The sequence below is a fragment of the Cohnella nanjingensis genome, from assembly GCF_014212125.1.
In the GTDB taxonomy this organism is placed as follows: Bacteria; Bacillota; Bacilli; order Paenibacillales; family Paenibacillaceae; genus Cohnella; species Cohnella nanjingensis.
The window spans coordinates 57,303-114,973 of record NZ_JACJVP010000024.1 but is presented as its reverse complement, the minus strand read 5'-3'; the positions used below and the strand labels follow the sequence as shown (position 1 = coordinate 114,973).

General features: G+C 54.2%; 47 protein-coding genes and 1 pseudogene (2 of these 48 cut by a window edge). 12 read left to right on the top strand and 36 right to left on the bottom strand.

The window, feature by feature from the left end; translation table 11 throughout:
• A protein-coding gene (locus tag H7C19_RS14395) for an Ig-like domain-containing protein (protein WP_185143357.1) crosses the window boundary here: on the bottom strand, window positions 1-3,424 show its 5' portion. 56 nt of this gene lie to the left of the window's left edge; only the first 3,424 of its 3,480 coding nucleotides appear in the window; its start codon is at window positions 3,422-3,424; its stop codon lies beyond the left edge, outside the window.
• Between the two features lie 332 nt (window positions 3,425-3,756).
• Between H7C19_RS14395 and H7C19_RS34290 the strand changes: the two genes are divergently transcribed.
• The 5 genes from H7C19_RS34290 (at window position 3,757) to tgl (ending at window position 9,445) form a co-directional block, all read left to right on the top strand.
• A complete protein-coding gene (locus tag H7C19_RS34290; RefSeq protein WP_221469245.1) occupies window positions 3,757-4,011 on the top strand; it encodes a ribbon-helix-helix domain-containing protein in 255 nt (84 codons plus the stop codon).
• Window positions 4,012-4,285: 274 nt separating this feature from the next.
• Complete coding sequence (locus H7C19_RS14390; protein WP_246469523.1) at window positions 4,286-5,614, top strand: MutS-related protein; 1,329 nt, start codon at window positions 4,286-4,288, stop codon at window positions 5,612-5,614.
• Window positions 5,611-7,095, top strand: coding sequence for a MutS-related protein (locus H7C19_RS14385; protein WP_185143355.1), 1,485 nt, complete (start codon window positions 5,611-5,613; stop codon window positions 7,093-7,095). The genes H7C19_RS14390 and H7C19_RS14385 overlap by 4 nt, the downstream gene beginning before the upstream one ends.
• Window positions 7,096-7,309: 214 nt before the next feature.
• Window positions 7,310-8,623 (top strand): catalase, encoded by a 1,314-nt coding sequence (locus tag H7C19_RS14380; protein WP_246469522.1) that lies wholly within the window; start codon window positions 7,310-7,312, stop codon window positions 8,621-8,623.
• A gap of 33 nt (window positions 8,624-8,656) precedes the next feature.
• On the top strand, window positions 8,657-9,445 hold the full coding sequence (tgl, locus tag H7C19_RS14375) for a spore coat transglutaminase TGL (RefSeq protein ID WP_376775368.1): 789 nt from the start codon (window positions 8,657-8,659) through the stop codon (window positions 9,443-9,445).
• On the opposite strand, the gene H7C19_RS14370 is transcribed toward tgl, so the two are convergent.
• A complete protein-coding gene (locus H7C19_RS14370) occupies window positions 9,442-9,933 on the bottom strand; it encodes a nucleoside deaminase (protein ID WP_185143352.1) in 492 nt (163 codons plus the stop codon). The two genes, tgl and H7C19_RS14370, sit on opposite strands and share 4 nt — an antisense overlap.
• 194 nt (window positions 9,934-10,127) lie before the next feature.
• Between H7C19_RS14370 and H7C19_RS14365 the strand changes: the two genes are divergently transcribed.
• Window positions 10,128-11,630 carry an alpha/beta hydrolase family protein gene (locus H7C19_RS14365; protein ID WP_185143351.1) on the top strand — a complete coding sequence of 501 codons (1,503 nt, stop codon included), beginning with the start codon at window positions 10,128-10,130 and terminating at the stop codon, window positions 11,628-11,630.
• Between the two features lie 190 nt (window positions 11,631-11,820).
• Here H7C19_RS14365 and H7C19_RS14360 read toward each other — a convergent pair whose 3' ends face one another.
• Window positions 11,821-13,179: an Nramp family divalent metal transporter gene (locus H7C19_RS14360; RefSeq protein ID WP_185143350.1), complete on the bottom strand. Its 1,359-nt coding sequence runs from the start codon at window positions 13,177-13,179 to the stop codon at window positions 11,821-11,823.
• A 304-nt stretch (window positions 13,180-13,483) separates the two neighbouring features.
• Between H7C19_RS14360 and H7C19_RS14355 the strand changes: the two genes are divergently transcribed.
• Window positions 13,484-13,849: a hypothetical protein gene (locus H7C19_RS14355; protein WP_185143349.1), complete on the top strand. Its 366-nt coding sequence runs from the start codon at window positions 13,484-13,486 to the stop codon at window positions 13,847-13,849.
• Window positions 13,850-13,948: 99 nt separating this feature from the next.
• On the opposite strand, the gene H7C19_RS14350 is transcribed toward H7C19_RS14355, so the two are convergent.
• From H7C19_RS14350 to H7C19_RS14320, 7 genes are all read right to left on the bottom strand, one after another.
• Window positions 13,949-15,184, bottom strand: a complete 1,236-nt coding sequence (locus H7C19_RS14350; protein WP_185143348.1) for a glycosyltransferase — start codon at window positions 15,182-15,184, stop codon at window positions 13,949-13,951.
• Window positions 15,185-15,799, bottom strand: a complete 615-nt coding sequence (locus H7C19_RS14345; RefSeq protein WP_185143347.1) for a TetR/AcrR family transcriptional regulator — start codon at window positions 15,797-15,799, stop codon at window positions 15,185-15,187.
• A 221-nt stretch (window positions 15,800-16,020) separates the two neighbouring features.
• Window positions 16,021-17,928 carry a heparinase II/III domain-containing protein gene (locus tag H7C19_RS14340; RefSeq protein ID WP_185143346.1) on the bottom strand — a complete coding sequence of 636 codons (1,908 nt, stop codon included), beginning with the start codon at window positions 17,926-17,928 and terminating at the stop codon, window positions 16,021-16,023.
• A 12-nt stretch (window positions 17,929-17,940) separates the two neighbouring features.
• Window positions 17,941-20,031, bottom strand: coding sequence for a CBM96 family carbohydrate-binding protein (locus H7C19_RS14335; RefSeq protein WP_185143345.1), 2,091 nt, complete (start codon window positions 20,029-20,031; stop codon window positions 17,941-17,943).
• Window positions 20,032-20,087: 56 nt separating this feature from the next.
• A complete protein-coding gene (locus H7C19_RS14330; RefSeq protein ID WP_313731647.1) occupies window positions 20,088-20,960 on the bottom strand; it encodes a carbohydrate ABC transporter permease in 873 nt (290 codons plus the stop codon).
• Window positions 20,961-21,039: 79 nt separating this feature from the next.
• Window positions 21,040-22,584, bottom strand: a complete 1,545-nt coding sequence (locus H7C19_RS14325; RefSeq protein ID WP_185143344.1) for an extracellular solute-binding protein — start codon at window positions 22,582-22,584, stop codon at window positions 21,040-21,042.
• A 38-nt stretch (window positions 22,585-22,622) separates the two neighbouring features.
• Window positions 22,623-23,558 carry an ABC transporter permease gene (locus H7C19_RS14320; protein WP_185143343.1) on the bottom strand — a complete coding sequence of 312 codons (936 nt, stop codon included), beginning with the start codon at window positions 23,556-23,558 and terminating at the stop codon, window positions 22,623-22,625.
• Between the two features lie 273 nt (window positions 23,559-23,831).
• On the opposite strand from H7C19_RS14320, the gene H7C19_RS14315 reads away from it, so the two are divergent.
• Window positions 23,832-26,144, top strand: coding sequence for an AraC family transcriptional regulator (locus H7C19_RS14315; RefSeq protein WP_185143342.1), 2,313 nt, complete (start codon window positions 23,832-23,834; stop codon window positions 26,142-26,144).
• 208 nt (window positions 26,145-26,352) lie between these two features.
• Window positions 26,353-27,732, top strand: coding sequence for a DJ-1/PfpI family protein (locus H7C19_RS14310; RefSeq protein WP_185143341.1), 1,380 nt, complete (start codon window positions 26,353-26,355; stop codon window positions 27,730-27,732).
• 97 nt (window positions 27,733-27,829) lie between these two features.
• Here the strand turns inward: H7C19_RS14310 and H7C19_RS34785 are convergent.
• From H7C19_RS34785 to H7C19_RS14295, 4 genes and pseudogenes are all read right to left on the bottom strand, one after another.
• Window positions 27,830-27,943 (bottom strand): annotated as a pseudogene (locus tag H7C19_RS34785) (DinB family protein); the annotation flags it as partial.
• An 8-nt stretch (window positions 27,944-27,951) separates the two neighbouring features.
• Window positions 27,952-28,800: a phosphotransferase gene (locus tag H7C19_RS14305; RefSeq protein WP_185143340.1), complete on the bottom strand. Its 849-nt coding sequence runs from the start codon at window positions 28,798-28,800 to the stop codon at window positions 27,952-27,954.
• Window positions 28,801-29,005: 205 nt separating this feature from the next.
• The gene (locus H7C19_RS14300) at window positions 29,006-29,431 is read right to left on the bottom strand and encodes an NUDIX hydrolase (RefSeq protein WP_185143339.1); all 426 of its coding nucleotides are present in this window, start codon (window positions 29,429-29,431) and stop codon (window positions 29,006-29,008) included.
• A 275-nt stretch (window positions 29,432-29,706) separates the two neighbouring features.
• A complete protein-coding gene (locus H7C19_RS14295; RefSeq protein ID WP_185143338.1) occupies window positions 29,707-30,873 on the bottom strand; it encodes an ABC transporter substrate-binding protein in 1,167 nt (388 codons plus the stop codon).
• Between the two features lie 411 nt (window positions 30,874-31,284).
• Between H7C19_RS14295 and H7C19_RS14290 the strand changes: the two genes are divergently transcribed.
• The gene (locus H7C19_RS14290; RefSeq protein ID WP_185143337.1) at window positions 31,285-32,097 is read left to right on the top strand and encodes a class I SAM-dependent methyltransferase; all 813 of its coding nucleotides are present in this window, start codon (window positions 31,285-31,287) and stop codon (window positions 32,095-32,097) included.
• A 176-nt stretch (window positions 32,098-32,273) separates the two neighbouring features.
• Here H7C19_RS14290 and H7C19_RS14285 read toward each other — a convergent pair whose 3' ends face one another.
• The 9 genes from H7C19_RS14285 to H7C19_RS14245 all read right to left on the bottom strand — a co-directional run bounded on the left by H7C19_RS14285 (window position 32,274) and on the right by H7C19_RS14245 (window position 41,466).
• Entirely contained in the window at window positions 32,274-33,515 is a 1,242-nt protein-coding gene (locus H7C19_RS14285) for a family 1 glycosylhydrolase (RefSeq protein ID WP_185143336.1), read from the bottom strand.
• 15 nt (window positions 33,516-33,530) lie between these two features.
• On the bottom strand, window positions 33,531-34,349 hold the full coding sequence (locus H7C19_RS14280) for a carbohydrate ABC transporter permease (protein ID WP_185143335.1): 819 nt from the start codon (window positions 34,347-34,349) through the stop codon (window positions 33,531-33,533).
• A 12-nt stretch (window positions 34,350-34,361) separates the two neighbouring features.
• Window positions 34,362-35,252 carry a carbohydrate ABC transporter permease gene (locus tag H7C19_RS14275; RefSeq protein ID WP_185143334.1) on the bottom strand — a complete coding sequence of 297 codons (891 nt, stop codon included), beginning with the start codon at window positions 35,250-35,252 and terminating at the stop codon, window positions 34,362-34,364.
• A 68-nt stretch (window positions 35,253-35,320) separates the two neighbouring features.
• Window positions 35,321-36,631 (bottom strand): ABC transporter substrate-binding protein, encoded by a 1,311-nt coding sequence (locus H7C19_RS14270; protein ID WP_185143333.1) that lies wholly within the window; start codon window positions 36,629-36,631, stop codon window positions 35,321-35,323.
• A gap of 140 nt (window positions 36,632-36,771) precedes the next feature.
• Window positions 36,772-37,797 (bottom strand): LacI family DNA-binding transcriptional regulator, encoded by a 1,026-nt coding sequence (locus tag H7C19_RS14265; RefSeq protein WP_185143332.1) that lies wholly within the window; start codon window positions 37,795-37,797, stop codon window positions 36,772-36,774.
• 183 nt (window positions 37,798-37,980) lie between these two features.
• Window positions 37,981-38,751, bottom strand: a complete 771-nt coding sequence (locus tag H7C19_RS14260) for an AAC(3) family N-acetyltransferase (RefSeq protein WP_185143331.1) — start codon at window positions 38,749-38,751, stop codon at window positions 37,981-37,983.
• A 93-nt stretch (window positions 38,752-38,844) separates the two neighbouring features.
• Window positions 38,845-39,342 carry a DinB family protein gene (locus tag H7C19_RS14255; RefSeq protein WP_185143330.1) on the bottom strand — a complete coding sequence of 166 codons (498 nt, stop codon included), beginning with the start codon at window positions 39,340-39,342 and terminating at the stop codon, window positions 38,845-38,847.
• A 12-nt stretch (window positions 39,343-39,354) separates the two neighbouring features.
• On the bottom strand, window positions 39,355-40,155 hold the full coding sequence (locus H7C19_RS14250) for an alpha/beta fold hydrolase (protein ID WP_185143329.1): 801 nt from the start codon (window positions 40,153-40,155) through the stop codon (window positions 39,355-39,357).
• A 48-nt stretch (window positions 40,156-40,203) separates the two neighbouring features.
• Entirely contained in the window at window positions 40,204-41,466 is a 1,263-nt protein-coding gene (locus H7C19_RS14245; protein ID WP_185143328.1) for a YbfB/YjiJ family MFS transporter, read from the bottom strand.
• Window positions 41,467-41,538: 72 nt separating this feature from the next.
• Here H7C19_RS14245 and H7C19_RS14240 point away from each other — a divergent pair, with 72 nt between their 5' ends.
• Entirely contained in the window at window positions 41,539-42,501 is a 963-nt protein-coding gene (locus H7C19_RS14240; protein WP_246469507.1) for a LysR family transcriptional regulator, read from the top strand.
• 19 nt (window positions 42,502-42,520) lie between these two features.
• On the opposite strand, the gene H7C19_RS14235 is transcribed toward H7C19_RS14240, so the two are convergent.
• The 12 genes from H7C19_RS14235 to H7C19_RS14180 form a co-directional block, all read right to left on the bottom strand.
• Window positions 42,521-43,198, bottom strand: a complete 678-nt coding sequence (locus H7C19_RS14235; protein WP_185143326.1) for a PspA/IM30 family protein — start codon at window positions 43,196-43,198, stop codon at window positions 42,521-42,523.
• 1 nt (window position 43,199) lies between these two features.
• Window positions 43,200-43,607 (bottom strand): hypothetical protein, encoded by a 408-nt coding sequence (locus H7C19_RS14230; RefSeq protein ID WP_185143325.1) that lies wholly within the window; start codon window positions 43,605-43,607, stop codon window positions 43,200-43,202.
• A gap of 124 nt (window positions 43,608-43,731) precedes the next feature.
• Window positions 43,732-45,027, bottom strand: a complete 1,296-nt coding sequence (locus tag H7C19_RS14225; protein WP_185143324.1) for a sensor histidine kinase — start codon at window positions 45,025-45,027, stop codon at window positions 43,732-43,734.
• A gap of 4 nt (window positions 45,028-45,031) precedes the next feature.
• The gene (locus H7C19_RS14220) at window positions 45,032-45,706 is read right to left on the bottom strand and encodes a response regulator transcription factor (RefSeq protein WP_185143323.1); all 675 of its coding nucleotides are present in this window, start codon (window positions 45,704-45,706) and stop codon (window positions 45,032-45,034) included.
• Window positions 45,707-46,046: 340 nt separating this feature from the next.
• Window positions 46,047-46,922 (bottom strand): NAD-dependent epimerase/dehydratase family protein, encoded by an 876-nt coding sequence (locus H7C19_RS14215; RefSeq protein ID WP_185143322.1) that lies wholly within the window; start codon window positions 46,920-46,922, stop codon window positions 46,047-46,049.
• Between the two features lie 366 nt (window positions 46,923-47,288).
• On the bottom strand, window positions 47,289-48,221 hold the full coding sequence (locus H7C19_RS14210; protein ID WP_246469506.1) for a phosphatase PAP2 family protein: 933 nt from the start codon (window positions 48,219-48,221) through the stop codon (window positions 47,289-47,291).
• Window positions 48,222-48,275: 54 nt separating this feature from the next.
• Window positions 48,276-49,100: a carbohydrate ABC transporter permease gene (locus H7C19_RS14205; RefSeq protein WP_185143550.1), complete on the bottom strand. Its 825-nt coding sequence runs from the start codon at window positions 49,098-49,100 to the stop codon at window positions 48,276-48,278.
• 82 nt (window positions 49,101-49,182) lie between these two features.
• Window positions 49,183-50,040, bottom strand: a complete 858-nt coding sequence (locus H7C19_RS14200) for an ABC transporter permease (RefSeq protein WP_246469521.1) — start codon at window positions 50,038-50,040, stop codon at window positions 49,183-49,185.
• 171 nt (window positions 50,041-50,211) lie between these two features.
• Entirely contained in the window at window positions 50,212-51,849 is a 1,638-nt protein-coding gene (locus H7C19_RS14195) for a type 2 periplasmic-binding domain-containing protein (protein ID WP_185143320.1), read from the bottom strand.
• 144 nt (window positions 51,850-51,993) lie between these two features.
• Window positions 51,994-54,330, bottom strand: a complete 2,337-nt coding sequence (locus tag H7C19_RS14190; protein WP_185143319.1) for an AraC family transcriptional regulator — start codon at window positions 54,328-54,330, stop codon at window positions 51,994-51,996.
• Window positions 54,331-54,564: 234 nt separating this feature from the next.
• Window positions 54,565-55,728 (bottom strand): Gfo/Idh/MocA family protein, encoded by a 1,164-nt coding sequence (locus tag H7C19_RS14185; RefSeq protein WP_185143318.1) that lies wholly within the window; start codon window positions 55,726-55,728, stop codon window positions 54,565-54,567.
• Window positions 55,729-55,745: 17 nt separating this feature from the next.
• A complete protein-coding gene (locus tag H7C19_RS14180; protein WP_185143317.1) occupies window positions 55,746-56,501 on the bottom strand; it encodes a sugar phosphate isomerase/epimerase family protein in 756 nt (251 codons plus the stop codon).
• Window positions 56,502-56,654: 153 nt separating this feature from the next.
• Here H7C19_RS14180 and H7C19_RS14175 point away from each other — a divergent pair, with 153 nt between their 5' ends.
• Window positions 56,655-57,488, top strand: coding sequence for an AraC family transcriptional regulator (locus tag H7C19_RS14175; protein ID WP_185143316.1), 834 nt, complete (start codon window positions 56,655-56,657; stop codon window positions 57,486-57,488).
• A gap of 129 nt (window positions 57,489-57,617) precedes the next feature.
• On the opposite strand, the gene H7C19_RS14170 is transcribed toward H7C19_RS14175, so the two are convergent.
• A protein-coding gene (locus H7C19_RS14170; RefSeq protein WP_185143315.1) for a DUF8821 family protein crosses the window boundary here: on the bottom strand, window positions 57,618-57,671 show its final stretch. 411 nt of this gene lie beyond the right edge of the window; only the last 54 of its 465 coding nucleotides appear in the window; its start codon lies beyond the right edge, outside the window; its stop codon occupies window positions 57,618-57,620.

Here is a 57,671-nt window from a genome sequence, read left to right as displayed (position 1 = left end):
CGACAGATTCGGCGCGGGTCGCTTTCGCGAGCGGGTCGAACCGGTCGTTGCCCCTGCCTTGGACGATGCCCAGTTCCCTGGCTATTGCCACATCGTCTCTGGCCCATGCCGGTATGGCGGCTTCGTCTGCAAAAGAGGCTTTCTCGCTTGATCTTGAGCCGCTGCCTAGCGCGCGCACGATCATGACCGCCATCTCGACGCGGGTAATGTCCGCATCCGGATGGAAGCCGCCGTCGCCGTAACCGCTGACGATTCCGGCTTGCCAAGCGGCGCTGATCCCCTCGCGCGACCAATCTTTCAACTCGCCCCAATCGCTTAAGGCCGGGACGGTTCCGCCGACACCCTTTAATCCCAAGGCGCGAACGAGCATCGCCGTAAATTCCGCGCGCGTGATCGATCGATCCGGTTTGAAGGTGCGATCCGGATAGCCAAAGGCGATACCGTTCTTGGTCGCTTTTTCGATTGGCTCTTTCGCCCAATGTTGGCCGATGTCCGTAAACGCGATCGGAGGGCGTTCAGGCTGCGTTCCCGGACGATTGCCGCCGTTATCGCCATCCTTTTCCCCGTTATCGGGGTTTTGTCCCGGGCTCGGACTTGGATTAGGAACAGGTCCAGATCCAGGTCCAGGTCCGGAACCCGTTCCGGGATTTGGTGTTGGACTTGGCGTTGGATTTGGTGTTGGACCTGGCGTTGGACTTGGCGTTGGATCCGGTCCGGGACCTGGATCAGGGTTTCCGCCGTCCTCCTTTGGGGTCACCGTCACGGAAATTTCCTTCTCGATGCCGAGATACGAGATCGTTATCCTTGCGCTGCCGACGCCCACCGCAACGATTTTGCCGTCTTGCAATCCCGCTACGGACGAATCCGACGAACGCCAATCGACAAGCTTTGAAACCTCCTTCTCGCGGCTCTTATAATCGGCGTAAACCATCACGTCGGAGGCATCGCCGACTTTTAAACGATAGCTTTCGCTTTCGACCCGGATCGCGTCTCTAAAGAAATCCGCGAACCGAATTTGAAAAGCGTTCCCAAGCGCCCCTTTGGGGGTTATGACGGTATAGCTTACCGTCTCTACCGCATGGCTTGCGATGGAAAACCGAGCTTCGCCCGACTCGTCGGTCAACACGCTTTGCGGCGAAATCAGGGATTCGCCCGTTTGCCCGAGTTCGACGCGTCCGCCTTTGACGGGATTGCCAAGCTTGTCTTTTAGAACAACAAGGACATTTACCGATTCAGAGCCGTCGGCCCGCGCCTCGTCGGCCGAAACCGCGTAGCGGGATGCGCCTAAATCGATTTCGTCCGCCACGAAATCTACCGTAACGGTAAACAGCTCGGCCTCATCGCCGACTTTGGCGACAGCGGTGTACAGGTTCGTACCGATCGTAGCGCTTTTCGCCTTAAACGCTGCTTTTCCCGCGGCGTCCGTCGTTCCCGATCCGATGACGGGCCCGTCCGTTCCGCCCAGATACAAGTCGACTTGGCGCCCCGCGATCGGAAGATCGGCCGCATTTTTAAGAACCAAGGTCAGCACCGCTTCGGTGGCATCGTCGGCGACGACCATGGAAGGCAGCGCCTGAAAAGTTGACTTCGACCGATCCACCGTATTCGCCACGAACGTAATCTCCGCCTCGCCCGCCTCCACTTGATCGTCAAGATCGAGCACTTGATACGAGACGGTTTCCGCCGTCGAATTCGTGACCGTGAATTCGGCTTGTCCCTCTTCATCGGTTACGCTAACCACGTTGGGATCGATCGGCGCCCCATCCGCGCGAACGAGCTCCAAACGGTGTCCCGCAAGAGGCGTATTCAGCGAATCTCTTAAAGCAACGGTAATGACGCCTTGGGCTTCCCCGTCGAGCACGACGATTTGGGACTTCGGCTCGATTGACGTTCTGGCGGAACTTACCTTGCCAGGCAGAAAATCGACCGCGATTTCCCCCATCTCCAGATGATACGCCGTCGCCATGACTTTGTACGCGATACGGCCCACCTTGGGGCTCTTGACCGTAAAGCTCGCTTCACCGTTTTCGTCGGTCATTCGGTTTGGGGGATCGATGTCCGTGTCCCCGTTTCCTTGATCCAGACTCACTTCAAGAAACGGGTACGGCTGCCCCTTTCCATCCTGAATCCTCAACTGAATCTCCGACTCGTATCGGGCGTCTTCCGACACTTGGGATGGCGACGAACGGACGTTGGCCAGCAGCGGAACGCCGCTTACGATGACCGGGACGGAAGTCGTTTCGCCCCGATACGAGATCAAGATACTTCCGCTGCCGGGCTGACTTCCCGCCGTTACGAGGTATTGCTCCGCTTGTTTCTCTTGCTGGAATAAGCCCTGAGGCTGACCCTGATCGTCTGCCAGACCGGTGATGTTGTAAGTATGACTGTCATCAAAACTCGCATATACGGACAAAGAAACGGTACGGTTCGCCAACAGATTCAAATGCTGCGGAATCGCGTGAATCGATTGCACCTTCATCGTAGCCAGCTGCTTACGTAGAATAGGATGATCGGCATCCTCGCTTAAGATCCATTCGTTTTTGAAGTCCCAGCCCGGGTAGCCGGCGGTTTGCCGCATTTCCGCGCTTGTCAATCCTTTGTTCCCGGCAGGATCGGGTCCACCCTCGTACGGAGAGCCGATGCCTTTGGCTTGGCCCGTGCTCTCTTTATTCCATACGTTATTGACGAACGTGTCGCGATAGCCGAGCTTCGACCCTCCGGTACCGAACAATCCGCCCGATGTATCCAGATTGCCCGTCACGCGGCCGGCGGCATAGCTCGTTTTGACCGTTCCTTGCAGTGAGGAGCCTACGAGTCCGCCGATATAGTTCCCGTCCGTGTTTAGGGAAGAAGACACGTCGCTCAAAGAGTAGCTGGATTCGATCGACGCCGGACCGATATCGGGATCGGTATGCAGCTCGCCGACCAGTCCGCCGACATGATGGTTGCCCGTCACGGTCCCCGTGGAAAAGCTGCCGACGATTTTCCCGCCGTTATAGCCGACCAATCCGCCGACGACTTTGTCCGTTGACGAGACGTTGCCGCTTACCGAACAATTCTCGATCGTGCTGTTTTCCGTCGCGCCCGCAAGACCGCCCGTATACCCGCTCCCGTTCACGGAAACGTTCGTCAGAACGATATTTTTCAAGGTCGCGTCCTTAATTCGTCCGAAAAACCCGACGTACTGATCCGAAGGCTTGTTGACCTTCAAACCGGTAATCGTGTATCCATTGCCGTCAAAGCTTCCCGTGAATTCCGCCCCTCGTTTGCCGAACGGCTTCCAATTGAGCGAACTGATATCGATATTCGCGCCCAATACGTAATAACTCTTCAACATATACGCGCTTTGAACGAGCATGATGGAATACATATGATCCGCCGACTCGATCACGTATGGATTGTTCGCGGTTCCGGTTCCCTTCATTCCCGCCTTCGGTTCTATAGCCGATGGCTCTGCAGCTGCGGCAAAGGAAAAGTTACTCGCAACAAGAAAGAGTCCAAGCATGCATAGCAATATCGAGCGAAACTTGTTCATCACCACTTCTCCTTGACCTTTTTATACGACCGCCGATCTGGCTCCTATCGAATTATAGTAGGTCAATCTCCCAAAATACTCACAAACATATGAAAAATAGTGGATTTATTTGCTAGTCCCGATACGGTTCGCCGCGTCATCTGTAACAAGTGACATCAGCCGTTGATTAAAGTAGCAGAAATTCACTTCAATTCCAACCCATGTTAAGCTGAAATCAGGTGATGAACATGGAACGCGATCCGAAGAAGCAACCGCCCCCGAACGAGCCAGCCGCCTCTACTCCACCCGTCTCCAGAGGAGGGCACCGAGCAGGCGCGGGGCGCAAAGCCATCGGCGTTACCCGCAAGCTCTCTCTGACTCTGCCGGAGAAGCTCTGGACGGAGATCGACCGGCGCTGCGACAAAGGGAATTATCCCGCCTCCGAAATCATACGTTCGATTCTCGAAGACTATCTCCGAGATGTTGACGCGTTGTAGCTCCAATCGACAGATTAAGCGATCTATCCTGCTCGCGTCCCCGATTGTCGGACACGTATAAAGGAGGGCCTTCGTGATTTACCAGAGCATTCTTTTCGATTCCGCGCGCTCGAGCATGGTCCATGTACAAAAAGACCCGCCCGCGATGTTCCGCGATATTCATATGGATACGATTATCCGGGATATGGTGAGAGGAACGGAGGAATACGACCTGGAGCCCTTATTCTACAACAAGCTTGAGAATGCGGACTGCATTCGATACCGCTTGGCCATCATGCGGGAAATCGATCACGGCGGCTTGTTCGAAGCCTTTGCCGCTTTCTCCGAAAAGATGCGGAAGGTACGGGAGTACGAGACATACAGCCGAACATTCGAAGATCCGGACCAACGAATGAAGTGGCTGCTTGACGCAGCTAACCTCTATAGCCTCTCGGTCAGGGAACTCCAGCGCATCCTGACAAGCGCCGATCTGCAATCGCAAGGGCTTGCTCGTTTCTACAATTGGCTGACCGATTTTATTCATGCCCCGTACTTTGCCGCATTGAGCAAGGAAGCAACGGAGCTGCATCGGGAATTCAGCCGAATCCGATTCGACATCACCTTTGAGGACGGGACCATGACGATCTCTCCGGCCGACGGCGAGCAAGACTATTGCCAGGCCTTAAGCGCCGCGTTTCGGCAAGAGCAGACGGCAGCGAATCCATTCAGCTTCCGCCTTTTTCCTGGACTGCATCTGTCGGACATGGAGAGGAGCATGCTGAAAGCGATCAAGAAGCGCTTTCCGCTGCCATTCCGCAAGCTGGACGCCTTTTATGCCGAACATTCGCCATTTATCGAACCCTCCCTCCTCGTTTTTGAACGGGAAGTCCAATTTTATCTGGCTTGCCTGCGATATTTCCATTCTCTTCAACGCAACGGACTGAGCTACGCCTACCCGGAGATCAGCGGCAAGAGAGAACTCCGTATCCAAGGCGGGTATGATCTTTCTCTGGCCACCTCCGCACGGCATTCTGGAGCAACGGTTGTCGGCAACTCTTTCGACCTGGAAGACCATGAACGCATCTTGGTGCTGACAGGCCCGAACCAAGGGGGAAAAACGACGTTTGCCCGCTCCTTCGGTCAAATGCTGCACCTGAGCGCCATCGGCTGTCCGGTTCCGTGCAGGCAGGCCGTCCTGTTCGAATTCGACCGCATTTTCACGCATTTCCCCTCCCGGGAGCAGCCGGGCCATCGGTCAGGCAAGCTGCAGGACGAGCTTGATCGGCTGAAGCCTATATTGAACCATGCCACGGACCGCAGCGTCATTCTGTTCAACGAGCTTTTTTGTACAACGTCTACTCATGACGCTTATGCGATGGGGAGCCAAGTCTTGCTGGACCTGCTGGAGGTGGGCGCAACGTGCTTGTATGTCACGCATATTTTCGAGCTTGCCGCTTCGCATGATAAATTCGTAAGCCTAGTGGCCGCAACAGACCCGGAGGATCTCTCAAGGCGAACGTTCCGAATTCGCCGGCAGCAAGCCGACGGGCTCGTTCACGCCTCTTCTCTGGTCAGGAAATACGGCTTAACCCGACATCAACTCAAGGAAAGAATTCAACGATGAAGCCTTATTTGCTGTATGAATGCCAGGAATTTGTCCCCCGCCAGTCCTTGGACGACCTTCCTTTCATGCAAGATTTGCAAGTCGAGCCCCTGTTGGAAGCCATGTCGCAAGGGGACCGGTTTGTGCTGGATACGGCAAGCAAGCTCGTTCCTCACGTCGAGATCGAGGCCTCCGCGATTCTGTACAGACAGCAAATGGTAAAGGACTGTATCCGTTATCCGGACCTGATCGAAGACATGTATGCGATTGCGTCTAACGTGGATCTCCAAGCGGCCGATTATCGGATGCAAATGAAGCCCAGCTTCTCTCGCAACATCTCGGTCGTCGAAAAGCTGAAAACCGCAACGGCTCTGATAGCCGTCATCCTAACTGCCCTTCTGGCGCTCCGGAATTTGGGCAGATCGCGCCTTGGACACGATCGATCCGAGGGATTGATCCGCCTGTTTCGGCGGCTTGGCCAGGCCTATCCGGACACCTTGCTGTCAGACGCCGGTACCCATTGCAAGCTCCTCCAGCAAGCTGTACAGGGGCGTCGCTTGCGCATCGGAGCGTCCTTGGGAGACGGCCTGAAAGGTACGAATTACACGCTCGGACAGATGCGGGAGGCCCCCAAATTTTCTCTGATCAGGAGACCTGGAAAATCAGGCGCGCTTCACCTGGCGCATAGCCTGGCAGAGATCGAGGAAAGCGCCTTGGCGAACGTTCTGAGAATCGTCAGACGTTGGATCGACGAGACCTTAATCTTCTTCGAATTGCTTCGCTTCGAAAGCAGCTTCTATGTCGGCTGCGTTCGCTTGCATGCAACGCTTGCCGAGCGGGGCTGCGAAGTCGCTTTTCCGATCCCGCTGCATGCGAATGAGAGATGTCTTTCCTTTACGGGCCTATACGATCCCGGTCTCGTCCTATGCAACGGAAGCCGGCCGGTGTCCAACGATTGGAACGGGGAAGATACGCTCTTGCTGATGATTTCCGGTACGAATCAGGGAGGAAAAACGACCTTCTTGCGAAGCATCGGACTCGCGCAATTGATGATGCAGTGCGGATTGTTCGTGCCCGCCGCTTCCTTTCGCGCGAACTTGTGCGACTGCATTTTTACCCACTTTACCAGAGAAGAAGACGAGAACATGCGAAGCGGCAAGCTGGATGAAGAGCTGGCACGGCTGGACGGAATCGTGAACCAACTGACGGCCCGCTCCCTATTGCTCATGAATGAACCCTTCGCCTCTACGACAGAGCGGGAAGGCTCCGCCATTGCGAAGGATTTTCTCACCGTCTGCTATGAATTGCAATTAAAAGTCTGTATCGTCACCCATTTCTATGAATTGGCCGACTGGGCGTATTCGCAACAACGAAGCCAGGTGGAATTCCTCTCCCCGGAACGCAGCGAAGACGGCCTTCGCTCTTACAAGCTGTATCGCCGGAAGCCTACGCCTACCAGCTATGGAGAAGACCTGTACAAGAGCGTTAGGAGAAGGAAGTAATTCAATCGTTACTTTGTAATTACCGGGTCATAAGTGCATAGAAGCTCCGCATAAACCATATTGTACCGGGAGAATGGACTTGATGGCCATGGGAGGCAGAGTGATGGAAGAGAACAACGGATTTCCCTCAAGACCCTCAGCGCAGCCACCGCAGCATGCAGCAGGAGACGAACAGGTCAAACGGCATCCTTCTGCACCATGGGCAGGGGATTTCATGGCGGCTTATCATTCGCAGACGGTCGGCGATCAAGGTCCCGTACTCGAACAAGACAACATTTTGCATGAGACGCTGGAGACTTTTGTACATAGCAAGATTCTGGAGCGGCCCGTTCACGTCAAAGGCTACGGCGCTTTCGGATATTTTCAGACCGTGAATGCCATGTCGGCTTACACGCAGCTTTGCTTTCTCCAAACGCCCGGTCAGCAGGTCCCCGTCACGGTGAGATTTTCCCTGGCCGTGAGCAACAAAGGCACCCCGGATACCTCCCGCAACGTGCGGGGATTCTCCACCAAGTTTTATACGGAGAAAGGGGTCTTCGATCTCCTCTGCAACCACATCCCCGTGTTTCTAATCCGGGACGCCATACGTTTTCCCGAGTCCATCAAGGCCTTTTCGCCCTCGCCGGTCAACAACCTGATCGATCCCGAACGGTTCTGGAGCTTCGTGGCCAGAGCGCCCGAATCCACTCATTTTCTGGTCTGGCTCTACTCGGACGCAGGCACGGTTAAGAGCTTCCGCCACATCCCGGGTCACAGCGTCAACACCTATGTGTGGAGAAATGCGCAGGGTGCCCGCACGTATGTGAAATACCATTGGATTCCGATGGCCGGGATGCATTATATCGACCGTGACGAAGCGGCCCGGTTGAGCGGCGAGAATCCGGATATTGCAGGCAAAGATCTGTATGATACCTTAGCGGCGGGCAAGACCGTCGAGTATGGGCTGTATGTGCAGCTGATGAATCCCCGGGACGAGGCCATTCTTCCCTATGATCCGCTGGACGACACCAAGATTTGGGGGGAACAGCAATATCCTTTACTGATGGTCGGCCGGCTGGTCCTGAACCGTAACCCGGATAATTATATGGAGCAGGTGGAGAAAATCGCCTTCTCGCCCTCCAATCTATTGGAAGGCGCGGAATTGTCGGACGACAAGATGCTGCAGGGACGCGCAAATATATACTGGGATTCGCAGCGCCGGCGGATAGGTCCGGATTTCCGCAAGATTCCGGTCAACCATCAGGAGAACTGGTCGCCCGCTTCCCTGGTGACCAGCGGCAACGGCAGATACGTGGAGGGCCATCTCGTGCGGTCCGACCTCTCCAAGCCGGATAACTTTACGCAAGCCGGCCAGTATTATCACGCCCTCCCTCCTGTGCACCAAGAACATTTGGTGGATAACCTCGCTGCCGATCTCGCCGGCATCTCCCGCGAGACGCAAAGCATTGTACTGAGCTACCTGCACCACGCGTCGGTCGAACTGGGGGAGCGGGTTGCCCGGCAAATTCAAATGCAGGCGAAGGGGTAATCCTGCAGCGTAAATTGTAAAGGAAGGAGGAGGATTCTAATCATTACGATTTCTAATACCGAAATGCCCGTGGATACTGCCTCATGGTCTCCCGTTGCGATCAAGGTTTATGAGCAGAAAAAGAACAGTGCGGTTACCTACAATTATCAATCCGTTCGGCATTTGCGTTTCGAAATGGCACTGAGGGCCGCCATCGTCGCCGAGGCTGATGCTTTAAGCCACAGCGGCTTGCGGTTTGCCACCTTCAAAAATGCCCACTGCAACGAGCAATTTTGGAATTTAACAGAGATTGGCGGATTCCGGATTAGGGACGACAGCGCGCCGGCTGCGGGAATCCGGGATATTTTTAATAACGGCAGCAAATACGCCACCGAATGCGCGACCGCCACCACCATCGTGGTATACAAGGGGGTGCTCGATTCGATTCCGGAGTCCGATTTCAACCGCCTCTTCGCCGATTTGTTTCTATATGACTGGGATGTTAACGATAATCTACGGTTGACTACCAAATCGGGAACGGAGTCTTATCTCGGCGACTTACTCTATTTCAACAATCCTGATTTTTCCCCCGATACGCCGCAATGGCGCGGCGAGAATGTCATCAAGATTGGGGACGACCTCTATTATGGGCACCCTTTCGGCGTCGTGCCGGCAGCAACGATCATTGCCGGCTTGAACCGGTACCGTCGTCCCGAGAGCAACCAATCCGCGTACCTCATGGAAGACGTCACGCAGCCCGGTTATTTATACCTCTCCCAATTTGCGCCTGACGCGAGGTCGATTATTCGCGTACGCATAGGCGATCAACATTTCGTGTACTAGGACAGTCCCCGCCTGTTTGCGTGAAACTGACGATGGAGTTCCCGTACTTGCTCCGCGAGTTCGGGAACAGGGCCGTCCACGGCAGTATCCCGAATGACTTCGTGGATCGGAAGATTGCGGACGCGCGATGGAGCAACGCCCATCTCGCTCAGCCATTGCGCCAATTGTGCGGAGGAACTCGCATACACGATTCGGCCTAGCCCCACCCAACCATGGGCCGCAGCGCACATCGGGCAATGCTCGCCCGAGGTATAGACCGACGCCTTGGCTCGTTCTTCCGCTGTCATGTGCTGGGCTGCCCACCGCGCCAACGCAAACTCCGGGTGCTGGGTATGGTCGCCGCTCGCGACATGGTTGTGGTCTTCCGTCAGCACATCTCCGCTGGCGGAGACCAGGACCGAACCGAACGGCTCGTCGCCCACCTCTAGTGCAGCCCTTGCCAGTTCAACACAGCGCCGCAGATGTGTCAGATCGGTATCGTTGATCATGATCGAACCTCCCTCCTCTTCTATCTTACGTTAACATGAAGGAATCTAGATGAAAAATATATAAAAAATAGATTTCGCTTAGATTTTTCATATAGAAGCAGGCGTTTTAAACCGTATTTAACCGGAATCGTCCCTTCGTTTTAACCTTGGTCTCTTACGATAGAAGAAACACAGAGAACAAGGGAGAGAAACGGATGCGGGTATTGGAAATGTTGTTAGTCGCTTCCTGCGCTGCGGTTCTGATTGTGTTGCTTGTTCGCAAGGAATCGTACCGAAAGGCCGGTGTTGCAGCCGGCATCGCTTGCGGCGTATTGTTGGCCGCACATCTGCTTGAAGGATACAGGTGGCAGATGATTCCGGCCTACATCGTCGCGGGGCTGCTTGTCGCCGTGGCCGTATCGGGACGCAGAAAGCTATGGAAACCGCTGCATTACTCGATGTTGGCCATCTTCACTGTTTTGTTGGGCGGCTCGGTTGCCTTGTCGTTGCTGCTGCCGGTCTTTCATTTACCGAAACCCACAGGCGATCTTAGAGTAGGGACGGAGACGTTCCATTTTATCGACACTGGCCGGGAAGAGACGTTCACGGAGCAGAAAGACGACAAGCGGGAGCTTATGGTTCAGGTATGGTACCCTGCTATGAAGTCAGGCGGCAGCACCGGGAAAAGCGCGGTGTTCCCTCGGGAGAAAAAGCTGTTCCAAACCTATATGCAAGCTTATTCCGACAATCTGGGCGTTCCCGCGTTTGCGCTTGACTACTGGAAATACAGTCGGGCTAACGCTTACGCCAATGCAGATCTGCTGCCGGCTGACAATCCGTACCCGGTAGTGCTGCTATCGCACGGCATGGGGGTCGGCAGAATCTTGCACACCTCGCAGGCCGAAAATCTTGCCAGTCACGGTTATATCGTGTTTGCTATCGATCATACTTACAGCACGATCGCGACCGCTTTTCCCGACGGCCGGGTAACCGGCCTTCGTACTGAGCAGCCCCAAGATCAGTTTTTCGAGGCTAGCCGCGCCATATTGCAAGTGTGGAACAAGGATGTCGCCTTTGTCGTCGATCAATTGGACAGCTTGAACACGGACGCCATCGCCAGCAAGTTCAAAGGGATGTTGGATATGAACAACATCGGCATGATGGGTCATTCCTTTGGAGGGGCGGAGGCTTTCGAGGCCGCATATACAAACCCGCGAATCAAAGCCGGCGTGGATATGGACGGGACGATATTCGAAACGACGGGCCGGGACGACATGAAGAAACCGTTTATGTTCATGGAATCGGAAGAGTTTACGCAGGTGAACCAACAACAGGTGAAGTATCGCAAGACCCCGATCACCGACGAAGAGCTGAAGTCGCTCCGGTTGACGAGGGAACAATTCGATACGATCCTGGCGAACCGGGAACAGGAGTCGAAACTGATCGACCGCGTAACGCAGCAAGGCGGCGGAAAAGCGGTCTATGTCGAAGGAGCCAAGCATTTCAACTTTACCGATCTTCAGTTGTACTCGCCGCTCATCCAAAAAACCGGCATGACGGGTAGCATAAATGGAGCGAGGGGAGCAGCGCTCGTCAACCGCTATGTACTGGAGTTCTTCAACCAACATTTGCGCGGAATCGAGAGCAAGCTTCTGACTGGTCCCAATAAGGATTATCCGGAAGTGCAGTATCCGAAGTCCGTGTTTCAGGGAGCGTAGACAGACAGCTGCTAAGCAAGCTTCCATCATTAGCGGGATTCTGCCCACTGACATCTTCGCCGTCAGCGAAACGCTCTGTCTCACTAATAGCGAAGTCCATTTAAAATGCAAATGACCGCTTGGGATTGCCCCAAGCGGTCAAATTTGGTTCGCGCAGGCAAACCATGATGCCGAAATCTTTCGCGTTCTTTTACCCTAATTCATGACCGGTAACGATAATGTACGCGACCAGGAACACATTTAGAGCAAGAATGACTCCTGTTGACAGCCATGCCAACGTTTTGACCCATAACCGGTTTGCGAATTCCCCCATTTTTCTTTTGTCGCTGGTGAATAGGACGAGGGGAATGACGGCAAAAGGCAGCTGCAGGCTGAGCACCACTTGACTCCATAACAACAAACTGCCTGTTCCCTTTGACCCGGCTAACCATGTGACAACAAGCGCAGGTATTACGGCAAGCAATCGGGTAAGAAGTCGACGAAGCCAAGGGGATACTCTTAAATGTACGAATCCTTCCATCACAATTTGTCCCGTTAACGTTCCGGTGATGGTCGAGTTCTGCCCGGAGGCAAGCAACGCTACCGCAAATAAAGTACTTGCAATTCCGACGCCTAGAGTGGGGCTCAACATTTCGTACGCTCCTTCGATTTCGGACACGTCTAACCCGGTCCCGTGAAAGGCAGCTGCCCCCAATATCAAAATGGCGGAGTTGATCAAGAAGGCGAAGAATAAGGATATATTCGAATCGATAATCGAATATTTGACGGCTTCTTTACGCCCCTTCGGATTGCGTTCGTATTGCCGGGTCTGCACGATGGACGAGTGCAAATAGAGGTTGTGCGGCATAACGGTTGCCCCCAGAATGCCCAAAGAAATAAAGAGCATTTCCGGATTCGTCACAATCTCGAATTTGGGAACATAACCGCCTAATAGAGCCGATACTTCCGGCTTGGATATGATCAATTCAAAGGCAAAGACGCCAAAGATGGTAAGCAACAACACGATAATAATGGATTCGATAATTCGGAATCCTTTTTTCTGCAAAAGCAACAACAGCAATACATCGAATGTAGTGATTGCGATACCCCATAGCAAGGGTATGCCGAACAATAAATTAAGGGCAATCGCAGACCCGATCACTTCGGCCAAATCGGTCGCTACAATCGCAAGTTCGGTCAAAACCCACAGAAATGCAGACGTTTTTCGGCCAACCGCGTCTCGGGTTGCCTGTGCCAAGTCCCTTCCTGTCACGACTCCGAGTTTGGCTGCCAATGCTTGAAGCAGCATGGCAATCAAATTCGAAATCAAAATGACGGACAAAAGAGTGTAGCCAAAACGCGCTCCTCCCGCTATCGATGTGGCCCAGTTGCCCGGATCCACATAACCGACGGCTACCAGAGACCCCGGTCCCGCGAACGCCAAAAACTTCCTCCAAAACCCTGACTTGGATGGGACTTTAACGGAGTTGTTTACTTCCTCCAAACTAACGTTTGAGCTCCTGCGCAGCCATCCTTGATTGTCATTCGCACGCTGAACGCCTAAACTCATGGTTTTTTCCTCTTTTCTTGAATCATTGATCGATTTCCCAGCTTTCCAAACGCATTTTTACCGATGCCTATATTTTTGCACTAGGTAAACATTTTTGTCAACAACTAAAAATTATGGTACAGGCTAAAAATTCAATCAAAACGCCCATCTTGCTACTCGCGATTGCGGGTGCAGGGATGGGGCGTTTTGCGTTTCGGGTTATGCATTACGGGTTATGCGAGTTGCTCATCTTTCTGTCTTGTCCAATCCGGAGACAATGGTTTTTCATACGCTGATTGGAGATCAAAGGATAGGGGGTGAGACATTGGCATCATTGAAACTGACGCAGAGCCGTTCCCAATTGCGCATACGCAGACTGGTCGTGTTCCGATTCCCGAGAATTGTACCCGGCCAGTCCGTTACAACGAACGCCTTCACGGCGATCGGCGCCGTGACGACCGGAGAAGTAATCGTCAGCCAGAGCCCGGCGGCCGGCTCTATCGCGACTCCCCGAGTCCGATATCAGATCGTGAACGCGGTGACCGGACGACCCGTCACCAACAGCATCACGCTCGTCGGAACCCGCACGGCCGTGCTCCGGTTCGTCGTCCCGGCCGGCACGTTCCGGCTGCGGATCACGAACGTCGGCACCGGCGCGGTTGCCGTTAATGGCGTCATCATCGTCTTCTAAGCCTAAAAGGACCGCCCGGCGCCATAAGCGGCGCTAGACGGTCCTTGTTCATGTCGTGACACAAGCGATTTCGTTTTATGATGGTTGTCGCGGCGCGACTTAGTCGCTGGGACGTCTTAAAAGACGCTTCTCAAAAGCAGCGGCCGCGGCACTGGGCCCACCCGCTAACGCGAATCCTTCGGATATTCTGCGGGCACCTTCGACGCACGCCATCGCCTCGCGAACCTTGGTACGTAGGCGATCCGGGCTGAGTCGGCTGGCGGGCAGCCGCGTGCCTGCTCCGGCTACCTCAACGCGACGCGCTACCTCCAGTTGATCGCGTCCGAAAGGAACTGCGCACACAGGTACGCCGTGTACCAGCGCCTTCTGGGTGGCCCCCATTCCGCCATGGGTAATTGCACATACTGCGCGGTCAAGAATGAGTCCATGCGGGAGAAATGGAAATAAGCTGACATTGGCTGGTGTTCGGAAAGCGGCTGAATCTTGTGCGGGGAGCGTAGCGATGATGTGGACATTCTCATTCGAAAGAGCGTCCAGCGCTGCCTCGATGAGGCGACCGTCATTCTGGAACTCTGAGGAGGTTGTGACAAGCACGATTGGACGTTCGATCTTAGCTAACCATTCGGGCGGTTCGGCAGGAGGGTCCCAAGCGCAGGGGCCGACCATGACGATGTTTGACGGCCAATCCGAGCGTGGGTACTCGAACGGTTCGGCTGTGAGGTAGAGTAAAAGCGGAGGGCGGCCAAACATATCGTCGGCGCTGCTTACCGGGTCGAGCTTAAAACTCAAGCGTACTTCGTTGAGCGGCGGCAGCATAGTGCGCTCGAAAGTACCTACAAACAGCGGCTTCAGAGCGCGATCGCGCATCCTCCCTAAAAGTCCGCGCGCAGGTGGAAGCCCGGGACCAAAAGGCGGCGCATCGCGTGAGGTCAATGCGAGCGGATAGGGGCAGAATGTCGCCCACGGACCGCCCCAAGCCTCCGCAGCCGCGACAGCGCCCCAGCAGTTCACGTCGACGATTACTGCGTCGGGGCGCGTGCTCTCGATCGCTTGCTGCAGATCGGGGCCGTCATATTCTGCACGCGCGCTAAACATGCTTACGGCGCGTTGCAGCCCTCCCCGCGCTGTGCGCGCTTTATAATCATCGTGAGGCATTGCTTCGATCCGGTTATCGATTGGAGCAGCGTCGAAGCCACGTGATCGTGCAAGTTCCAACTGCGAGGCCAGCGTGCGAAGTATGATGTCGTGACCTCGTGCGCAAAGCTCATCCAGAATCGAAGTCAGCGGATACAAGTGTCCACGAGCGGGTGAGGTATAGGCAAGAATACGAGCCATCTAATTACCTCCTGTTAGGGGATGAAGTAGCTCACCCAGAGCGAGCTCCGTTTGTTCTCGGCTCAAACCGTAATCGCGACTCAGAAGTTTCCATGTGTAGATATCCGTCACAGCTATCAACTGAGCGAGGCGTCTCTCCCTCTCGATCTCATCTCGTCCGGTGAGCGCCGGGGTGAAGACTCGCTCGCACCATTGCCGGTGATAATCACGGCCACGGTCAATAATCTCGCGCAGTGCAGGCATCCGATGCTCCTCAGCCAACATGCGAAGTACCCCCTCACCTACCTCCTCGTAGTGATCGAGCAATATACGTATTGCCCCTGCCGTGTCACCCGCCGCCGCTTGGTCGCGATCACTGGTTATTCGTCTCGATTCGCGCTCGGAGGCAGCAGTGAAAAGTCCTTCTTTGCTTCCGTAGTGCCGTATCACCGTCTGCACCGTAACCCCGGAGCGGCGCGCGACATCCTCAAGAGAGATGTTATGGACCGGTTGCTCGTAAAAAACCTCAACCGCAGCATCAAGTATACGTTCACCTGTCAATGCCGCAGACCTTGCCCTGGCCTGCATTCGGTAGGGCCGCGTGAGTTGCTCGGGCTGTTGCTTGTCATCTTCCATTTCGGATTGCCGCACATCCTCTATCTATTTCATGTTAATAACATTAACTCCAAATTATTTATTCGTCAACTGAACCTTCGCCCTTTCTTGTGGAGCGGTTCTCCGCGCTGTCTGTAACGGCAAGTTTTAGGGCCGTCCTTTGTGGGACGGCCCTTCGATTCGCGAAGCGCGTTCTGCCGCAGCACGGTTCTCCATATCGTCATATGCCGGCCGGCGGGCGGTTACAGGCCCGCCTCGCCTTGCCTGATCTTGATGATCCATTCGGCGCTCGGAGAGCGGAGGGAGAGCTCCATCCGGATCCGGTACAACCGATCGCCCCACACTGCCCGCAGCTTCGAATCGCGTATGTCTATCCGCTCCGCCGAAGCGGAGAACAGCTTCGCGTCGTATTCCAGCCGCAGCGCCCGCCCTTCCTTGCCGGGCAGCCGAACGACGCCGTCCGTCGACAGGTCCGGCGGCCCACACGTCATCCAGTTCAGCACGACGGACTCCGGCGTCCCGGAGAACAGGCATCGTTCCGTCAGCTCGACGAACGCGTTCGGCCCGCGATGCAGCGCGACCGTTCTTCGCCACTGCCGCAGACCCGCCTCCGGCGGATACGCTCCCGCCAGGTCCAGCGACATCCGCGCTCCGTTCTCGTCGGCTTCGTAGATCACCTCGCGAGCGCGAAACGCCTTACCCGCCGTCTGGTCATACCCGTTGACGGCCGGAAGATTGTGATAGCCGGACTGCATCGTCCAGATATCGTAGCGGCCGGGGCCGAACGTCCGAGCGGAATAATTCTCGACGCCTACATCGATGAGGAAGGGCTCCCCGTCCGCATAGACGACAAACTGTCCAATGTCGTTATGATTGTGGCTCTCGCCGTTATGGCCGCCCTTGACGGCCAAGTACAAGCCCATGCGATCGGAGCGCTCCCGGGCTGTCATGACCTGAATCCGGTCCAGCCAGCCGTCCAGCTCGTATGCCGGTTCCGGCTCCGATTCCCGCTCCGCCATCCCTCGGTCCCGCTCCAGCTCTGCGGCCAGCCCGATGCCGGCGAGCTCGCGGAACAGGAAGAAGATGTGGCCGCCGTCATAGACCGAAGCTGCCTCGCGCATCCCGCTCAACCCCAGCGCCGTCATGGACGGGTCGCCGATGCGGCGGCCGTATCGATAGATGAGCGCGTAATCGAGCCGGGGTTCCGCCGAGCCGTCCGCGAAGTTGACGTAATACGCACCGTGGATCGATACCTTCGCGATATATTGGCCTAACTGGCGGATCAACGGCCGGTCGTACAAATCGACGGCCCCGTCGGTCGCCATGTACAGCAGCTCCAGACAGTCGAACAGGCTTCCCGCCGCGACATTCCAATAGGTCGGCCCCTCGTCGCAGCCTCCGTCGGGGTATTGCACGGCCAGATAGCGATCCAGGCTGCTCATGATGCGATTCGTCAGCCGAACTCTGCGCCCCTCGTCTTCCTCCAGGAGAAGGACGGCGGCCAGCACATTCGAATGGCACCAGGGATTCCAGTTGTTCGGCTCGTGCCCGGCGAAGCCCATCCACCAGAAGTCGCTTCTCGTCTCGTAGGGGACGAGAATCCGTCTCCCGACCTCCTGCCGGATGCGCCGGCAGACGAGCGGACTGATGCGGTCCAGACGATCTTGCAGGAGATAGGCGGTCCAGGCGAGAAGCGCGCCGGTATCGGCCGCGAACAGGTCGACGACGGGTTCTTCCGGGTCCGCAAGCCCCAGCCCTTCGCCGCCCCGGGACAGGCTCATATGCGCCGGCAGGCACCAGGAGGTCTCCTCGCACAGAACGAAGACGCCGTTCGCGATGTCGTCGAGGAATCGGCCCTTGCCTTCGAGACATTCGCATACGACCAGACAGCCTAGAGCCGCCCGGCGCAGCTGGTACAGGGAATCGTAATGGCGGCTGCCGGTCCGCGCGTAAGCCAGAAAGTCGGATGCCAGCAGCGAGGGCCAACGATACCCGAGGAAGGCTTCCCCTTCCCGCAGCCAGGACGTCCGGAGCCGGTCCGGGATCGCCTCCCATGCCGGGCGGTCATCCGCCGTCGGAAAGGGTCGGAACCGCCGCACGGGCAGAAGCACGGACAGCAGCTCCTCCGGCGAATAGCGTTCGGTCAGCAAGTCACAGCCCCCTTATTGTAGAACAAGCTGCGGAGCATGGCTCGCCGCCTCCCGGCTGTTGAACGCCACCTGATTCTGCGACGTCGCGGCGCCCTCGTTCACAAGCTCGAACGATACGATCGAATCCGCCACCGTCAGTTGGCTGTTCATATAGGACGTCACATCGAATTCGTACCAGACGCCCGTCGAGCCGTTGACGCTGACGCTGGTCACGAACGTGTCGGCGGCCGGCGCGTTGGACCACTTCAGCCCCGATTCGGTCCAGCTCTTGTTCGAGTTGCCGTACAGCTTGATTGTCCTCGCTCCGTCCGTGCCCGCCGCGTTGGCGTACACCCGCAGCTTCGCCGACGTCGCGGACGTTCCGCCGAAGGAAGCGAGATCGAACTTGAGATACGACTTGCGGTTGTAATCCGTCCCGTCCTTCTTCACCTGCAGCGTCGGATCGGTGCCGTAATTGACATCGGCATAGGCGCCGTCCCGCACGTAGGCGTCCGCCGTCGGCGCCAGCGTCGCCGTTCCGGCCGGCGGAGTCGTCGCGGCCTGGACGAGCTTGATCACGTCGAAGTACAGCTGGTAGCCGGTGCTGGATGCGTTCTTGCCCGTGACCGTATACCGGAACTGATGGTTGCCGGCCGTCGCGAACGTCACCGTGCCCATGTCGGTCTTCTTGTAGCCGAGGCCGTTCTGCGGATGCGCGGGCGCCGCTTCGAACAGGGAGACCTGGCCGCCCTGATTCGTCCCGTCGACGGCGAGCTGGAAGTCGCCTGCCGCCGGTCCGGTGGCGTTGTAGCTGTATAGACGGTAGGTACCCGCCGTCGGCACGTTGATGTTCAGCAGCACGTAATCGCCGACCGCCGCCGAAGTCATGCGCATGCCGAGTCCGTAGTTCTCCGAATGCGGGACCGTGTAGTCCGAATAGAAGTTGATGCCGGCCGTATGCGTTTGGTAGGGCCATTGATAGGAGACGATGTAGGTCGTCGGCTTCGGCTCGAGCGTTCCCGTAAAGGCCCAATCCCAGCCGTAATTGCCGTCCGGAACCGATTCCGTCGGATAGACCGGGTCGATGACCGTTCTCGTCGTCGTCGCGCCGGTAACGGTCAACGGCGCCGAACGCCTCCGGGTCAGCTCCAGGTAGATGGCGTTGCCGCCGATGATATAAGGACTGAACGTGTCCATATCCAGCGCCGAAGCGTAGTAGAACCAGGTCAAGTCCGAATTCGTGTACAGAGGCGACCAGTCCTGAAGCTCCAGACTTGTAGCCGATGCGACGGTGTTGTTGTAGACCATCAAGTATTTGCCGATGACCGAGCTGTAGAAGACGTACCCGTTCGAGCCGTTCGCCAGGTCCGAAGCGTGGCCGCCTCTCGCCGGCTCGTTCCAGCTACCTTGGTAGAAACTCTTCCAAGCCGTCGGATCGTTCAGTTGGCTGATGGGGCAGCGCGCGACCCTCTCGCTCTTGAACATGCCCTGGGAGAAGGCGGAGGATCGCAAATCGGCCCAAGCGTGTGCATAGAAAATATAGGCGTAGCCCCCCGCCTCGTCGACGTAGAAGTTCTGGTCGCCGGCGCCGAAATCGTAATAGTTGCCGGTATAGTCGACGTAGCCGTGAATATCCGAGTTATCGCTCGTGACGACGTCGCCTACTTTGGTAACGGTTGCAAGATTGTCGGTCGATTTGTACAGCTTGATTTTCCGATAATGATGCGCGGCATCGCTGCCCAGGAAGTAGTCGTATTCGACGTGGGCGGTCATGTAGAACGTACTGTTCGCGCTATTGTAATACAAGCCGACGACCCAGTCGGCCGCGTCCATCCCCGTCACCGTATTTTCCGTCGCGGTCGCAAGCCCGGCATAGGTCGTCGCCTTCCTCATCTTGAACGCGTTGCCCCGGCCCCAGACCGCGTACAGATCTCCGTTCGCCGTTGCGAATCCGGGCCTGGCGTCGCCGCCGCCCCAATTCATTGTCGTCAGCGTGCCCAGCGTTGTCTTGTAAGGCGTGTTTGCCGTGGCGGCAAGCGCGGAGCCCGTCCCCATAGGGACGAGCGTCACGATCAAGGCCAGCGCCACCAGCAGCGACATCAGCTTATAAGCTCTGCCTGCCATATCGATAACCTCCGGAATCGAATTGGTATGGCTTCTTGCTTCCTATTAATGCATGCCTATCCCTTCACGGCCCCAAGTGTCAGCCCTTGCACGAAGTAGCGCTGAAGGAACGGATACAGCACGACGATCGGAGCCGACGCCAGCACGACGGTCGCCATCTGCGTCGAGACCGGCAGCGGAATCACCTCGCCGGCATTGAGCCGGGAGTAGATGTCGCTCTGCCCGATCAGCACCACTTGGCGGAGCAGAATCTGCAGCGGCCAGAGCGACGAATCGTTCAGATACAGAATGGCCGCGAAGTATTGGTTCCAATTGCCGACCGCATAGAACAGCGTAAAGGTAGCCAGCGACGGAACGGAGAGCGGCAGCACGATCCGGAAAAAGATGCCCAAATCGTTGCAGCCGTCGATCGTCGCGGATTCGATAATGCTCTCGTGGATCGATTCGAAGAACTCCCTCATCACGAGCATGTTGAACGCGGATACGGCCGACGGAATGACGAGCGCCCAGAGCGAATTCATCAGTCCCGTCGCTTTGACGACCAGATAGGTCGGAATCATGCCTCCGCTGAACAGCATCGTGAACAGGACCATGAACAGGATCATTCGCCTGCCGCTGAATCGCTGCCGCGAGCAGACGTAGGCGAGCAGCGTCGTGACGGCCAGGTTGACGATGGTGCCGACAACGGTAATCCAGACGGTATTCTTGAGAGACGAGAAGAAGACGCCGGTATTGAAAATATAACTGTAAGCCTTGAAGTCGAGATGCTTCGGCCACAAAATAAATTTGCCCGACACGATGTCCTGCAGCGAGGCCACCGACATCGCGACCACATTCACGATCGGCAGCGCGCACAGAAGGGTAAGCAGCGCAAGCAGCAGCGTATTCGCCGAATCGAACAAGCGGCTGGACATTTTGGATGTATTCACGGCAAATCCACCTTTGCGGACGACCGGGAAGATAGGGACGCTCCCCGCCCTCCCGATCGGAATGAAGTAAGGCGGCGCCTTACTTTCTGGCTTTCCAGGCTTCGTTCATCTCGGTCAGAATCTGGCTGCCGCCTCTGGACTTCCAGTCCGCGAACATTTGGTCCAAATAATCGATCGGCTTCTGGCCCGTAATGACCGTTACGAGGCCGTCGACGACGTTCTTCGTCAGCTCGGCCCCCTTCTCCGCGTTCGTGGCGGAGTAGAGACCGACGTCCTGCGAGGTGTACGGCTTGCCCTGCATGGCGACCGCGAACGAATTCTGCTTCAGCGCGGTCGTCTCCGGCGTGTCGGAGGAGAGCAGAATCCAGTCGCCTTCGTTGGCGTGGTTGGTCAGTTGGTACTGGTTCGGCCCTTCGGTCTTGCCGAGATCGGTGACCACCTTCTGGCCGTTCTCGACTTTGTAGTGAACGCCTTCCACGCCCCACTTGAAGAAGGTCGCTCCGTCGTCGCCGAGCTGATCGTCCAGCATGTGCAGCACTTTGTCCAGCTTGCCCGGGTCCTTCTCCAGCTCCTTGTTCAGCGCGAAGACGCCGAAGAAGCCCGCTCCCTTCACATAGCCGCCTTCCGAACCGTCCGGCGCCTTCAGCGGCGGAATCGCCACCACTTCAAACTTCGGATCGACCGCCCTCGCCTTCTCGAGACGTTCCTTATTGAAGGAGGTATACCCCCAGTTCCCCACGACGCCCGCCTTGCCCAGCAGGAAGTCGTCCTCGATCTGCGCGTCCTTCTTGATCGCGAAGTCGGGGGCGATCAGTCCATCCTTGTACAGCTTGGCCAAGTAGCCGACCGCTTCCTTGTTATTCGGCGCGAACTCGCCGGGCACGATGCCGCCCTTGCCGTCTTCGACCCAGCCGACGCTCGGACCGGCATGCATGGCCGCCATCAGCGAGATGAACGGGAAGCCGTTGCTGACGCCCGCCGCGAGACCATAGGTATCCTTCTTCCCGTTACCGTCCGGGTCTTTCTCGCTGAATGCCTTCATGACGTCGTACAGCTCGTCGTAGGTGGTCGGCACCTGAAGCCCGAGCTTATCGAGCCAGTCTTTGCGGAGGACAATCGTCGCTCCCGGAATGCCGCGCAGCCGCGGAACGCCGTAGACGTGGCCGTTGCTCTTCAACGTGTCCATGACATCCTTCGGCAGCTTGGCCAGGTTCGGGTACTTGGCGCTATCGTTCAGATAGGCGTCCAGCGGCAGGAATTGCCCGCTGTTGATCGAGCTGAAGTAAACGGCGTCCAGGTAAGGGAATAGCACCGCGTCCGGAACGTCGCCCGAGGCGAGCGTGACGCCCAGCTTGTTGTTATACTCGCCGGAAGCGACCGGAATGTAATTGTATTCGATATGGTAGCGGTCCTCGATCGCTTTCTTGCCGGTGCCGTTATCCGGGGGCGCCGCCCCGTACAGGATGCTCATCGCGCTGATCTTGTACTTCTTCTCCGTCGCTGCCGACGGCTTGCCGCTCGCATTCGCGGCGTTGGCGCCTGCTCCCTTGTCGCCGCAAGCCGTCAGCATCGCTCCCGTCAGCATGAGTGCTGTTGCAATCGTCAATCCTTTTCCGATTTTCATAGTGACCCGCCTCTCGCAATAGATGGAACTAGTTCATTCTAATAAACGCCTCTCTCGCCGAATGCCCGCGCCAGCCGGTTCGCCGTCACGATCAGCATCATGCCGACAAGCCCTTTCAACAATCCTACGGCCGTCGTGAAGCTGAAGTCTCCGTTGACGACGCCCATTCGGTACACATACGTATCCAGTACCTCCCCGACATCCGAGACGGACGCGTTCAGCATCAGGTAGATCTGCTCGAAGCCGACGTCCAGAACGGAGCCGAGTCGGAGGATGAACAGAATCAGAATCGTGGAGCGGATGCCGGGCAGCGTAATATGGAAGATCTGCCGCAGCCTTCCGGCCCCGTCCATCTTGGCCGCTTCGTACAGCTCCGGGGCGATCCCCGTCAGGGCGGCCAAGTAAATAATCGTGCCCCAGCCGGATTCTTTCCAGATGACCTGCAGAACGAGCATACCTCGGAAATTGTCCTTGTTCGAGAGAATGTTGATCGGATGAAGCCCCCAGGAAGCGAGCAAGTGATTGATCTGCCCGTCGCTCTGGAACAGCAGGTAGAAGATGCCGGCGACCACAACCCAGGATAAGAAGTGAGGCAGGTACAGCAGCGTCTGCGCGATCTTCTTGAATGCCGCGCTGCGGATCTCATGGAGCATGATGGCGATGAAGATCGGCACCGTAAAGGCGAACACGATCTGATAACAGCTGATGATCGCGGTGTTGATGAAGTATTTTCCGATCTCCGGCGTGTCGAAGATGCGCCTGAAGTTGTTCAGGCCTACCCAATCGCTGTGTAGGAATCCCTGAACCGGCTTGTATTTCTGAAAGGCAATGACGATCCCCATCAGCGGGACGTACTTATAGATGATAAAGTATAGCAAACCCGGCAGCGCCATCAGCCATAGGTACCGTTCCCTGATAAAGCGCTGCCGCCATCCGTCATGCCGTCTATCGATACGTGCGATCCGTGCTGCCATCCCGCATCCGAAGCTCCTCTCCTGTTTGTCATCGCGTCTCCCCCCTTTCGCCCTTATGATAGGCGGCGAATGCAACGCCCGGCAATCCACCGTTCTTGCAGCAAATAAAGCGTATGCCAAACCGCGCCGCCGCGGCGTTTTTCCGGGGCGTGCACTTTTTTTGCAAGCGCAGTCATGACTGGCAAAAAGGGTGTGCCGATTGTTCTCCAAGAACCGTTCCGGCTTATGTTATACTACAAGCGCCATCAAGCGAAGCTATGAAGGAGACTGAGTATGGATCATCGTCCGTGGCGTCGGCTGACGCGAATGCTGGCCCCCCTGGCTTCGGGATGGAAGCTGAAGAATCGGCTTCTCGTCTCCCTCATTCTGCTGTCCAGCATCCCAGTAGCCATCACGGCCATCGTGTCGTCGCTCATCAGCAACCGGATCATCGGCGACCAGACGGATCAGATGCACCAAGTGTTCCTCAATCAGGTCGAGAAGGAAATGAACGAGCAGTTCAAGAAGTTCGACGAGCTCATGCTGCAATACACGTACGCCAATTCGGCGCTCGGCCGGTTTACGCAAGAAGATCTGACCTATCAGAACTTCCGTCTGGTCAACGATCTGTACTCGGTGCTGACGAATTTGCGCAGCGGCATGGAAAACGTCGCGGAGATCGACTTCTACAGCATCCCCTACGGCAAGATCGTCACCTCCGGCGGCTCGCTGATACAGCCGAGCGAATTTCTCGACCCGGTCGCCCTGCGCACCTCGCTCACGCTGACCCAATACGGCGCCTGGATCGACACGCGCAATGAGATCAATGCGCGGTTGAAGCGGCCTGTCATCACCTTCATCCGGCCTACCTATCATGCGAGCTCGGAAGGGGTGAAGGGCGTCTTCATCGTCTACCTGGACGCCGTATCGTTAAGCGCCAAGCTCAAAGCGAACGAGATCGATCCCGCCGCCTACTTGGTGGTCAACCCGTCCGGATATGTGGTTATGCACTCCGAACCGGCCAAGGTGGGCAGCCGCATCGACTCTCCCGAATTGATGGCCCAGCTGGCGCAGGGAAGAAATCTGGCAAACAACGGGTTCACGTTTAATCTGGACGGCAAGCCCTCGTTGATCAATGCGGTCTATTCCGGCAACCGCGACTGGTACTACGTCTCGATTCTGCCGGTCGCGCTCGTTCATAGAGAGACCGATCAGCTGCGCGACTGGCTGCTCGGAGTCAGCATCGCCTTTATCGTCGTGGCCGTCGTCATCGCGATCCGGACGTCCCGGACGATCTATCGGCCGGTGCACAAGCTTACGCAGCGCGTATTCAAGCAGCAGAGCGGGACCGCGCTCAAGGATGAATTCCACTACATCGCGGATTACATTCAGAACATGGAAGAGAGCAACGATCTTCTGAAGAAAGACGTGGAGCTGTATCTCGCGCACGCCGAGCACTACAGCCTGATGAGCTTGCTGCTCGGCAACTTCAACGCAAGCGGCCGGGCCGTTCAGCTGGAGCCCTTCGGCGGCAATCCGATCGGGCTGTATCTAATCGAAGTCGATTCGCAGCAGATGGAGGCTCGCTATTCGCGGAACGATCAGTTCCTGTTCTACTTCGCCGTGGAGAACATCGCGAGCGAGATTATGCGCAAGCAAGGCGTCACGCGAATCATGATGATCCAGCCCGGCCTGTTCGCCGTACTGAATCAGCCGGAAGCGGCCGCCCCGCGCCTTGCCCGCGTCTACGCCGGCGAGCTGCTTCATGCCATTCAGACCTATCTGAAGCTGAATTGCGTCATCTCCGTCAGCTTCTCCGAATCCGGCCTGTCCGGCATCCACGACGCTTTCCTGCAAGCGAGACATGCGCTTCGGTACAGCTTTACGCTGGGAGCCAACAAGGTGATCATCAGCGACGAGCTGGACCCGGCCGTCTCCGGCCAGGCAGACGCGCTCGTCGAGCTGGAGAACTTGATTCTGCAATCGCTGCAGGACTTCCGGCACGAGGAGGCGATGGAGCGGTTCGACCAGTTGATTCAATGGCTGAGGGACGACATCACGCTCACCCCCGAGGCTCTCAAAACCTACTGCTCGCAGCTGCTGGGGGCGATGATCCACTCGGTGAACCAGCAGCCGAACGCGCTAATGGAGCCGGTCAACCGCCGACAGCTGACGATGGAGCTGGAGAAGCAGCGCAATCTGCGGGAGATCGCCGCTTTTTTCCGCAGGCACTTCTTCGACAAGCTGACGCCGCCGCAGTCGGAAAGAGCGCAGCCGGAGAAGCAGCAGGTCGAAGAGGTCGTCGCGTACATCCACGCGCATTATGACGAGGACATCTCGCTGCAGCTGTGCGCGGAGCTCGTCGGGCTTAGCGCGTCGCAGCTCAGCCGAGCGTTCAAGAAGACGATGGACATCAACTTCGTCGACTACGTCATCCAATACCGGATCGGCATCGCCAAAGAGCTGCTGGCCGATCCGAACCGCTCCATTCAGGCCGTCACGGAGAAGCTGCGGTATACGTCCGTCAACAGCTTTATCCGCATCTTCAAGAAGATTACCGGCACCACGCCCGGACATTATCGGAAGGACATCCGGGAGGATCTGTAGCTCTCGGCGACGCAATGTCATTCCGCGAACTGATGACAATTTCGCCGTATTATAGCCCTATCGAGTCATGCAAAAAAAAGAAAACAGACTTGGGTCCAGTAGCCGCTCCAACGTTAGCCGAGCCCCTCTACCGAGCCACAGACAGATGATATGTTCATCTTGTTTTGTTAAGTTTTATGGGTAAGCAACGCTAGAAGGAGTGAAACAAGTGAAAACTGTATTACGCATCATTATCTATCTCATCGTTTTTGTCGTCGTCGTAGGGGGGACAGGCGCGGCCGGGTTCATCCATACGATGAATGCTGGAATGTCGGTTTACGATAAAGCTCCCCCTGCACTGACGGATGTGCAGGTACCGAAATATGACGCAAACAAACCAACAGTAGCCGTGCTGCTGGCGAACGAAGTGACGGAAGTGTTCGATTTTCTCGTCCCGTACGAGATGTTTGCGATGACTGAAGCTTACAATGTATACGGCGCTGCCCCCGATCGCGAAATTAAATCGCTAACCGGCGGACTCGACGTCGTCCCGCATTATTCGTTTGACGAAATGGATGCGATGCTCGGCAAAAGCCCGGACATTATCGTCATTCCGTTTATGCCGATTTTGAACGAGAAAAAATATGCGCCTGTCCGTGATTGGATTCGGAAGCACTCTGGCGCCAAGACGACATTGATCTCCATTTGCAACGGAGCTGAAAACCTGGCGGATACCGGCTTGCTGAACGGCAAATCGGCCGCGACGCATTGGGGAGACATCAACCGGCTCATTAAAAAATATCCGGAAATCCGGTGGGTGAAAGATCGGCGTTACGTCCCGCAAGGCAATATCGTATCTTCTGCCGGTCTGACATCGGGGATCGACGCTACGCTGTACGTCATCTCCCAGCAGTTGGGCGAAGCAGCCGCGAAGAAAGTGGCGGAAGAGATGAACTATCCCTCTTACGATTACGTGGCAAACCCGCAAATGAAACCGTTCGTTGCCGGGTTGAGCGATATAACGTACGTACTGAACAACGCTTATCAATGGAACAAAGTAAAGGCGGGCGTGCTGCTATATAACGGCGCCGATGAACTGGATTTGTCCGCCGCGTTCGATACGTACGCCGCTTCCGGTACGACGACGACGTTGACCGTTTCCAGCGCGAACGAACCGATCGTAACGAAGCACGGCCTGAACCTAGTCGCGCGTTATCAGATAAAAAACGTGCCGAAGCTGGCGAAAATGATTGTCGTCGGTGCCGATGCCGAGTCTACTGCCGCCGAAGACATCAATCAATGGAAGAACAGCGGCAACGGCGCGAAACTGCTGTTCCTGCACCGCGACGCGGCGGATCGGTTTGCAATGGATCCCGCATTCGAGGATTTGGCCGGGCAGGAGGATATCCAGACGGCGAAATTTGCCGCCAAGCGGCTCGAATATCGCGCCACCGACCACCTGAAGCTGAAAGGCAGCTCCTTCTCTTTTGAAGCGTTTGGCGTACCGGTTTTGCTCGGCGTCCTGTCCTTGCTCATCGCTTTTCTCATCGATCGGCGCTTCATCCGCAGGAAAAAGGGATCGTCCGCGGATCTAAACGTATCGAGGTAGTATCGGATAAAGGTTATGCTCACCTTAACAACCCGTAAGGTGGGCATACTTTTTATAGGTTTCCCGGTTATCGGATACTCGTTAGTCACAAGCCGGGATCTGGATTCCCTCGAAGCGTTACTGTCCAACTATACTCAACTTCGATGATATGGAATAACGTCTTGAGGATCCCGCCGTGGCCGCCTATCCGGGTCTTAAGCAACTCTTCCTCATTTCATTTTACGAGCTTGCGTAGATCTTCTTCCACTCCCCCCAAGCCTGCAAGTACTGGGGAAAATCTTCTGGATGAAAGCGCAGGCATGTCGATATCCTTCTATATAGTTCAAGGATCATGTCCCGGGACAACAACCTAATGTCGACTTCTCTCTCTTCCTCTGCCCGTTGAACTGCATGAAGCAATATGGGAAGGGTAAGCTCATCCGGAGACGAGCAGAAGGCATACAACAAGTCGTACCGTTTGCATCCAATGACCGGAATAGGATCGATGACCCCTGCCAACCCATCGTCGGTGAAAAGAAAGTTGTGGACGCCGAAATCGCCGTGCAGCACATAGAGGTCTCCGCGGTCAGTGACGTCAGAACGCTCACGACTTAACGCCGCAACCAAACTGTGATCTTCCTCGCTGAGCTGCCCGTCGATAAATGACGCCGCATACCGAATCGAATCCTCCGTATGTTCGGTTGTCTCAACCGACTTGTATGCGTCGTACGACTCCGGGTGGACATAGTGGGCAAGAATCCCGTCCACAAGCGCTGTCATTAACTTTCTCTTATTCCCGCGGACATAGCGCGTGCTGCCCGGAATAAAATCATAAACGAAATAGCGAAGTGCCGGGTCAACGTAAAGGACCGTAGGTAGAAGCCCAATGTCCGGATACAGGGAAAGGAATCGTGTCTCATTCTCTATCAGTTCTTTTGTATTCGCCTTCAGCACATACAAATGAGGACGATCTTCCGTACCGAGGACTCCGACCGTGCTTTGCGTACCGCCCTTCAGCTCTCTCCAAACAGAAACCGGCTGTGGAAGGAACCCCAGCTCTATTACTTCATTGATCAATGCTTGCAACATATCGATACTCCTTCCTCCGTAAATAAATAAAAGTATCTGATAAAAATCAGATACTTTGCCCAGGCGTACTCTTCATTCTCCCCATATATAAATGGGTTGTTGATCAATTTCGTACCCTGATATCGCCGCTTCATTTAACAATTGCTCTGCATATATTCTATCTTCAACAAACAATTTAATCAACTCCATGGAAACTTATGGCGCTCTAGCAATCCTTAAGCGGAATGGAAAATTCAACATAAAAAGGATGAAGTTCTTCATTCAAGCAAAGCTCAATTCTTTGCTTAAAATTTCCCCAATTTACAATCTCTAATGCTGTTTCGATTGGAAAAAATCCTACTTCTAAAGACTCAGGGGTAGTTGTTAATTCTCCTCCGACTGGTCTGCCTAAAAATAAAGTGTTACAAATACTACTACTTACATTTTGAAAAACACCACAAAACTTTGTCACTTCTATATCTATACCGCTCTCTTCCTTTGTTTCCCTTATCGCTGCATCTCTCAATGATTCACCTTCTTCAACCTGCCCTCCAGGCATTTCCCATCCTCGTTTAGGTCCTTTTATCAATAATATTTCGTTACGCTCATTAACTACAATTGTTGCCGCAGAAACTATATGTTTTGGTGCCACTTCATCGTCCTCCCCTTTTTAAATTAACAACACTAGATTACCACTAATTTCCTATTTCTGCACACTCCCGTTAGCCATCCATGCCGCCGGCGGCACCATAAATCATGGAAGAAATATCGTTCTTCCATGGGAGCTTAATTATTGGTTACAAAATATAGTAATTAGACCGGATTTTTCTTTGAACTGGAATGTAAATAACGCTGAACTATCGAGACCTGTTAGTTTGCGTGAGGAAACTAAATCATATTGAGGGAGCTTAACACAGGTGCTAATAATTAGTCTTGAAGTTTACCGTCTAGCACGATGGCTAAATCGTCTAGTGTCTCCTTAACGTCGGCACCTTCGAACACAATACGGGCCAAAGCAGGATTCACATAATGGTCCAACAATTCAAACAAGGCGATGTTCCCTGCTGAGACCGGAAGTTGTGCACTATTCGCAAGTTCCGCCAGTATGGCATTGCGCAAGGGGTCACTGTCATGCCCTACCTCCGAATATACGGAGCGAAGAGGTGCGATTGATCCTTCCGTCACAAGCCGGGTCAACTCATTGTTGGTACAGGTCAATTCACAAAGGAGAGACCAGGCCAGTTCAGGGTTAACGGTTTTGGACGAAATTCCGAAACCGCAAACCCACGGCTCGTTCACCCTATGTCCTTCGTTAAATAGCGGCAATCCCGCTACACCGAGATCTTCCTTCAGATGAGGTTGGAATTCATGCAGCATATTATAGTAATCAAGAATCATCCCCGCTTCGTTTCGAAGCAAGTCGCTGTTTAAGAAATACTCTTGGGTTGCCCATGCAACTTGGTGCTTGCGGACAAGATCAACTGCCCAATTCACAGCTTGCACAGATTTCACACTGTTTGTATACCCAGAGGCTCTATTTCTATCAGGGGACAACCAATCTGTGCCAGCGGTGAGCAGTAGAAGACCAATATACTCACGATGAAACGAGATTCGGGCCGCAAAACGTTCTTCTCCTTCGTGCACATTCGCACGCTGCAGACGAACTGCTATCTCCTCAAAATCATTCCAAGTCCAACCTTCTACTGGATAAGGAATACCGGCCTTGTCAAACCATTGCTTGTTATAGAAAATACCTTTCATGCTGGCGCTAAGCGGAAGCACGGCAACTCGTCCTTCAGTCTCTACCAAGCGGAAGATCGAAGGGTGAAACAAACTTTTCAACTCGTGGTTCTGTCCCAGCCATATCTTCAGATCAAGCAATAGTCCATTCTTGCTGCAATCGACAATGTCTCCGTTAAACAACTGTACAAGATCGGCATCGGATTCCCCATTGTAAAGGGCTGTAAGGATCTCGCCGTTAGGAACAACCTTAACTATTATTTTTACTCCAGGGTTCAATGCTTCGAAGCGGCGCGCAATCTCTTCCACAGACTCTTTTTGCCACGGTTCGTCGAGATGCACGACTAGTTGCATTAATGCATCATCTCCTTGTCACATTCTATATTCTTTATGAAAAGTTAGTTTCCTTTTTCTGTATTAATAAATTCTGCCCGGTAGCTCAAAACCGCATCAGAAACTTTTCAGACTTATATCCTATTCGTGACCCAGTACCAGCCCTCTTCGTAAGTTAAGTGCTCCCATACGTGCTCAGCCAATAGTGCATCAACTCTCTCCGGTTCAAATAACCTGCTCCAACTTTCTTTAGAAAGTAGATTCAACTCATCCTCTTGTGTACTGAGCCACCCGTCATAGCATAAAAAATGGTATATTATTTTTGGGGTTAATAGCGCAGAGTGTTCGTGTTCGATATGTGTTATTAGGATAACGCGCAAGTCGGTATATACGTTTTGGCTCCTATTATTTATTTTTGGGGAGGGCGTCGGCATGGATAAGAATTCTGTTTATAAAACAAATATTATAGGAGCTGGCGAGGTTGGCTGCGCCATCTCGGTCGACATGGACAAAAACTCTGTTTATAAAACAAACAGCTTCTATTGGGATACAAAAGGAAATGACTTCTTAGGAGCAATTGTGCTTCCTTTTTATGGAGCATTTGTCTCAGAAGAAAAATGCCAGCTTTTTGGCGATGTCTCAGGGAAAAAGATGCTAGAGATAGGCTGTGGAAACGGTCAATCCTTGCAGTATCATGGGGAACGCAAAGCATCTGAACTATGGGCTGTGGATATATCAGAAAAACAAATCGAAAAGGCAACGCAACATTTGAAGGCATGCGGTCATTCAGCAAAATTGATCTGTTCCCCCATGGAAGAAGAATGCGGCATACCAGTGGATTATTTTGACTTTGTTTATTCGATTTATGCCATAGGCTGGACCACCGACCTTGAGGGTACTTTTTGCCGGATCGCTTCTTACCTTAAAAAAGACGGTGTTTTTATTTTCAGTTGGTCTCACCCTATACACAAATGTGTTGTTGCAGAAAATAATATGCTTGCTTTTAAAAAATGTTATTTCGATGAATCTTGGTATTCGGTATCTCTTGAAGAAGGTGCGCTAACATTATCGGACCGTAAATTATCAACCTATGTGAATGCGTTGGCAAAAGCGGGATTTGTAATTGAGCAAATGATTGAGCAATCTGATGATGAGATTATGCAATCGCGGGATGATAACAGCGATTTTGCAAAAAAAGCAAAGATGCTTCCTGTAACTTTTGTAGTCAAAGCAAGAAAACTATAGAATCCGATAGCTTAATCATGAATAGCAAATTTATAATACATCGCCATTCAAATTCAACATAAGGTCTCTTGCTGACGTTGTATCCGTGCTTGAAAACCAAACAGCCCCCACCTAGCGATGGGGGTTTGCGACTGAAGGACCATTTCATTTCTTGTGTGTTCTCCAAAAAATTTGCGTCATTTGTGATAAGGTTCCCCGGAACGTCGGATCTCTTCCTCAAACCTTTCGTACGCGGCGTTCTTCACTCGCTTCAAGGTCCCGTCAGCTTGCTGCTCCAACGTGACCAATCCGAAAGTGACGATATTCTCCACTAGCGTCCGGTCGTTGTTTCGATAAGGCCAGTCCACCATATCGAGGAATGGAAACCAAGTCACGCCGATCAGATCGACGCCCCCGTCCACTATTTTCCTGCAGGAGACGAATAACTCCTCCATCCAGTCGATGCGTTGCTCGACGGTTCCTTTGTAGCTCGTTTCTGTTATGAAAACAGGCTTCTTATAGCGCCTGTAAATATCTTCGGCGATTTGGACCAAATGCTCGCCGGTCCCGGGAATGACCGAAGGAACGAGCTCCTGATCCAACGTTTCCCGTGTAATCTCGTTAACGGAAAATTGCGGGTAATAATTAATGCCTACGATGTCAAGCTCCACCGCGCGCTCCCGATACCAGGAGAAGTCTTCTTCTGTCACGCCATGATCGATAAGCCAAGCATAAAGCGGATGATCCTCACCGACAAATCCTTGAATCAGCTCCCACATCATGTAACGGATCTCATTCCATAAGGCGGTTTCTTTCGTAAGCGATGGATCGTTCGTTAGGAACAGCTTTGACGCTTCCACATGCACGAACAGCGCATCGCTTCGTTGTTTCCGAACCGCCTCCATCGTAAGAATGATCCCTTTGGACAACTGCTTCATCATTTGCACGAATCCCAAATGACCCTTCATATAGGGCGGCCAAGTGCCCGTCCAGCCGGACCACTCCGCATTAATGTACGGCTCGTTAAGCGGAGTATAGTAGCGGACAAGCTCTCCGTACCGCTCGGCGAAAGCTGAGGCGTACGATGCGACCCGTTCGGGATATTGTCCGTTCATGAATTCGTTCTTGAGCCAACTCGGAGTCCCGTAATGCATCAGATCGATAATCGGCGTCATTTCAGGATGCAAGGCAAAATCCTTCATCACCGGATCCACCCACGACCAGTCGAAAACGTCAGGCTCCGGTTCCACTTTATACCACGGAATGCCGTAACGGATCATCGTTGCGCCGGTAGCGCGGGCAGCGTCTAAGTCTTCTTTCCAGAATCGGTAGTGCTGCGTCAGCTCGTATTCATCCAGCGGTCTCTCTTGTCTGTTCGTTTGACCGATAAACGTATCCTCTATACCAAGCGCCCATATCCATGATTCTTTCTCTCTCATCGGGTCCACTCCTATTTATTTAATTCCGGTAAAGGCTATACCCTGAATGAAATATTTTTGAGCCATCAGGAAAGCGATAACCAGCGGAGCCAACGCCAACGACGCTCCGGCAGTTAACACGCCGTATTCGACCACATGCTGTCCCATGAACAACGCCAATCCCGCAGGCAGCGTCCGAAGGGTATCGTTATTGGTCATAATTAGGGGCCACAGCAGATCGTTCCAGTTGTACATCACATGGAACAACGCCAAGCTAGCCAGCGCAGGCTTGGCAAGCGGCAAAATAATGTTCCAGTATATTCGGAATTCGGAGCAGCCGTCGATTCTAGCCGATTCGTCCAGCTCTTTGGGAAGTCCGATAAAAAATTGGCGAAGCATGAAAATGCCGAATGCGTTCGTTGCGCGTGGCAGAATGAGACCGATCCAAGTGTTGACCCAACCGAATTTGTTCAGCATGATGAACAGCGGAATCATCGTAACTTGAACCGGAATCATCAGAGCAACAAGAACTAACACAAACAATAGGTTTCTTCCACGGAATTGAAGTCTGCCAAACGCATACGCAGCCAACGAATCGAGCAGCAACGACACTAAGGTTACGCCGCCTGCGAACAAAACCGTATTCTTAAAAAATTGCATAAACGGGATCCGATTCCATACATCCTGATATGCAGACAAAGTAAACGTGTCCGGCCACAGCGTCGGAGGGAAACGAACGATTTCGTTTTCCGGCTTCAAGGAAGTCAGCACCATCCATAAGAACGGGAATGCTATTGCGACTGCTGCAAGAAAAAGGAGAACGTACGAAACCGATCTGCCAGCAACTTGCCTCATTTATTTCACCCTCTAGTTTGTTTCATTAAATTTGAATATTCGTAGTTGCAATAACGTAATAAGAAGCACGACTACGAACAACAACGCGGATGCACTGGATGCATAACCCATATCCAGCTCCTCGAAGCCATAATGATAGATGAAATAAACGATTGTTTCCGTCTTGAACACCGGACCTCCCCGAGTCATGACGTACACCTGGTCGAATACTTGGAAGGAGGAAATGACCGATATAATGACGACGAATAGCAGCGTATGACGCAGCATTGGCAACGTTACGCTCCAGAACCTTCTGACAGGGCCTGCCCCGTCCAGCTTGGATGCCTCGTATACCGATTCCGGGATTTCCTGTAGCCCGGCGAGAAATATAACCATATTAAAGCCGATATTCTTCCAGACAGCGACCATGATAACAGCCGGCATTGCCCAATCGGGATTTCGCAGCCAATCTTTAACCGGGATGCCCCATTCATGCAGGTAATACGAAAGCAGCCCGATGTCAGGATCGAGCAAAAAGCTCCAAATAATCGCTATGACAGCAAAAGATGAAATAACGGGCAAAAAGTAGATTGCTTTGAAAAACGTCATCCCGCGAAGCGGCAATTTGATCAGAACAGCTAATAATAGTGAAAGCACGATTCCTATTGGAACGGACAGCAGCGTATAATAGCCGGTCTGATAGACGGAATTCCAAAACCTCTCATCTTGCATGAGCATCCGATAGTTATCCAATCCGACGAACGGGTGCACAACGTCGAATAAGTTCCAATTATAAAAGCTTAAAATGAATGAATTTATAATCGGCCAAAACACAAACAATCCCAAGACGAGAAAAGAAGGCAGCAGGAAATAGAGCGCCGTCTTTTCCTGCCCGAGAAGCCATTTCCCCCGCTTTGTATGCATGGGTTTCCCTCATTTCTGAATGGAGCCGAGCCCTACAGGCTGGCTCCATTCCACTCAAATTCGAATGCTTACTTTCCCGATAGCAGCCCGAGCAATGTTTTGTCCGCATTCTGCAGCGTTTCTTCGACATTCTTTTTATTTATCGTCATGAATTGAATGGCGGGAACAATCGCTTCATCGTTAATTTTTGCGTAATTTTCAAGTCCGGATAAGTAAAACCGGGCGCTTGAAGAAGTGGCGGCAAACTTCGATACGAAGGCGTTCTCCTTGAGTTTCTCGTTATCGAGCATATCGGATCGCGTAGGCGGGAAGCCGCTGTTCAACGATAAGTACTCCTGTGACTCCTTGCTATTCCAGAACTTCATGAATGCCAGGATTTCGGCTTTATGCTTTGTATTCCTTCCAGCTACTAGAGCTACAGAATCAGCCAGCGTAGCCGGCCCCCCCGGTCCGACCGGAATTGGGGCCACATCGTAGTTCAGGCCTGCGGCAGTGTAGCCCGCCGTCATCCAAGGACCGTTCATTTCCATCGCTGCTTTGCCGGACTGAAATAATTTATCCGCTTCAGCGCCTGTCAGTCCGGTAGGCGTTATTCCTTTATTGTTAACGAGATCGGACCATACTTTAAATGCCTCGACCGTCTTCGGATCGAGCATCTTGCTTTGCCCTTCGGCTACGAAGTCTCCGCCGTTGCCCCATACGAGGATTGGCCACATTGGAATCGTGGCATGATCTGCAAGCACAAGCCCGTACTGCTTGTCATTCCCGGACGTCTTTGTCGTCTGCACGATGGCATTCTGCCACTCAGCCCAGGTCGTTGGCGGCTTCTCCGGATCAAGTCCAGCGGCTTTGAATAAATCTTTATTGTAATACAGCATTAGCGTCGCGAAGTTCGCAGGTGCAGCATACCACTTGCCTTCGTATTTCAACACTTTCGTAAGCCCCTGCGGGAACATTTCTTCCTTCAGATCACCTTTATAGAGTTCATCGAGCGGAAGAATCAGATTCGATTTGGCGTACTTTGGAATCAAAGAGTAGCTGAATGCTGCCATATCAGGTCCTTCCCCTGTCACCCAAGAGGTAGGAAGCTTGGCCAGCAGCGTATCCCATGGCGTAATGTCCATCTTAATGTGAATGTTAGGTTGAGAATCGTTGAACTTTTGTACTAGAGCTTCATAAGCCGGACGGTCTGGACCCGTAAATCCGTTCCAAAAGGTCAGTTCGACCTTCTCCCCGGTAACGGCGCTTGCTTCCGAGTCCGGCGAGCTTCCGGCGTTGCCTTTATTGTTCGAGCCGTTGCCGCAAGCCGCTGTTAATAATGCGATCATTGACAAAATAAGTGCGAGTGCTGTCATTTTCCCATAACCCTTAATTTTCATGTTATGACCTCCCCATTTCAACTAAACTTCCCATAGTGCCATTTCTTTACCCCAATTAACAATTCTATGGCTTAGAGAGGCTATCACCTCCTTAATTAAATCGATTTAAATATTGAGTAAAAAATTACGGAAGATCTTTTTTACCCTCCGCAAGATTCCCTGATCATTAATTTCGTTTGCAGAACCGTTTTCTTCTCGATGTCCTCTCGCCCATTCAAAACACCAAGTAATTTCTGTGCCGCAAGGATACCCGTTTGCTTCATGGGCTGGTGTACTGTCGTTAACGTCGGATGAAACATACTGGCCATATCGATATCGTCGAACCCCACTACCGAGATTTGTTCCGGAACCTTAATCCCTCTCTCCAACAATTGCTTCATCGCCCCAATGGCCATCAAGTCGTTGCCCGCGAATAAAGCATCGAAAGGGATCTGGCGATCAAGCAGTTCTGTCACCCCTTCATATCCCGCATTCACGGACAAATCTTTCTCGATGACGAGCTCCTCGTTGACAGGCACCTGATTCTGTTGATGGGCGAGCCGATAGCCTTCCAACCGATCTCGCCCGACTTGGTGGTTCAAGGGACCTGTGAAGTGGACAATCTTACGCCTCCCAAGCTTCAGCAGGTGATCCGTAGCAGAGAAGGCTCCCATTACATCGTCTCTCTCGACGGTATAGATGTCATTGTTAGTCCAAGGCCCAAGGTACACGACCGGAAAACCGGAGTCGACCAATCGCAGGAAATTCCGATCAAACAACGAGGCTGACGATACGATAACACCGTCGGCTCTCCGGTTTCGAAGAACTTTCTCGTACGCGGATTGCTCGTCATTCTCTTCCGCAGTCGTGGATAGAAGCAAGTTGTATCCGTTTTCGTTTAGCACTTCCGTAATCCCTTCTAAAAGCTTGGCAAAATAGGGATGAGAAAATACGTGCTGAGACGTGTGCGGGATGACTAGCGCGATCGTCTCCGTCTTCTGGGATCGCAGGCTTCTACCTATCTCATTGGGGATATAGCGTAGCTTATCCGCCGCTTCTCTAACAAGTTTGCGCGTCTTAATATTGACGCGAGGATCATTTCCGAGAGCCAATGAAACCGTTGCAGGAGATACCCCAGCCAACCTAGCGACATCCTTCATCGTCGTATGACCGTTGCCACTGCTCATAATAAAATCACCTTTTAAATCGATTTAATTTATTAACCTTAAGATAACACCGCTTTCATTCGCCGTCAACATTATTCTTGTTCCCCCCGATTAATCCGCATCGCCCGGTAAAAGCACCTTCGGTTCCCCGCGCTGTCTGTAACGGCAAGTTTTAGGGCCATCCGTTACCGGACGGCCCTTTCATCATCCATATTCATGATCCAAGGGATGATTATCCGAAAACAAATCCGGATTGTCCCTGAGCATTTCAGTGATGACTTTCGCCACCGCGGCCGCGTCGCAAACCCTTACAACCGCATCGCCAAGCCATCCCTTATGCATCGCGCCTTTCCTTTCAAGGACCTCGTCTACCTTCCAAAAATGGTCCGACCACGACAACCCGCAATGTCTGCGGGAAGGTACGGGGATCTCTGTCCCATCGGGTAAAACCGTGTAAAGCATCTCATGATCATCCGTTAACCTGCCCGGGATGTCCACCCATTCTTCGATTCCATGAATGAAAGTGTTACGCGTCAAATCTACCCCTACTAACAAGATGGTCGCCCTTCGGTCGAGCAGCTTCCCCCAGGCGGAACCTCTAGCGCATGGAGTATCGAAACGATGATCGTCGTTTGTGAACGCTAATGAATCCCGACCTAATGCCGCCACCGAATGAGTGGGATGCAGCGAACGCGCCACGCCGGGCCGTTTGCGAAAAAGTTCGGGTAGGATCCCGACGCAGGAAGGTGACTCATCCACGTAAAATCTCGGGTTATCCGCATTGATGTAGGACCACGTATGGGTGGGCAACACCAGCAGCCCATCCTTCATATATTCCGTAAACGCATTCAAAATTGTATCCGCGCCACCCTCGACTAGCCCCATGCTTTTCATAGAAGAATGGACCAACAACGTCCCTTTGCCGTCAATGTCCAGCTGCTCTAATTGCTTCATTAAGCTCTCTATCGTGTGCATGTTCTTTCCCCCCCCTCCTCATTATATCTTCTGTAGGCGAAATGGAAAGAACACCCGAGCGGGTGTCCTTCCATTGTATCTGCGAACGTTTACTCAAAGCGGTGCCGTCACCCCCAATTTCGCCCAACCTTCCTTCGAAGGCCCATATACCGCAGGGATAGGCAATCCCGCTTGGCGCATCAGAACCGTAACCTGACCCCGATGATGAACGATGTGTTTGATCAATCCCATAAAAATCGTAGCGTTCGACTCCATTCTTCCGAATGAATTTTGGATTTGCTTCAACGTATCGTCTGTCCATTGCTCTTGAAGAGCGTTCGCTACATGAGCGCTTACCGTTTTAAAGGTTTCCGCGATTTCCTTTGCAGACGGTACTTCGTTCGGATTTGGCACTTTGGCTATCGAGACTCCAAATTCCGTGAGATAATCCGGGATATTCGCAACAAAATGCCACGCAATCCTTCCTAACGTGCGCCCTTCCGGATAGACCTGCCGCAAGAGCGATTCATCTGTCAAGCCGTCTAACACCTTCTGGGTTAATGCGGCTTCATTCTTCCATTCGGCGATAAAATCCCCGACTGTCCTATACATCTTTTCATCCCCTTATTTTGCCAGAAAATCGTTCACCGCATGATAAAAACCGTTTATATCATCGGAGTGGACGCCGTGACCGCATTGTTCGAAGACGATAAGCTTGGTATTCGGCCTTTTCGCTTCCATCCGTTTCGCCTGGTCGGCGTCAAGAATGAAGCTCTTCCCGCCATGAATCAGCAGAATCGGGCAACTCGAGCCTAACCAATCTTCCCACCAAACCCCGTTGGATTGGGGAACGGATATCTGAAGCCCCTTCAAGTCCGTTCGGAATCCCCACCCCCATTCATCCTCCAGCACGCTTTCAGCAAAATAATCAATCGCCCGAAGCCCGGCGTTTTCAAGCGATTCTCTCAGTTCCTTTAGGGAAGCCGATCGGTGCGGAAGCTTGGCTGCAAAGGAGAAATCGGCGTTAATTTCCGCGCCGATGTCCTCCACAATCACGGTGTTGACCAGTTCAGGATAACGAGCGGCGAATTGATAAGCATTCAATCCGCCCAGGGAATGCCCCAGGATCGTTACAGGCTGTCCCCCAAGTTCCGTCCGAACCAGGCTCAGAATATCATTTACGTAATCATTCCTTGCGTATTCTTGCCCTGGAGGATGGTCGCTCCAACCGTGTCCACGTTGATCTAAAGCGATAACCCGCCAATCCTTGAATCGCACGGCCAACTCCGAAAAGGTCCTTGCATTGGCCATGTACCCATGCAACATAACAAGCACTTGCTCGCTATCTCCGCCAAAGTCAAGGTATGAAAGCCGGAGATGGCCCGAGTTAAAATATTTCCTCTCGGCCGAATGAGAATTCAACATCGTCGTAACTCTCCCCTCATCGTGAAGCTTAGCCTTGCTCCATTTATTTTAATCGCTATTGGTGACAGGTATTGTCTCCGTTGTGTTTTTTATTTCAGCCGCCGGGATACGTTGTTTGTATCCATACACGCAAGCCAACGCGGCGGAAATCGCCATGAAGATAGCGCCGGACGCTACGCCCGATTGTAAACCGTACCGTTCGACCACCACCCCTCCAACGATAGGGCCGATAATTTGCCCCGACGCAAAAAAAGCGGTGGCGATACTAAGGCATGCCGCATATGCGCGATGAGGGACATGACGCCGAAGAAGTGCAGTCGTCATCAGCGGCGGGGTAATGAAGGAGACCAACCCTATCGTTATCGCGCCTATCGAAGTGATGATAATATGATCGGTGGTTACGCCAATCACGCCGACCGTTCCCAAGGCTAACCCCGACGCAAGCGTATACCCGCTCGGCCATCGATCGATGGCCTTGCCTCCAATCCATCCGTTAAATAGACCGGCGAATCCGATACCCGACCAAATGAACCCGGCATAAAGGGACGGAATGCCTTTACTCACTAGATAGGGAATCAAAAAGGTGAAATAGATGATGTATCCCCACCCGAAGAAGAAATAAGAACCGACCAAGAACAAGAGCTTCTTAGGGCTAAACAGGAGACTGTACACATTCACGCGCCCTTGGACTCGTGGATTGGATTCCGTCGGCGAGGACATTCTTTCGACTCCCCGCTTTTTGGTTACATACTCAAAACCGAGCGCGGCAACTATACCGAATACCCCCATGGCCGCCCAAGCATACCGCCATCCCTCCAAGCGAGAAGGATCTATGGTAAAGGGGGCGAATAAGCCCGTCACTAGAATCCCGGCGGAACCGCCCAGCCATATCAGGCCCGAAGCCACTCCCCGCTCCGCCGGTCGAACGGCGTCCATCGCAATGGACAGCACAAGCACCGTGGCGAAGGCCGACAGCCAACCAATCACGAAACGCCATAGCCCGAGTTGAATGGAGTGATAACTGAATGCCGAGCCGATCATAGCCGCTCCGAGCAAAAAGCATGTCATTCGATTGATGACATGTTTTCGATCAGGGAACCGTGAAATCAAAGGCGACAGACACAACGTCCCGATTAAATAACCGATGAAGTTGACCGTGCCCAATATGCCCAGTTGACCGTAGCTCCCCCCGATCTCTCTTTGTATCCCCGGCAAGAACATTCCGTAGGAGAGCCGGGAAAATCCAAGGATGACGATAAATAGGAGCGATGCCCACAGGGTGATCCAGTTGAATGCGGGTTTATTGCCCATACTCGATTTCTCCTCAAAATATTTGTTGAGACCAGTGTAAATGGATGCAAATGTTTTGTAAAATTGAATTATATGAATGTATTATTCGAATTTCTTAAACAAAGGGTGATGAACATGGATCTACGTGCCTTAAAAACCTTTGAAGCCTGTGTGCGTCTTGGCCATTTTCAGAAAGCTGCCGAGGAACTCCAATATGCTCCCTCTACCGTAACCCTTCAGATTCAGCGTCTTGAAGCCGATCTGGGCGTATCCTTATTCGTTCGGGATGGCAAACGGGTGATCGTTACCGAAGCTGGCCGTTGGCTTCACCATGAGGCCTCGGCATTGCTGAAGTCGGTCCGATCCATGAGGCAGACCGTCTCCGATATCGCGGAGGGGGATGGCGGGACCATTCGTTTTGCCGCTATCGAGCCCATCGCAAGCCAAAAGCTGGCACCCGTCGTGGCCAACTTCTGCAGGACTCATCCGAAGGTGCAGTTAACCATGGAAGTGAGCGGCAGCAAATCGATCGCGGAGAGGGTTCGGTCCGGCGAATTGGACTTCGGCGTATGCTCAGCTCCATCGGCAAACCTTATGCTCGAGTTCGAGCCGCTGGTCGAGGAAAAATTAGGGGTAATGATGAGAGCGGATCACCCGTTAGCCAATCGAAATAACATCGCGACGGGCGACCTCGCGGGGCTAACCGTTCTGGTCAAAGAGCCTACTTGTATCTACCGGGAGCTCTGGGAGAGGACGGTCTGTCTAACTGGAAAAAACCCTTCCTCTTGCAATGAGGTTGGCAGTTTTTTCGTGATTCAGCAAATGGTCAAAGAAGCATACAGCGTCGGTATTGTTCCGATGTACGGCAGTCTGGAACTGGAAGGTTCCTTGATCATCAGACCCTTCGCCGATATGAATCCCGTAGTAGCCTTAGGCATCGTTTATAAAGATAAAGCCTTCTTGGGCAAGGCATCCTTATTATTAATGGACGCCATACAGGCCGTGGGTCTAACGGCAAAAAATTCAGGGCACCCCATAAGGGATGCCCTGAAATAAGCCATCATTGGATGAATCACTAAACCTCAATCTGCTCTTGCGCTTGTTGTTTTAGTTCGTCCAAGGCTTTTTCGATATCGGCCGTAAGGCTTGGATCCAAATATTGAGGCGCTGATCGCTTGGCTGGCGAAGAAAAATGAGCCATCGCTTCCACCTCTGCTTCCATCATCAATACTTTCTCTTCCACGCGAGCGAATCCTTTTGTGACATTCTCCGTTTGAAAAGCAACTACGCTCTGGTTCATCTCCTTAAGGGAGCTGGCGACATTTACCCGAGAAGCCAACAGAAGCCGGCGGTGATTGAATTCTTCTGATTGAACGAGCAGTTGGGTAATCTTTTCTTCCAATGCCTTGGTTTGCTCCTGAATCGTTGCATACTGCTCACGGTAGGCAGACAGTTTTTTATCTTGCAGCAGTTTATCCTGCAACGCCAGCTTCGCAATATGATCGTCACCTTGCTTCACGGCAAGCTTAGCCTGGCGTTCTCTTTTTTCTATGGTTGTTTCGGTCTCTGCAATAAGCGCAGCTTGTCTTTTTTCAATAAACAATTGATTCGCTAAAGCGCCCTGTCCTTTCGCAAGCTCTTGTTCGAACTCGCGAATGTATTGATCGACCATGTTGATAGGTTGTTCATACTTATCCAAAAACCCATTCGTTTCAGCCAAAAATAAGTTCTTTACCCGTTTCAAGATACCCATGTTAATTCGACTCCTTTGTATTCGTTTGATTTTTTTCCCATTGGTCTAAGAAATCGGAAGTGGAAGGGGTCACAGGAGTTACATCCGCTGCAAACATTGCGCTTGATCTCTTTCTTCTCTTGACGGTCCAGTATAGCAATCCGGCTGCGAGAATGGTTCCGCCGACGGCCATTCCGGCACCCCATCCTTCATGATCGTGACCCTCTCCGTCCATCCCTCTTACATGATGGCCGTCGGGTCCGCCCCAACCCTTTCCCGCGCTTACGGACATGGACTGTTCGGTATTTCGTTTCCCATGATCATCGTCGGACCTGTCCCTCTCCATAGCCCAGTTTATTCCGACGCCGACAATGGCGATGATCCCGGCCGTGATAAGTATTCTCTTCATCCAAGGTTTACCGGATTTCATGCTTCATTCATCCTTTCGTTTCATTTATCTTTTCTACAACGTTCACTATAGCCCTGAAAAGTAAAAGCACGGTAAATGAAAAAAGGACCCTTTCCTCATTTGCAATGAGAAAGGGCCCAGCATGCTATACATGGGGGAACTTCACAATAAAGGTACTTCCTTCACCAAGAGAACTCTCCACTTCGATCGATCCCCGATGCGCTTCGACAATCCACTTCGCAATCGATAAACCGAGCCCGGCACTTCCTTCCTCCCGCGAACGGTGCTTCTCCACCCGATAGAACCGGTCGAAAATCCGCTGCTTGCCATCCTCGGGAATCCCGATGCCCGTATCCTGTACGGATAGATACCACTGTTTGGGATTGCTGCCCAATGCAACGTCAACCGTCCCGTTCTCCGACGTGTACTTGATGGCATTGTCCAAGAGAATATACACCAGCTGCTTGATGCGCTCGATATCTCCCTTAATCTCCATCTCCTCGGGCAGACGGGTCGTAATCATGATCTGCTTCTTGTGTGCAACGGCTTCAAAAGCCAGCACCCATTGGCTGACCTTCGGTACCAAGTCGAAGGAAACCATCTCAAATTCGACCGAACCCGAGTCGGAACGGGCCAACATCAGCAAGTGCTGAACCATTCGGCTCATCCGCCCCACTTCTTCTTTCATATCCGACACGACTTCTCTGGTATAGGGAGAGAAGTCTTCGCCGTTCTCCAGTTCGATGACATCCAAAGATGTATTCATAACGCTCAGAGGTGTCCGAAGCTCATGTGACGCATCGGCCAAAAACTGCTGCTGCTGCCGATACGCCCGTTGTATGGGGATCATCGCTTTCTTGGACATGGAATAGCTTAGCCATATGGACGCGATAAGAAAGAGAACGAGAATAAAGAGAAGCACCAGGAGAAGATTTTGGAACGCCTCAAAGTAAAAGGTCACATCTTTTGCCGTATAGATGAAGGCTTCCTTCCCGTCATCCGTCATAAACGGACGCGCTCCTACAAAAAGCAGCTGGTCCCTTTCTCTGGAATGTTCGGCGTCATGGTGGTTATCGGACTCCGGCAGCCATTCCAATCGGAACTTGTCCCGATGTGGATGCCAGCGCTCAATCATTTCCAGATTGACGTCCCTGTTTTGCGGAAAGGCTTCACTACCCGCTATCATGTTGCCATGGGTATCTACGATATAGAAAAAATACAAATCGCCGCCGCGGGAGTTGGACAGATTAGGGATCACCACGCTTCCATTCTCTGTCGCGTACAAAGTTGTCTGGAGAATCTGGCGCTGTTCCCGATAAGCCATCCCTAGAAAGAAAACGGAAACAATCAAGGAAAACAACATCAAAAATACGATGATCAGCCAAGCATAGGTGTAGGTTAACTTTCTTTGCGTTTGTACAAACAAGTCTGCTTTCTTCATATGTTTATCTCTCAAATCGGTACCCCACTCCCCTAACGCTGTGGATCATCGGTTCTCCTTGCGCAGCCTCCAATTTGTCCCTAAGCATTTTAACCGTGACATCCACATTCTTATAGGATACCTCGCTCCCGAGCCCCCATACGCGATCCAGAATGATTTCCCTCGTCAGAACGTTGCCGACGTTCTGAAGAAATAAATCCAGCATCTGATACTCCCGTTGGCTGAGGAGAATCTCCTCCCCGCTTTTGAACAATTGACGAGACGAACGATTTAGCGTAAATTCCCCGAATGTCATAACATCCGCTTGAATGGGAGCGAAATTACGCCGTGTGAGCGAACGAAGGCGAGCAAGTAACTCGTCCATCTCAAACGGCTTCGTCAGATAGTCATCCGCTCCGGCATCCAATCCGAGTATTTTATCCTGTAATGCATCTTTAGCGGTTAACAGGAGAATGGCCTGCCCATAGTTCGCAGCTCGTAATCTCTTGCAAACTTCAATTCCATCCGTACGGGGCATCATCCAGTCCAAAATCAGTACATCATAAGATGATCCTTCGGCATAATCCAACGCATCCTCGCCGGTTTCTACCCAATCGACATGGTAGCCGCCTTTCTTCTCCAGCACATATTTCACTAATTTCCCCAGTTTTTTATCATCTTCCGCAAGAAGAATATTCATCTAGTTCACCGCCGAACGTAGAAAGATACGTCTAGAATACCACGGAAAAGGTAAAAGTGTGGTAAAGAGAACCTTGAAAAGGATAAGCTATAAATCATCGCTGATTTAAAGAAGAAGAGGCGCATGAGTAGCGCCTCTTCACTTAGCAGATCACGGCAAACGTATGTTTTCAGAAATACGCTTGCGCTTCCTCGTCGGCTTTTGCCAACGTTTAGGTGGCGGTTGTCCTGGAGAATGATTCATCTCCAAACTTGCGATTCCTTGTTCCTGATCGCTTTGCCAAGCTGCTGACCATCCGGCGTACGCGGCCGAGCAGTTGACCGATTTCCGTTTGCCGTTCCTAAATTGTTTTCAATGCATGCATTCTTTTTTTCGGCATTGTCGTCATGACGGATTCGTGTCCAAGCTCCTCTTTGATTTTTCCCATCGCAAACAATGACTTATGCTCATTCCCTGGTTGCTCATAATAGCTAAAATCGAATTCTTCAAGCTTAGCATCCCCGAAAGTAGCACGTAATTTCGTGATAACCGGAACGTCGCAAGTAGCGTCTGGCCCGACAACATTGTAAACACGCACACCTGTATGATTGGAGCTTTCTACCGATTTTTCGATGGCATTAACCACATCGCTTGCAAGCACATGCGTTAATTGTGTGATCGGTAAAAATAACGCAGTATGAAGGTCAACTACTTCCGGTGACCAAGTTTCATCAGGTGCGACGCTTCCAAATCTCAAATGGATAAAATCGGCATCCGTATATTTGCGGCTGAAGTATCGCGTGAGGTCCTCCACCATGGCCTTACTTAATCCGTATGCATCCGTTGCCAAACAAGGATGATCATCAGCAATAGGGAAGCTTAAGGGAAGAAACTCTGGGTCCAGACAACCGACGGCTGCGATTGAACTGGCCATGACGAATTTTCGGCACCTGCGGTCAAGCAAATAACGGAGCAGCCTTCTTGTTCCGAGTAAGTTGACGGAAAGTCCATCCTCCTCACTGCATCCGCCTGTAACTGCTGCAAGATGTATGACCGATGTAATCTCATACTTATCGAGCTGACGCAAATCCTCGAAGCTGTCGAACGTCCCCTTCACAAAAGGCACATCGCTATTCGGTTTGTTTCTAGACATACACAGAACATCATACTGTTTAGCAAGTCGCTCTATCAAACGAGCCCCCAAAAAACCGCTCGCTCCGGTAATTAATATCGTCATCGTCCTCACTCCTTTTCATGTAATACATATGATCTAGCATAGCAGCATCAACGTTTAATTCAATCCTCCGTTTTACCACTACTTATGATACGGCTCTCCGCGCTGACCGTAACGGCAAGTTTTTTAGGGGCTGTCCCAAATATGTTCCCATGACATGAGAACATCTTCCCAATTTCCAAACGAAAGGACCTCAAATTCCACTGCAAAATGGAGATTGAGGTCCTTTTTCTCGAAGAAATTTAGTTCTAAGTGGGGCTCAAAAAATCACAAAATGACTTTTGGGACAGCCCCTTTGTTTGCAGATTGGGAAGTGGCGCTATAAAATGCCGTCATCTTCCGCGATGAGATAGGAACGAGCGTCGCTCCTTATTCAGCAGAAATATGACGCTCGCCTCCTTTCAAAGTCTGGCGCATGCGGTGTCCCCGTAGGAATGATACGGCGATGCCTGCCGATCGGAACAGCAGCTCACCGGCTAGAATACCGCCAACGACATCCGCCAATACATGCTGCTTAATCAGCACTGTGGACGCGATAATAAGAATGGACATTATGGTAGCTGCCCACCGAATCGTTCGGCCGAATACCCTTGCTCCCCGAAGCATCAGGTAGCTGGTTAGCACATGAATGCTCGGGAAGCAGTTGAACGGCTCGTCATGGCTATACACGAACCAGATCATACGGTTGAGGACGCCCTTCTCGTCTAGTGCTTCTGGACGGGGAACAGTCGTTTGGAACAGGGCATAGACGATATAAGCAAGGACCAGACCGCCACAGAGCGCAAGCAGCGTCCGATAATAGACGGCCCTGTCCTTGAACGCAAGTCCGATCAGTACCGCCGCTTTGAACGGATACCAAAGTACATAAGGAATAATAAAGGATGGGACGAATGGTGTTAGGCGATCTAGGTCTGTTACGAGGCTATAGACGTGTTCGGTAGGGTGGTTCAGATAGCCATAGAAAATATTCAATACCGGAATCACTGCAAGCCATAGAAGAGACAGCCATACTGCAGGCGATTGCTTTGCAGGGTGGGTCACGTTTCTCATCTCCTGATTAGGTTGATCAAAAACAATGAACCCATCATAACGATAAACTCTGAAGTGCTTTAGAGGATTTTTCTGAAGGATTTCTAAATAACAGTCGGTACAGGCCATTCGCCTTTCGCACAATGAGTACTGCCAACTTAAGTCCATAAAAGTCGAAAAAACCGACTGTATTTTCTGAAAATAAAAAAAGCGATGTTCGGCTACCCCAAACCCCAATTCAGTATAGACAAGAGAGCCATTGTTCGCCGTCAAACGACAAAAAAGCTCCGCTCCCCATTCCGGGAAGCGAAGCCGCCAGCATGCAGCCTATTCTTTGATCGAGCCGAGCATAACGCCCTTGACGAAGTAGCGCTGCAGGAACGGGTACAGCAGCAGAACCGGAACGGTCGCGACGATGATCGTAGCGTACTTGATCGTCTCCTGGAGCAGCCCCTTGTCCACGTCGGCGACGGACGACATCATCGAATCCGTGCTGTTCGTAATGAGAATCTCCTGCAGGACGAGCTGCAGCGGGTACAGGTTGCGGTCGCGCAGGTAGATGAGCGCGTCCATGTACGCGTTCCAATGGCCGACGCCGTAGAACAGCGTCATGACGGCCATGATCGGCAGCGACACCGGGATGAAGATGCGCAGCAAGATGCGGAAGTCGTTCGCGCCGTCGATGCGCGCCGACTCCTCCAGCGCCGCGGGGATGCTCGCGAAGGAGGTTCGCATGACCAGCAAGTTCCACGTGCTGATCGCTGACGGCAAAATCATCGCCCACCGGGTGTCGAGCAGCCCCAGCTGCTTCATATTAAGATAGGTCGGGATGAGCCCGCCCGAGAAGAACATCGTGAACACGATGGCGAACATGATCGGACCGACGAATCGCACGCCCTTGCGGGACAAGGCGTAGGCGGCGAAGCTCGTGAGCGTCAGGTTCAGCGCCGTGCCGACGATGACATACAGGATCGTATTGAGATAGCCGATGGAGATCATCGGATTGTCGAAGACCAGCTTATAGGACTCGAGGCTGAAGCCCGTCGGCGCGAGCAGCAGCCCCCGGTGTTGGAGCAGGTCCGCGGGATCGCTGAACGAGGCGAACAGCACGTAGAGGAACGGATATAGCGTAACGACGACCAGCGCAAGCATCAGAACCGTATTCGACCCATCGAATACGCGCTCCCCGAACCCGATTCGCGGCTTCAAGAGAGCCTCACCTCCCGAACTGTAACTACCATAAGCTGGTGTTGTTGATCTTCCGGCTGAAGCGGTTCGCCGCTACGAGCAGCAGGAAGTTCATCACGTTGTTGAACAGGCCGATGGCGGCGGAGAACCCGTAATCCATCTGCAGCAGACCGCGGCGGTAGACGAACGTCGAGATGACGTCGGCCGTCTCGTACGTCGTGGAGTTGTACAGCAGCAAAATTTTCTCCATGCTGCCCCCGGCCATCAGCGTGCCGAACCGCAGGATGAGCATGATCATAATCGTCGGCAGAATGCCCGGCAGCGTAATATGCCAAATCTGCCGGAAGCGTCCCGCGCCGTCCGACTTGGCCGCCTCGTAGAGGCTCGGGTCGATGCCGGAGATCGCCGCGAGGAAGATGATCGAGCCCCAGCCGACGCCTTGCCAGATGCCCGAGGAGACGTAGATCGTCCGGAACCACTCCGGCGAGATGAGGAACGATACGGACGGCAGTCCGAGCAGTCCGGTCAGCTGATTGATCATGCCGTCGCTCGACAGGAAGTCGATCATCATGCCGGACACGACGACGATGGAGATGAAGTGGGGCAAATACGTAATCGACTGCACGACATTGCGGAAAATGCGAACCCGAATCTCGTTGAGCAGCAGCGCGAGCAGGATCGGCGCCGGGAATCCGAAGATGAGCTCATAGAAGCTGATCAGCACCGTATTGCGGATAAGCCGCCAGAAGTAATAGCTGTCGTAGAAGGAGACGAAATGATCGAAGCCGACCCAAGGGCTCCCCCACACGCCCTTCGCCGGCGAGAAGTCCTTGAAGGCGATCTGCAGGCCGTACATCGGCAAGTACAGGAAGACGACGTAATAGACGATGACCGGCAGCAGCATCAAATAAATATATTTATGGCGGGACCAACCGCGCAGGATGTTCAATTGCCGTACCCTCCTTCGGCTTGCGAGGCAGCCGGTGAACGGGCTCCGGACGCGACGACCGCGAGACGTCTGCGCCCGGAGCCCCGCCGAAGCCGGCATTACCGATACTGATTTCTCACCGATTCATTACCGCTTCAGATAGCGGTCGTATGCTGCCTGCTCGATATCGAGCGCTTCCTGAATGCCCATGCCTTGAATCGTCTTGACGAACTTGTCGAAGTTGTCCAGCGGCTCGGCGCCCATGACGAACTTGTCGAACATCTCGTCGCGATACGTGTTCACGTCCGTCATGATGGCCGCGAGACGCGCGGATTCCTCGTTCGTGAACGTCAGCGGCGGCAGCAGGCCGTCATTGTCAGCCGCCATCCACGTGTTCAGCGCCGCCTTTTGCTGCGGCAGCGAAGCGTTCTGCTCCTGATAGCGCTTATCCTGGACGAACGGACCGCCGAACGGTACGGCGTATTTGCCGATCGCGGCCGCGAAGGCGAGACCGTCCGGGTTTTTCATCACTTCGTCGGTATAGGTCGGGTAGCCGTCCTTCATCTCGTAGCTTTTGCCTTCGATGCCGAAGTTGAACAGCATATGGCCGACTTCGCCGTATTTGAAGTCGAGCCACTTCACCGTCTCGATCACGTGCTTGTTATCCTTCGTGATCGCCGCGCCGGTGCTGTTGAAGATCGGCTCGCGCTGGCCCAGCACCGGCTTATCGCCCTTGTTCAAGGTCGGATAAGGAACGCCTGCCAGGTTGAACTTCGGATTTTTGGCCGCCATGGCCGTCGTGTATTTGCCGATGCCGCCGCCGACCGCGAGCTCGGAAGCGCCGAGCACATCGCCGGTCCACTTGGCGTCCTTCTGCTTGCCGTCCGTTGCGGCGTAGTCGCGGTCGATCAGGCCTTCCGCGTACCAGTCGTGCATCGTCTGGAGGAATTCCTTGTACGCCGGTTGGATCGGCCCGAACACCACCTTGCCGTCCTGCAGGTTGAACCGCCCCGTTGTGCCCCACGCGTTCAGGAAGACGTTGCTGAAGTTGAGAAGCGTGTCCTTGGCGATGAGCAGCGGAATCTCGTCCGCCTTGCCGTTCTGGTTCGGGTCCTTCGTCTTGAACGCCTGCAGCACCGTATGCCACTCGTCGATCGTCGTCGGCACCTGCAGCCCCAGCGTATCCAGCCAATCCTGTCGAATCGCGAGCCCCTGGTACGTCCGGAGATATGGATCGCTGCGGAGGAAGGGGAAGGCGTATATGCGGCCGTCATCGGTCGAGATCTCCTTGCGAATGTCCGGGTTATCGGTCAGCAGCTTGGAAAGGTTCGGCGCGTACTTGTCGATGTAGTCGTTCAGCGGGATAATAATGCCGGCGTTCATCGCTCCGACGCCGCCGCCCGGATAGTCGTTCCAGCCCCATTCGATAATGTCCGGGTATTGGCCGGAGCTCATGAGCAGGTTGAACTGGTTTTTCTCCTGGCCGACCGTCGGATGCCGGAAGTCGATGTGGATGCCCGTGATCTTCTCCGTCTCCTGGTAGGCGGCCATATCGTTGAAGGATTTCATGCCGGACGCCAGCGTGCCCGATTGGACGTAATCGGTGAGCGCCAGCGGCGACGACACGATCTTGCCGTCCGCCGGCGTCTCGGACGCTCCCGACTGCTGCGGAGACGGTGCGGCGCTGCTGTTGTTGCCATTGCCCCCGGCGCATGCCGACAATGCGACGGTCATAGCCGTCAGCGCGGCCAGCACGGCCGCGGTCTTCTGGTAACCGTACTTCATAATAGAAGGACCCCCTCGTGGTCTTATAGGATGGACGGCATCCCGTCGCCGCCTTGTCTCTATCGTAGACGCCGACGGGGACGGTCGCGTATGGCCGGTTTGTTCGATCGGCATGCCAGTTGTCGGATCGGGCACCGCCTATTTTTAAGATGAGCAATCCGTTCGTATGCTGGCGCGGTATTGACCGGGCGTAATGCCCTCGTATTTCTTGAAAAAACGGATAAACCCGATGTCGTTCGAGTACCCGACGGCTTCGGCGATCTGGGCGACCGTGCGGTCCGTCTTGGCGAGCCATCGCTTCGCCGCGTCGATTCGAACCTCCGCGATGTAGGCGATAATCGTCTGGCCGGTCGCCTTCTTGAAGAAGGAAGACAAGTACGGCTGCGTAATACCGAGCTCGTCTGCGATGAGACCGACGCTCAGCATGTTCTGGTCGTAGCGCTCCTGCACAATCCGCTTGACGGTCTGCAGCATGCGGGTGCCCTGGTCGCTCCGTCCTTCCTTCCAGAGCAGGCATACCTCAAGGAAATCGTCCTTCAGCCGCCGGAACGCCGCCGGCTGGTCGCGCGCGCCGTCGCGGCCCAGCGCCAACAGTCGGCCTGCGAGCCGGGCGTCCGCCTTCGGCGTGCTCTGGACGATGCGGAACAGGGTGGAGGACAGGTGGATCAGAAAGTAGCCGCTGACGGCGCCGCCCGCCTCGCCTCCGTCCGCATGGTCGGCATAGAGCGCGTCCAGCAGCTGCGCCGTTCGCTCCTCTTCGCCCGACTTCACGTAATTGGTCAGCTGCTGCTCGATGTCGAGCGGGTAGTAGTAGGCAGGCGCGGGCCGCGAATCGCCCGCGCGGGCTTGCCGGCTCTCGTCCAGCCGCTTCAGCGCGTCGCGGAACGCTTCGCCGATCGCGCCGATGTCGCGCGCGACGAAGCCCGCGCCGATGGCGAGCCGCATCCCGAAGCGGTCGCCGAGCACCTGGACGAGCCGATCGCCGATCGCCGCGAGCTCGTCCGGCCACTGCGCCTCCTCCGTCCCCCTGAAGTTAATCAGGACAGCGACGCGTCCCTGATCGAGCTCGGTCGCGTACGCGACGTGACGCTCGCCGGCAAGCTCGGAGGCGATATTGCCGATGACGAAGTTGACGAACAGCCATTCCTTGTCCTCGCGATCCGCCGGGAATTCGCTCCGGCCGCCGTCTTCCGCGTCGACGAGCATGACCGCGAAGCGATCCGACTCGAAGCGGATGCCCATGAACCGCAGCGACTCCGGGCTCAGCTCGTGCGGGTCCGCGTACCCGCGGATCAAGCGGCTTAGGAAGTGGTGGCGAATGATCGGCGTCTGCTGCGTCAGCCGGGCGCGAAGCTCCGTCTCCGTCAGCCGCGCCGAGTGGATCGAGGAACGAATCATCTCGTACTCGATCGGCCCGCTCCTCGCGAGCGCAGCCGAGCCGCCTCCCGTCACGACGGACACCAGATCGCGGATCGGGCGGTAGTTCCGATAGGCCAAGTAGAGCGATGCGACAGCGCCGGACAGCGCGGCCAGCAGGAACAGCAGCAGCGCCCAGTTCCGCACCTCGTTCACTTCCTTCAAGTAAACGCCGCGCGGCAACTCCAGCACGTATTTCCAGCCGTATACCCGCGAGGAGGCGTAGGACACCATGCTGTCTTCGCCGTCCGACCGTCCTTCCAGCCGTCCGGCGTCGCCACGCATGTCCGCGTAAGCGAAGGGGAGCGCGCGTTGCCGGTCCGTTGTCTGGCTGATGATCCGGTTGTCCGCGTCCACGATGGAGAGGATGCCGCCACCTGCTTCCGCGAGCGTGTCCAGCATCTTCCGCAGCTGACCCTCGTTGATCGTCATGAACAGCGTCGCCATCCGCTTCGAGCGGTCGACGAGCGGCATCGTCTGCATGTACACGATCACGTCGCCGCGCACGCCCATCGCGTCGGTGACATGCAGGCCGGGCTTGAATTCGCGGTAGTGGTAGCCGCTGTCGAAGAGGCGGAGCCAATCCTGCTCGCCCATCTCGTCGAACTGCTCGGCCTTGTCGAACAGAAACGCCGGCGTCGTCTTGACCCCCGGCCCGAGCATCGTCCCGGACTTCGGCAAGTAAAGGTAGAAGTCGGAAATGAACGGCGTCAGCAGCTTGTACCGCTCCAGCTCGTCCGCCATCTCGATCATGTCGTACCGCTCCCGATCGGACATCGACGCCTTCGTGTTGATCATCTGATACAGCTTCGGATGATTCGCAATCTGCTGCTCGAGCTGTTCGATCAGCTGCAGTTGACCGTCCGCCAGCTCGCGCAGCTGGCCCAGCATGGCCGAGTTCGTCCGCTCGACGGAAAGCTCGACCACCACGTTGGCGCGCCAGTACAGCAGGCTGCCGATGACGATGAGCAACAGCAGGATCGCCATGTATGACCAAAACAAGGCCGACCAAGCTCCTTTGAACGGCAGCCAGCGGTAACGGCCCGCGCTCTCCTTGGTTCCCATTTCACCAACCCCTTTCCGTAACCGTTTACAATTAAGGGCGATAAGCGAATCGGATCGGCCGCTCGGCCAGTCGGCTGCTCGAGGGCTTGGGATCCCGTCCCGCACCCGCCCGCGGGCGTACGCCAATAAGCGTACGCCCGCCTGCCGGCACATCGGGCGCCGGTACGCCTGGGTACGCCTTACGGGAGAGCAGGCGGCGCCGCAGCGCCGCCCGCCGATCGGATCATCGTCGTCTCAGGAGCCGAAGCTGCCCTGCGGATCGAACAGGACCGCCTCTGTCGCCTTCTGCCCGGAGGCGGCGATCCGCTTGAACAATTCCGCCAAGTACCGTTCCTCGTCGATCGGCAGTTCGACCGTCTCGCCGAGCCAGCTCGACAGATGCATCGCGTTCGACAGCTCCAGGCTGCGAATGCCTTCGGCGCCGTCCGCCACGAGCGGCTCGCCGGACAGCACCGCCTTCGCGAACGCCGCGATGACGCCCATGTGCTGGCTGTTGTCCCCTTCAGCCTTTACGACGGACACCTCGACCGAAGGCCGCGCGAACCCGTCCTTGGACTCGAAGCAATACTCGCGCTCGTTCCGGCTCAGCTTGTGCAGCGTGATCGCATCGTTCTCGCAGACCAGCTTCCCCATTTCCAGCGTGATCTCGAGCCGGTTCGTCCCCGGCAGGTCGGCGGTCGTCGTGATGAAGACGCCGGTAGCGCCGTTCGGGAATTCCAGGTAGGCAGTCACGTCGTCCTCGACCTCGATCCGGTGCCATTTGCCTTCATGGCAGAAGGCGCGCACCTTCGCCGGCATGCCGCAAATCCATTGGAGCAGGTCGATGTTATGCGGGCACTGGTTAATGAGCACGCCGCCGCCTTCGCCGGCCCACGTCGCGCGCCAGCTGCCGGAATCGTAATAAGCCTGGGTGCGGTACCAGTCGGTGATGATCCAGTTGACCCGCTTGATCGCGCCCAGCTCCCCGCCGTTCACGAGCTCGTGCATCTTGCGGTACATCGGATTCGTCCGCTGGTTGAACATCATGGCGAAGGTGACGCCGCTCGCCTGCGCCTTCTCGTTCATCTCGCGGACCTGCTTCGTGTAGACGCCGGCCGGCTTCTCGCACAGGACGTGCAACCCCCGCTCGAACGCCATAATCGCGAGCCGCGGATGATCGTAGTGCGGCGTCGCGATGAGGACCGCGTCGCACAGCCCACTGTCCATCAGGGCGTCCGCGCTCGAGAAGTAGCCGATGTCCGCCGGCAGGTACGCCTTCGTCGCTTCGAGACGAGCCGCGTCCATCTCGGATACGGCGGCGAGTTCCACCTCCGGCACCGTGCCGCGAGCCAGCTTCTTCGCGTGGTCCGAGCCCATGTTGCCCATGCCGATAATGCCGATGCGCAGTTTGTTCGTCATCTCAGGCGTGCCTCCCTTTATCGATAGCCGAGCGCGGCCAGGTTGTCGTAGCTCGTGCGCAGGCAGTCGAACGGACTCGTCTGGCATACGTCCTGCTCCACGAGCAAATACTTGACGCTCGACTGCTCAAGCGCTCTCAGAATGGCGTGGAAGTTCATATTGCCCTCCAGCACCGGGGCCATCAGCGGCTCCGTCCCCCTCATCGCCAGATCCTTCAGATGGACGCAGTGAAGCCGGTCCTTCAGCTTGCCGATCCATTCGACCACATCCGCCCCCGCCGCCTGCACCCAGTACGTGTCCAGCGTGATGCCCATCTCCTCGGGCGCGAAGTCTTCGACGAGCCGCTCGATCAACCGTTTGCCGCCGATCTTCTCGAACTCGAAGTTGTGGTTGTGGTACATGAACAGCTTGCCGGCCTTTGCGATGCGTCTGGCGGCTGGCAGGAAGTCCTTCGAGAAGTAGCCATACCAGTCCGACTCGCGGTACTTGTCCGGCATCGCGCCGATGCCGATATAGTCGCAGCCGTAAATATCGTGCTCCTCGATAACCCGCTCGGTGTCGTTCCGAATGCGATCCGGGTTCGTGTGCGTCAGCGCGATCTTCAGCGACAGCTCGTCGCAGATCGCCCGCAGCGTCTTCGGCTGGATCGGGCCCATCGCGGAAACCTGGACCGAGCGATAGCCCATTTCTGCAATCCTATAAAGGGTGCGTCTGATGTCCTCCTCCGTCTGGAGGAAGGATCGAACCGTATACAGCTGTGCGCCTAGAAGCATCGTATTGAGCTCCTCCTCAGTCATTTCGAATCGAATCTACACCCCTTCATTATAGTTACGGGGCGCGGATGCACCATTGTGAATCGACGCGATAACCTTGCAAATATAGCGGTCATCGCCTAGACTGAAGCTATCTGACGAGGAGGCGCGAACATGCAGCTCGTGGATATTCATACCGATGCGTTAATTCTCCATCATGCCGTCGACCGGCAGCTGACCGATCAATACGCCCTGCATTGCCATACGTTCTATGAAGTGTTCTACTTTATCGCCGGCGAGGTCAGCTATCTCGTCGAAGGACGCCGGTACGTGCCGGAGCCCCACAGCCTGCTGCTCATCGCGCCTAACGTCTTCCACGGCGTCAAAATCGAAAGCGATATCCCCTATGAGCGGATATCGCTTCATTTCGTACCCGACTTCCTGGCCGCCGAGCATCGGGCCGTGCTGCTGTCGCCGTTCCATGCCGCGCGCGAGACCGCCGGCATCTACTATACGAGCGAGGGACACGGCGGCATGTTCGCCTTCTTCGAGCAGCTGATGGACGCCCGGCTGGCCGATCCGTCTGTCCGCACCCTGTCGCTTCGGGTGCGCCTCGAGGCGCTGCTGTCGCAAATTCTAATGCGAAGCCTCTCGCGGAAGGGCGCCTCCGGCGACGCCGCCGCCTCCCGGACGATCACCCGCCTCCTCGACTATCTGAACGCGCACATCGCCGAGCCGATCACGCTGGACGAGCTATCGGCCAAATTCTACGTCAGCAAGCATCACCTGAACAAAATGTTCAAGCGGGCCACCGGCACGACGGTCGGCCACTACGTCATCCACAAGCGGGTCGTGATGGCGCAAAACCTGATGCTCCAGGGCCAATCGGCCGGCGCCGCTGCGGCAGCGGTCGGCTTCCGCGACTACTCGGCCTTCTATCGCGCCTTCAAGAGCATCACGGGCCACGCTCCCTCCGACCCGCACGCTCCGATTTTGCTTCGCGGTTGACGGTCGGGACCATGCGTTGTAACTGCTTAAATCGGCGAAAAATGAAAGAGGAGCTGGCACAACCAGCCCCATATTTCAGTCTAGGATACACCGATCGAAGATCAATTTCACGATCATGCTTTCATTACTTTAATATTGTCCTTTAATTACAAAAAACGAGCCCCGAATTGTTCCCGCTAGTTT

Bases quoted from the DNA above. Each gene is read 5' to 3' on its own strand.
- H7C19_RS34290 (WP_221469245.1), top strand. From the start codon at position 3,757: ATGAACATGGAACGCGATCCGAAGAAGCAACCGCCCCCGAACGAGCCA.
- H7C19_RS14390 (WP_246469523.1), top strand. From the start codon at position 4,286: ATGCGGGAAATCGATCACGGCGGCTTGTTCGAAGCCTTTGCCGCTTTC.
- H7C19_RS14385 (WP_185143355.1), top strand. From the start codon at position 5,611: ATGAAGCCTTATTTGCTGTATGAATGCCAGGAATTTGTCCCCCGCCAG.
- H7C19_RS14380 (WP_246469522.1), top strand. From the start codon at position 7,310: ATGGCGGCTTATCATTCGCAGACGGTCGGCGATCAAGGTCCCGTACTC.
- H7C19_RS14370 (WP_185143352.1), bottom strand. From the start codon at position 9,933: ATGATCAACGATACCGATCTGACACATCTGCGGCGCTGTGTTGAACTG.
- H7C19_RS14365 (WP_185143351.1), top strand. From the start codon at position 10,128: ATGCGGGTATTGGAAATGTTGTTAGTCGCTTCCTGCGCTGCGGTTCTG.
- H7C19_RS14360 (WP_185143350.1), bottom strand. From the start codon at position 13,179: ATGAGTTTAGGCGTTCAGCGTGCGAATGACAATCAAGGATGGCTGCGC.
- H7C19_RS14350 (WP_185143348.1), bottom strand. From the start codon at position 15,184: ATGGCTCGTATTCTTGCCTATACCTCACCCGCTCGTGGACACTTGTAT.
- H7C19_RS14345 (WP_185143347.1), bottom strand. From the start codon at position 15,799: ATGGAAGATGACAAGCAACAGCCCGAGCAACTCACGCGGCCCTACCGA.
- H7C19_RS14335 (WP_185143345.1), bottom strand. From the start codon at position 20,031: ATGGCAGGCAGAGCTTATAAGCTGATGTCGCTGCTGGTGGCGCTGGCC.
- H7C19_RS14325 (WP_185143344.1), bottom strand. From the start codon at position 22,584: ATGAAAATCGGAAAAGGATTGACGATTGCAACAGCACTCATGCTGACG.
- H7C19_RS14320 (WP_185143343.1), bottom strand. From the start codon at position 23,558: ATGGCAGCACGGATCGCACGTATCGATAGACGGCATGACGGATGGCGG.
- H7C19_RS14315 (WP_185143342.1), top strand. From the start codon at position 23,832: ATGGATCATCGTCCGTGGCGTCGGCTGACGCGAATGCTGGCCCCCCTG.
- H7C19_RS14305 (WP_185143340.1), bottom strand. From the start codon at position 28,800: ATGTTGCAAGCATTGATCAATGAAGTAATAGAGCTGGGGTTCCTTCCA.
- H7C19_RS14295 (WP_185143338.1), bottom strand. From the start codon at position 30,873: ATGCAACTAGTCGTGCATCTCGACGAACCGTGGCAAAAAGAGTCTGTG.
- H7C19_RS14290 (WP_185143337.1), top strand. From the start codon at position 31,285: ATGGATAAGAATTCTGTTTATAAAACAAATATTATAGGAGCTGGCGAG.
- H7C19_RS14285 (WP_185143336.1), bottom strand. From the start codon at position 33,515: ATGAGAGAGAAAGAATCATGGATATGGGCGCTTGGTATAGAGGATACG.
- H7C19_RS14280 (WP_185143335.1), bottom strand. From the start codon at position 34,349: ATGAGGCAAGTTGCTGGCAGATCGGTTTCGTACGTTCTCCTTTTTCTT.
- H7C19_RS14275 (WP_185143334.1), bottom strand. From the start codon at position 35,252: ATGCATACAAAGCGGGGGAAATGGCTTCTCGGGCAGGAAAAGACGGCG.
- H7C19_RS14270 (WP_185143333.1), bottom strand. From the start codon at position 36,631: ATGAAAATTAAGGGTTATGGGAAAATGACAGCACTCGCACTTATTTTG.
- H7C19_RS14265 (WP_185143332.1), bottom strand. From the start codon at position 37,797: ATGAGCAGTGGCAACGGTCATACGACGATGAAGGATGTCGCTAGGTTG.
- H7C19_RS14260 (WP_185143331.1), bottom strand. From the start codon at position 38,751: ATGCACACGATAGAGAGCTTAATGAAGCAATTAGAGCAGCTGGACATT.
- H7C19_RS14255 (WP_185143330.1), bottom strand. From the start codon at position 39,342: ATGTATAGGACAGTCGGGGATTTTATCGCCGAATGGAAGAATGAAGCC.
- H7C19_RS14250 (WP_185143329.1), bottom strand. From the start codon at position 40,155: ATGTTGAATTCTCATTCGGCCGAGAGGAAATATTTTAACTCGGGCCAT.
- H7C19_RS14245 (WP_185143328.1), bottom strand. From the start codon at position 41,466: ATGGGCAATAAACCCGCATTCAACTGGATCACCCTGTGGGCATCGCTC.
- H7C19_RS14240 (WP_246469507.1), top strand. From the start codon at position 41,539: ATGAATGTATTATTCGAATTTCTTAAACAAAGGGTGATGAACATGGAT.
- H7C19_RS14235 (WP_185143326.1), bottom strand. From the start codon at position 43,198: ATGGGTATCTTGAAACGGGTAAAGAACTTATTTTTGGCTGAAACGAAT.
- H7C19_RS14230 (WP_185143325.1), bottom strand. From the start codon at position 43,607: ATGAAATCCGGTAAACCTTGGATGAAGAGAATACTTATCACGGCCGGG.
- H7C19_RS14225 (WP_185143324.1), bottom strand. From the start codon at position 45,027: ATGAAGAAAGCAGACTTGTTTGTACAAACGCAAAGAAAGTTAACCTAC.
- H7C19_RS14220 (WP_185143323.1), bottom strand. From the start codon at position 45,706: ATGAATATTCTTCTTGCGGAAGATGATAAAAAACTGGGGAAATTAGTG.
- H7C19_RS14215 (WP_185143322.1), bottom strand. From the start codon at position 46,922: ATGACGATATTAATTACCGGAGCGAGCGGTTTTTTGGGGGCTCGTTTG.
- H7C19_RS14205 (WP_185143550.1), bottom strand. From the start codon at position 49,100: ATGCTTGCGCTGGTCGTCGTTACGCTATATCCGTTCCTCTACGTGCTG.
- H7C19_RS14200 (WP_246469521.1), bottom strand. From the start codon at position 50,040: ATGCTGCTGCCGGTCATCGTCTATTACGTCGTCTTCCTGTACTTGCCG.
- H7C19_RS14195 (WP_185143320.1), bottom strand. From the start codon at position 51,849: ATGAAGTACGGTTACCAGAAGACCGCGGCCGTGCTGGCCGCGCTGACG.
- H7C19_RS14190 (WP_185143319.1), bottom strand. From the start codon at position 54,330: ATGGGAACCAAGGAGAGCGCGGGCCGTTACCGCTGGCTGCCGTTCAAA.
- H7C19_RS14185 (WP_185143318.1), bottom strand. From the start codon at position 55,728: ATGACGAACAAACTGCGCATCGGCATTATCGGCATGGGCAACATGGGC.
- H7C19_RS14180 (WP_185143317.1), bottom strand. From the start codon at position 56,501: ATGCTTCTAGGCGCACAGCTGTATACGGTTCGATCCTTCCTCCAGACG.
- H7C19_RS14175 (WP_185143316.1), top strand. From the start codon at position 56,655: ATGCAGCTCGTGGATATTCATACCGATGCGTTAATTCTCCATCATGCC.